At 46.5% G+C, this 57,671-nt stretch carries 30 protein-coding genes (2 of these 30 running past the window's edge); all 30 read left to right on the top strand.

Going from position 1 to position 57,671, the window contains the following annotated elements; translation table 11 throughout:
- Nucleotides 1-1,034 carry the 3' portion of an o-succinylbenzoate synthase gene (gene menC, locus ACJ28U_RS09525; RefSeq protein ID WP_407619092.1) on the top strand. 76 nt of this gene lie to the left of the window's left edge, so only the last 1,034 of its 1,110 coding nucleotides appear in the window; its start codon lies beyond the left edge, outside the window; its stop codon occupies nt 1,032-1,034.
- Nucleotides 1,035-1,364: 330 nt separating this feature from the next.
- The gene (locus ACJ28U_RS09520) at nt 1,365-2,450 is read left to right on the top strand and encodes a M24 family metallopeptidase (protein WP_407619091.1); all 1,086 of its coding nucleotides are present in this window, start codon (nt 1,365-1,367) and stop codon (nt 2,448-2,450) included.
- Between the two features lies 1 nt (nt 2,451).
- Nucleotides 2,452-2,892, top strand: a complete 441-nt coding sequence (locus tag ACJ28U_RS09515; protein WP_099088432.1) for a phosphoesterase — start codon at nt 2,452-2,454, stop codon at nt 2,890-2,892.
- 17 nt (nt 2,893-2,909) lie between these two features.
- Nucleotides 2,910-3,530: a metallophosphoesterase family protein gene (locus ACJ28U_RS09510; protein ID WP_010375074.1), complete on the top strand. Its 621-nt coding sequence runs from the start codon at nt 2,910-2,912 to the stop codon at nt 3,528-3,530.
- 4 nt (nt 3,531-3,534) lie between these two features.
- Nucleotides 3,535-4,911 carry a bifunctional metallophosphatase/5'-nucleotidase gene (locus tag ACJ28U_RS09505; protein ID WP_407619090.1) on the top strand — a complete coding sequence of 459 codons (1,377 nt, stop codon included), beginning with the start codon at nt 3,535-3,537 and terminating at the stop codon, nt 4,909-4,911.
- A 30-nt stretch (nt 4,912-4,941) separates the two neighbouring features.
- On the top strand, nt 4,942-5,589 hold the full coding sequence (locus tag ACJ28U_RS09500) for a YutD family protein (protein WP_407619089.1): 648 nt from the start codon (nt 4,942-4,944) through the stop codon (nt 5,587-5,589).
- 9 nt (nt 5,590-5,598) lie between these two features.
- On the top strand, nt 5,599-6,375 hold the full coding sequence (locus ACJ28U_RS09495) for a TIGR01457 family HAD-type hydrolase (RefSeq protein WP_407619088.1): 777 nt from the start codon (nt 5,599-5,601) through the stop codon (nt 6,373-6,375).
- A 245-nt stretch (nt 6,376-6,620) separates the two neighbouring features.
- Nucleotides 6,621-8,246 (top strand): peptide ABC transporter substrate-binding protein, encoded by a 1,626-nt coding sequence (locus ACJ28U_RS09490; RefSeq protein WP_407619087.1) that lies wholly within the window; start codon nt 6,621-6,623, stop codon nt 8,244-8,246.
- Nucleotides 8,247-8,377: 131 nt separating this feature from the next.
- Nucleotides 8,378-8,698 carry a nucleotidyltransferase family protein gene (locus ACJ28U_RS09485; RefSeq protein ID WP_407619086.1) on the top strand — a complete coding sequence of 107 codons (321 nt, stop codon included), beginning with the start codon at nt 8,378-8,380 and terminating at the stop codon, nt 8,696-8,698.
- Nucleotides 8,699-8,768: 70 nt separating this feature from the next.
- A complete protein-coding gene (locus tag ACJ28U_RS09480) occupies nt 8,769-9,086 on the top strand; it encodes a DUF86 domain-containing protein (RefSeq protein WP_407619085.1) in 318 nt (105 codons plus the stop codon).
- A gap of 166 nt (nt 9,087-9,252) precedes the next feature.
- A complete protein-coding gene (locus ACJ28U_RS09475; protein ID WP_099088428.1) occupies nt 9,253-10,305 on the top strand; it encodes an oxidoreductase in 1,053 nt (350 codons plus the stop codon).
- A gap of 15 nt (nt 10,306-10,320) precedes the next feature.
- Nucleotides 10,321-11,238, top strand: a complete 918-nt coding sequence (locus ACJ28U_RS09470; RefSeq protein WP_407619084.1) for a nucleoside hydrolase — start codon at nt 10,321-10,323, stop codon at nt 11,236-11,238.
- A gap of 163 nt (nt 11,239-11,401) precedes the next feature.
- Nucleotides 11,402-21,121: a KxYKxGKxW signal peptide domain-containing protein gene (locus ACJ28U_RS09465; RefSeq protein ID WP_407619083.1), complete on the top strand. Its 9,720-nt coding sequence runs from the start codon at nt 11,402-11,404 to the stop codon at nt 21,119-21,121.
- Nucleotides 21,122-21,136: 15 nt separating this feature from the next.
- Nucleotides 21,137-22,267 (top strand): hypothetical protein, encoded by a 1,131-nt coding sequence (locus ACJ28U_RS09460; protein WP_407619082.1) that lies wholly within the window; start codon nt 21,137-21,139, stop codon nt 22,265-22,267.
- A 131-nt stretch (nt 22,268-22,398) separates the two neighbouring features.
- Nucleotides 22,399-23,595 carry a hypothetical protein gene (locus tag ACJ28U_RS09455; protein ID WP_407619081.1) on the top strand — a complete coding sequence of 399 codons (1,197 nt, stop codon included), beginning with the start codon at nt 22,399-22,401 and terminating at the stop codon, nt 23,593-23,595.
- Nucleotides 23,596-24,050: 455 nt separating this feature from the next.
- Nucleotides 24,051-24,923: a phosphate ABC transporter substrate-binding protein PstS family protein gene (locus tag ACJ28U_RS09450; RefSeq protein WP_099088423.1), complete on the top strand. Its 873-nt coding sequence runs from the start codon at nt 24,051-24,053 to the stop codon at nt 24,921-24,923.
- A gap of 13 nt (nt 24,924-24,936) precedes the next feature.
- The gene (gene pstC, locus ACJ28U_RS09445) at nt 24,937-25,854 is read left to right on the top strand and encodes a phosphate ABC transporter permease subunit PstC (RefSeq protein WP_010373421.1); all 918 of its coding nucleotides are present in this window, start codon (nt 24,937-24,939) and stop codon (nt 25,852-25,854) included.
- Between the two features lie 4 nt (nt 25,855-25,858).
- Nucleotides 25,859-26,749 (top strand): phosphate ABC transporter permease PstA, encoded by an 891-nt coding sequence (gene pstA / locus ACJ28U_RS09440; RefSeq protein WP_029237483.1) that lies wholly within the window; start codon nt 25,859-25,861, stop codon nt 26,747-26,749.
- Between the two features lie 17 nt (nt 26,750-26,766).
- On the top strand, nt 26,767-27,591 hold the full coding sequence (gene pstB / locus ACJ28U_RS09435) for a phosphate ABC transporter ATP-binding protein PstB (protein ID WP_010373424.1): 825 nt from the start codon (nt 26,767-26,769) through the stop codon (nt 27,589-27,591).
- Between the two features lie 15 nt (nt 27,592-27,606).
- Entirely contained in the window at nt 27,607-28,365 is a 759-nt protein-coding gene (pstB, locus tag ACJ28U_RS09430; protein WP_010373426.1) for a phosphate ABC transporter ATP-binding protein PstB, read from the top strand.
- A gap of 47 nt (nt 28,366-28,412) precedes the next feature.
- The gene (gene phoU, locus ACJ28U_RS09425; RefSeq protein WP_099088422.1) at nt 28,413-29,087 is read left to right on the top strand and encodes a phosphate signaling complex protein PhoU; all 675 of its coding nucleotides are present in this window, start codon (nt 28,413-28,415) and stop codon (nt 29,085-29,087) included.
- A gap of 96 nt (nt 29,088-29,183) precedes the next feature.
- Entirely contained in the window at nt 29,184-29,990 is an 807-nt protein-coding gene (locus ACJ28U_RS09420) for a RecX family transcriptional regulator (protein ID WP_407619080.1), read from the top strand.
- A 233-nt stretch (nt 29,991-30,223) separates the two neighbouring features.
- Nucleotides 30,224-47,125, top strand: coding sequence for a mucin-binding protein (locus ACJ28U_RS09415; RefSeq protein ID WP_407619079.1), 16,902 nt, complete (start codon nt 30,224-30,226; stop codon nt 47,123-47,125).
- A gap of 33 nt (nt 47,126-47,158) precedes the next feature.
- A complete protein-coding gene (locus tag ACJ28U_RS09410; RefSeq protein WP_407619078.1) occupies nt 47,159-52,339 on the top strand; it encodes a mucin-binding protein in 5,181 nt (1,726 codons plus the stop codon).
- Between the two features lie 101 nt (nt 52,340-52,440).
- Nucleotides 52,441-53,481, top strand: coding sequence for a WxL protein peptidoglycan domain-containing protein (locus ACJ28U_RS09405; RefSeq protein WP_407619077.1), 1,041 nt, complete (start codon nt 52,441-52,443; stop codon nt 53,479-53,481).
- 93 nt (nt 53,482-53,574) lie between these two features.
- Nucleotides 53,575-54,126 carry a DUF402 domain-containing protein gene (locus tag ACJ28U_RS09400; protein WP_010373437.1) on the top strand — a complete coding sequence of 184 codons (552 nt, stop codon included), beginning with the start codon at nt 53,575-53,577 and terminating at the stop codon, nt 54,124-54,126.
- Nucleotides 54,127-54,224: 98 nt separating this feature from the next.
- Complete coding sequence (locus tag ACJ28U_RS09395; protein ID WP_407619076.1) at nt 54,225-55,067, top strand: hypothetical protein; 843 nt, start codon at nt 54,225-54,227, stop codon at nt 55,065-55,067.
- Nucleotides 55,068-55,197: 130 nt separating this feature from the next.
- Entirely contained in the window at nt 55,198-56,775 is a 1,578-nt protein-coding gene (locus tag ACJ28U_RS09390; protein WP_407619097.1) for a peptide chain release factor 3, read from the top strand.
- Nucleotides 56,772-56,981: a hypothetical protein gene (locus tag ACJ28U_RS09385; protein ID WP_010373442.1), complete on the top strand. Its 210-nt coding sequence runs from the start codon at nt 56,772-56,774 to the stop codon at nt 56,979-56,981. Before ACJ28U_RS09390 ends, ACJ28U_RS09385 begins: the two co-directional genes overlap by 4 nt.
- Nucleotides 56,982-57,322: 341 nt before the next feature.
- On the top strand, nt 57,323-57,671 hold the 5' portion of the coding sequence (locus ACJ28U_RS09380) for a YueI family protein (RefSeq protein WP_407619075.1). It continues 119 nt past the right edge of the window; the window shows 349 of its 468 coding nt (coding positions 1-349); the start codon lies at nt 57,323-57,325; its stop codon lies beyond the right edge, outside the window.

The raw sequence follows: 57,671 nt of genomic DNA, 5'->3' as shown, positions 1-57,671 counted from the left end.
TGACCTATGATCGGCCATTAACTTTGGTGGTTGTCACCACAACCGATGGTATAACTGGATTTGGCGATATCCAGTCGTTTATTGATCATGCCTATGCGCCAGAATCTCAGGCTGAATCACTAGCGGAGGTGCAACGACTGAGCCACTTGATGTTGGGACAGTCATTTGATTCCGCAACGACACTCAGTAATTGGCTACAAACGCAAAGTCAGCTGTCCTTTGCTAAGGCCGCGCTTGAAATGGCGGCATGGGATATTCAGGGGAAACAACAGGGCCAATCATTACAGCAAATGATTGGCGGGGTCGGTGCGACGGTGCCGGTAGGAATTGCGATTGGTATTCAGACTGATGCCCAAGCTACGCAACGGGCCATTGCAACGGCAGTCGCCCAGGGGTATCAACGAATTAAGTTGAAACTAGCTGTCGATACGGACTTACAACAATTGCAGAGCGTTTTAGCGACGTTTCCGGACCAACTATTTTCGGTTGATGCGAATGCCGGCTGGCAACCAGCGATGATGGATCGATTATGGACGCTTGAACAAGCGGGAGTTTTCATGATTGAGCAACCCTTTGCGATTGATGATTGGCAGGCGCACCGGGCTGCACAACAACAGTTAACACAGTTGCATATTAGTTTGGATGAATCATTGAATGATTTGAAGGACGTTACGCAAGGGCTGGCGGTCGCTGATGCGTTTACGCTTAAGCAAGCGAAAATTGGTGGGATTTGGCCAACGCTACAGGCGATTCATCAGATTTCAGTGGTTGATAAAATCCCTTGGATTGGTGGGATGCTGAGTTCCGGTGTCGGACGGGCAGTCGACCTAGCATTGGCTTCATTGCCAGCGACTCGCCAAGTGCCGGCGGATAGCTCAAGTTCCTCGCGGTATTTCGAACGAGACATTGTGTTAGTGCAACCTGAAATTGTGGCCGGCCGATTACCGGTACCGAGTGCCCCAGGATTAGGGGTAACGATCGACTGGTCGGCAGTCGCTGAGTTACAGGTTAGCGACACCATCCAAATTAAATAGACACACAAAAGGCCAGAGCGGGTTATCGTGCTCTGGCCTTTTTATGTATTGTTTTCGTGGCCAACAGCTAGGGGTAGTAGGTGCTGGCCGAACCGTATCAAATGAGAAGAAAGAGTTAGAGAGTTCTCGATACGTTTGGATATGGTATCCCATATCTCAACGTTATTTAGTATAAGACGTATCGCATCTAAATTTGTAAAAGTTCCCAAATAGTCGAAAGTTTAAAATTTGCGGGACGAAATCAATATTGCGTGTCATTCTGACCATATCCGGCCGGAGCCTATGACAATTTGCTATAATGGAAACATTAAGAAAACGAGGAAAATGCAGATGAATACACGAATTGAAAATGTCCGTCGCCTATTCGAACCGCTGGGAATCGACGGGATGATTATTGCTGATGGGACAAACATGCGTTACTTGACTGGTTTTGAAGGTGGCACGGGTGACGGCTTGGTTCTAATCGGTCGTGAAAATGCCGCCTTGATTACGGATGCCCGCTACGAGGAAGAGTATCGTGAGCGCCTGGATGAAGGCACGCAACTGTTGATTACCCGTGATTACTGGGGTGTGGCAATGGCGGCTGCGAAGCGCTTTAAAATTGAAAACTTGGGCTTCGAAGACACGCTACCATTCCGCGACTTTGATTTCCTTGATGAAAACTTTGTGGGTGTTGATATCGCACCAGTACCTGCGCTACTTGAAGCCATTCGAGAAGTGAAGGATGCTGACGAGTTAGCTAAGTTGCGCCGTTCAGCTGACGTGGCCGTGGCGGCTTTTAATGAGATGGTACCGCAGTTGCACGTTGGTATGACTGAACGCGAAGTGGCTAACTTGTTGGATCGCATTATCAAGGAAAAAGGGGCCGACAAAGCCTCATTTGATACAATTGTGGCCTCAGGGTACCGTGGTGCTTTGCCACACGGCACATACTCAGATAAGCCAATTGCGGCGGGCGAGCTAGTGACGATTGACTTTGGTTACTTTGTCGATGGATACACGTCAGACATCACGCGTACGTTAGCTTTTGGTGAGCTTGATGAAGAATCAAAGCGCATTTATGACGTGACGTTGGCTGCGCAACGCGCCACGATTGACGCAGTTAAGCCAGGTGTTGCGAATGCGGCATTGGATGCGGTTGCCCGTGATATTATCACGGAAGCCGGTTATGGCAAGGAATATAACCACGCCACAGGTCACGGGATTGGTTTGGACATTCACGAAGGTCCAATCTTATCAGCTAGTTCACCAGCTGAAGATGTTGTCCGTGAAGGCATACTATTAACAATTGAGCCAGGTATTTATGTTGCTGGCAAGGGTGGCGTGCGGATTGAAGATGATGTTGTGGTGACGGCTGACGGGTTTGAAAACTTGACGGCAGGTATCCAAACTGACTTGATTGTGATTGATAAATAAGATGGCACTACAATATTTTGAATTTTATCGTGGTAATTTAGCGACGGGATTTGATTATATTTACGCAAAGCAGACTGATCAGCACGCTTTTTATTTGCGCGTACCTGCGACAATGAAAGCGCCGATTATGGATGTCACGGATCCGACCTTTGTCTTTAGGCGTGACCAACCCACTGATGCCAAATGGCGTCAGTTCGCGACAATGTGGCAGGACGTTTCCTTTCAATGGCCAAACATTGAACGAAAATTAATGGCAACTTTGCCAAATTGGCAGGCGGATTATCGGCAAGTACAGCCAGGCGCAACCGATGAGTGGGGCTTAATTGTTCAGTTCGATGATCAACCGGATGTCTTACGCTTTGGTGGCGTAAATGCTTTTCCTGAAGATTTTGCTGCGTTTGAAAAGTGGATTAATAGTTATGATGGCGGACGACTCCGCTAAAAGAGGGTTAGAGAAAAATGGAATATTTTACTTCTGATACGCATTTCTTCCATGAAGAACTTTTGCAAAGTAATAATTTTGCACCTCGCCCATTTAACTTCTTAGAAGATGAGCACCCTGCAATGATTAAGGCCTGGAACGACCGGGTTGGTGAAACGGACACGGTGTACCATTTGGGCGATATTGCCATGGTGAACCACATTCGTCCAGCCAAGTTAGGGCATGAAATGATTGCTGGTATCTTGGAACAATTAAACGGACACATTGTGATTATCAAGGGAAACCATGATTCGCGGGCATTGTTTAAGTATTTGGCCGCTCACAATCCGGTGCTATCAGACGGTAAGCCGAAGTATGAATTCGAAGATGTTGGTCGCATTATTAAGGCCAATCACCACCAATTCTTTTTGACACACTATCCAATGATGTTTGGTCAAACACCAAGTAGCATTAATTTGCACGGGCACATTCACCATTACAGCGTGCCAGTCCAAGAAAATATTAATGTCGGTGTGGATAGTGCCGATTTGGATTACTTGATGGCTGACGAACGGCCAGCCTGGAGCACACCATTGACAATGAACGAAATTGAATTAATTATTCAACGAAAGCATGATGATTTCGCCAAGCGTAGGTAACTAGATGCGAGATAAAATTTCGATTTTACATACGAATGACTTACACTCGCATTTAGAGCGTTGGCCTAAAATCCGGCGCTATTTATTAACGCGCAAACGTCAGTTACGACGCGATGGCTTTAGCGTCTTGACGTTTGATATTGGTGATTTTTTGGATCGCCAACACCCGCTAACCGAAGCAACGATGGGGCAAGCCAACGTTTCCTTGATGAATGAAGTTGGCTATGATGCTGTGACGATTGGCAATAACGAAGGCTTAGGCTTAGCGCATGATGATTTAAATCACTTGTATGACCAGGCCAATTTTCCGGTTGTTTTAGGTAACATCACGGATAAAACGACCGGTAACATTCCGGATTGGGCAGTCGCTTACCGCATTATTACGACGCCACAGGGTACCCGGATTGGCGTACTTGGGTTCACGGCGCCGTTTATTTTGACACTACCGTTATTAAATTGGATGCCAGAAGAAATTGACAGTGCACTACAACGTATTTTGCCGGAATTGGCTGGTAAAACAGATATTAATATCTTGCTTTCACACCTAGGGTTACCAACCGATCGATACTTGGCCGAGCATTATCCAGAATTGCATGTGATTATTGGTGCCCATACGCACCATCTGTTGGAACATGGTGAGAAACGGGGCAATTCGTTAATTGCGGCGGCTGGACGTTATGGGGATCATATCGGCCGCATTGAATTAGAAATTGAAGATGGCAAGTTGGTCCACATGCAGGCCCGTACAGTAGTCACGGATGATTTGCCAGCTGTGCATGAAGATGAGATTGAGATTGCTGGGTATCAAACTAGTGGTGAACAACAACTAGCGAAGCGGGTGATTGCAGACTTGCCAACGGCGTACACAACGGACATTCGTGGTGAACATCGTTTGATTGATTTGGGACTAGCCGCATTGATGCAGCGCACGCACACAGATGTGGCGATGTTATCGACGGGCTTGTTCCTGCATGATTTGCCAGCTGGCTTAGTCACTGCCAAGGATTTGCACGCCTTGTTACCACATGCGGTGCATCCAATGCGTTCAACGTTGGCAGGACGTGATTTGTGGCGACTGGCCCATGAAATTGAAAAGAACCGCAACTTCTTACGACCTAATCGGCTAAAAGGCATGGGCTTCCGTGGCGAGGCCTGGGGTGAAGTTGTGTGGGCTGGGTTAACTGTCTTAGCAAATGGGGATGTTCTCGTTAATGGACAGCCACTCGATATGGCGGCCACGTACACAATTGGTGGGTTAGATCATTACATGTTTATTCCGTATTTCCCAACTTTGGAAATCGCGGGACAGAACGTGATGTCATATGATACAGTAATTCGTGAGGACTTTGCAGCCTATTTGGCTGACACGTTTACACCTTAAATAAAATATAGCAGAAAGGAGGCCCACAACATGGATCGCGAACGGATGAAAGAACTTGCTGAGGAGCAATTCATTAAGCGCCAAGAAGCAACGACCATCACAACTGGTGAAACATCTGACGTCATTTTTATCAACGAGCGGAGTTACCGGTTAGTGCATAACTACCGCGAAGCTTATGATCAACAAAAAATGGCGGCCCGATTTAGTGACTTCCTGGAAAAATATGATTTTCTAGTTGGTGACATTGCGGCTGATCAATTACGGTTGCATGGCTTTTATAAGGACGGTGCTACTGGTGTCGCCCGCAGTCAACAAATTTCAGCCTTGCAAGACTACTTATATGAAGAAGTTAATTTCGGGGCGCCCTATTTCGTGTTAGAAAACCTTGAACCACATGATGTTGATGAAGGCGAAGATGAACAACACCCGGTTCATCGTAAGCGTCGTCGTCAACGTCGGTCAAATACCAACGCGAACCATTCAAATAACAAGGATGGCGGTAATAACCAGCATCACAAGAGTAAGCCAAAGGGACCGGCAGTGGCGGAGAAGACGAAGCCAGCTGGTAATAAGGCAAAGCATGTGAAGGAACGGGCGAATACTGTTGAAACGAAGGGGCATAAAAAGCGCCGCCGTTTCCAGATTCGCGAACGACAAACCACAGAAACGAAGGGATAATCAGTTAACATGGCACAACACTACGATGGATATTTTATTGATTTGGACGGGACGATTTATCAAGGGACGAAGCGCTTTCCAGCAGGGAAACGGTTCATTGAACGCTTGACTGAATCGTCATCGCAATATCTGTTTGTGACGAACAATTCAACGAAGACACCTGATGAAGTTGCTGCCAATTTAACGGATAATCACGATATTCCCACGACGGCAGAGCAAGTCTACACGAGTGCGATGGCTTTAACAGATTATTTGGCTGAGTTAGGAGACGTTAAGCGTGTCTTGATGATTGGTGAAATTGGTTTGCAGGTGGCTTTGGAAGCAAAGGGTTTTGAGTTGGTAAGTGAAGGGCCTGCTGATGCGGTCGCTATTGGCTTGGATCGTGATATTAACTATGAGAAGTTAGTGCAAGCCACCCTTGCCATCCAGCATGGTGCTAAGTTCGTTGCAACCAATGTTGATACGAACTTGCCTAATGAACGGGGAATGTTACCTGGTGCCGGTACGTTGGTGGCCGCTTTGCAAACAGCGGTGCAACAAAAGCCAGTTGTCATTGGTAAGCCAGAAACCATTATTATGGCGGGGGCGTTGCGCCGAACTGGTTTGACGGCTGACCAAGTGGTGATGGTTGGTGACAATTACAACACAGATATCTTGGCGGGCATTAATGCTGACATTGATACATTACTGGTCTATACAGGTGTTTCAACGAAAGAGCAAGTTGCTGCGGCTGATAAGCAGCCAACCCATGAAGTCGATTCATTGGACGATTGGGAAATCAAATAATAGATTAAAAAGTACGACTGATGCGAGGGCACGGCCGTACTTTTTTTACGTCATTTAGGTCTCTGATGTCAGGTTTTCTGACAAATTAAAAGGTCTCTCATTTTTAAGAATGCCTTCATACGGGCGTTTATGAGCGTATGTCTAGATATAAATGAGAAATTAAAGAATAACGTTGTTGACACTTACTATTTCTCATAGTATTCTAATGAACATAATATAAGTGCAAGTGAAACGGGGAACGAATTATGAATAAGGTAGTAAAGACTTCGGCTTTGTTGTCAACGGCATTGATTTTGGGATCAGCCTTGGCACCATTGTCTGCAGGAGCAGCAACGTATAAGACAATTAACTGGATGGAAACGGCTGACTTGGGAACTGCTGATCCATCAAAGGCAACAGCATCGGTTGACTTTGATGCTTTGCAAGCCACAGGTGATGGTTTGTACCGTAACGGTAAGGATAACAAGCCTGAATTGGCCTTGGCTGAGTCTGTGCAAAAGTCTGATGACGGTTTGACGTACACGTTTAAGTTGCGTTCAGGCTTGAAGTGGGCAAACGGTGATCCAATCACGGCGCAAGATTTCGTCTATGGTTGGCAACGTACGAATGATCCTAAGACGGCATCACAATATGCGTACTTGTTCTCAGGAATTAAGAATGCGGATGCAATCCAATCAGGTAAGGATAAGAACTTGGATGACTTGGGCGTAAAGGCGCTTGATGATCAAACACTTGAAGTGACCCTTGAAAAGCCAATGCCACAACTTGAGTCAGTTTTGACGATGGCGCCATTCTATCCACAAAGCAAGGCTTTCGTGGATAAGGTTGGTAGCAAGTATGGTACGGCAGCCAAGTACACGTTGGCTTCAGGTCCGTTTGTATTGAAGGGCTGGACTGGTTCAAACAACAAGTACTCATTGGTTAAGAACAAGAACTACTGGGATGCTGACGCAGTGAAGACGCCAAAGGTTGAGATTCAAACCATCAAGGACCAAAACACGGGTTACAACTTGTACAAGGGTAACAAGCTTGATTTGGCTTACTTGTCATCAGACCAAGTGCGTGCCTCACAAAAGCGTAAGGATTACAAGGTTATTCCAATGGCTTCAACGTTCTACTTGGAGTTTAATGAGAAGAAGGTACCAGCACTTAAGAACGTTAAGATTCGTCAAGCTTTGTCATACGCAATTGACCGTAAGACTTTGTCTAACAAGGTGTTGAAGGGTAACGCAACTCCGGCCACGACGTTGACGGCCAAGAACTTGGCTAAGGATCCAAACACAGGTAAGGACTTTGCGGAGTCAGCGGCTGTGAAGGGTGCCATTAGCTACAACAAGTCAAAGGCTAAGAAGTTGTTTGCTGAAGGATTGAAGGAAGTTGGCAAGAAGAAGCTTAGCTTGCAATTGTTGACTGACGATACGGATAAGGCTAAGAACACGGCGCAATTCTTGCAATCACAATTGGAAAACTTGTCAGGATTGAACATCGACATCAAGCAAGTACCATTTAAGCAACGTTTGGCCTTCTCACAAGATAAGAAGTTTGATCTTGTTATCTCAGCCTGGGGAGCTGACTACGGTGATCCATCAACATTCTTGGATTTGTACACGTCTGATTCATCATTCAACAACGGTAGCTGGTCAAACGCTGACTACGATGCAGCTGAAAAGGCCGCTAAGACGACTGATGTAAACGATGAGAACAAGCGTTACGACGACTACAAGACAGCTGAGCAAACGATTGAGAAGGAAGTCGGTGTCGCACCACTTTACTACCAATCATACGCAACGTTGTACCGTCAATCAGTTAAGGGTGTTGTCTCAAACCCAACTGGTGCACCATTCGACTGGAAGTGGGCTTACAAGAAGTAGGCTAATCAGTTAAAAAGATTTTGAAACGGCTAGTCCACAGTGATGTGGGTTGGTCGTTTTTTTTATAGCTAATGGTGGGTTTTTGATTTCACTCATGAGATAGTAGGGTTAAAGATTGGGAGGTGGTTCGAATGATTTATTCTTCAACAGAGATTGGTTCACGAATTGCACCAGTTGCAAAAGAATTTGATGTTAAAAAAATGATTCTTTTTGGATCATATGCTAGGGGAGAGGCATCTGAGGAAAGTGACATTGATTTTTTGTATCAACATGAAGGCTCAAAAGTTAAAGGCCTGATATCTGTGGAGCGCTTTCGACAGGCTCTTGAACAGGCACTGGGCAAGCGTGTGGATTTGATTTCGATGGAAAGTTTAGATGTGGCTTATAACCAAGAACATCGAAAGTTTATCGTCGACGGTATTCGATCAAATAAGGAGATTGTCTTTGGGTGAAAAACTAACGAATCGCCAGGCACTTTCGTTGATGCTTAAGTATATGGGGGAAGCGGACGAAGCGGCTTAGATGGCTGATTACGACTTTAAAAAATTTGTAAATAACTCAGTGTTTTATAATGCTATTTCAATGGCGTTGTTAAGCATTGGCGAGCTGGCAGCGCAATTATCAGAAGAGTTAAAGGCAGATACGGAGCGGCAAATTCCGTGGCCCTTTATAGCGGGAATGCGAAATCACTTTGCGCATGGTTATTGGGTCATGGATCCGATTGAAATATGGGACACATATCGTGAAGATATTCCAGATTTGCGTCAAACCGTTCAAAAGTTAGTGACAAGTGATTCTATGTATCTAGATGCACCTGCTAACGGCAGAACAAAAAAGTAAGAATAGTGTGCTCAAAGAAGTGGGTGGATAACTAATGCGGAATGTTCGTATTAGTTATCCACCTTTTTTGAACATTCTGTGAATTTGATTGCTTATCGCAATGCAACCGCTTACAATTAACCTTGTTAATAAATGAACAAATTCATTGATTCGGGGAGTAATAAACATGTCAGATAAATTAGTAATGGCCTTGGTAGGCTTCGGAAACAGTGCAAATCGTTATCACTTGCCATATTTGCTAGAGAACGAAAACGTGACAATTAAGACGATTTACACGCCATCATTGAACAAGCGACCTGCAGAACAGGATGCGTTGGTTGCGCGTGGTATTCAATTTACGGATGACTTGGATGCCGTGGTGAATGACCCAGAGATTCAATTTGTGTCAGTTATCACGCCGGCACCATCTCACTTTGAGTTGGCCAAGCGTTTGTTGGAAGCCGGTAAGAACGTGATGGTTGAAAAGCCATTCGTGACGTCAGTGGCCGAGGGGAAGGCATTGATTGAATTGGCGAACGAGAAGGGCTTGTTGATTACACCATTCCAAAATCGTCGCTTCGATGGTGAATTCATGGAGCTGCAATATGTGTTGGATCACGGCTTTATTGGGGAACCAATCGAATTCGAGTCACACTTCGATTACTTCCGTCCAGGGGCAGCTTCAAACCCAGGCACGCAAATTGATGGTGCCTTCTACGGTTATGGTGTGCACCCGTTGGACCAAATCATTAAGCTCTGGGGTAAGCCAGAAGCCGTGGCTTACGACATCAAGTCAGTCACAAATCCAGAAGGGGTTGACGATAACTTTGATGTGACATTGCACTATGGCAAGTTGCGCGCCAAGATTAAGACGAGTTTCTTGGTGGCAGACCAATATCCAAAGTACATTTTGCATGGCACGAATGGCTCATTCATTAAGTATGGTATGGATGCACAAGAAAATGATATCTTGGCTGGTATTTCACCATCAGAGCCTAATTTTGGGGCCGATAATCCAGATAACTACGGGAAGTTAACGTATATCAATGCGTATGGTGATCCAGTTGAACACAAGATGGAGACGCCACGTGGTAACTACGGCTTGATGTACCAAAACTGTGTCGACGTTATTTTGCATGGGGCTGAGAAGGAAGTAACGGACGAGCAAATTTTGACACAGTTGGAAATTTTGGACGCTGGCTTCAAGGCTGAAGGGCCACACATGCAATACTTTAACTAATTTGGGGATGACGATATGACAGATATTATTTTGGACTGTGATCCAGGCCATGAAGATTTCTTCGGTTTGATGTTGGCGTTGGCGAACACTGAGCAGGTAAACATTAAGGCAATTTCAACGACGGTTGCTTATCAGACCGTTGAAAATGTGCAACGCAATGCGATGAAGGCACTGACGTTATTGGGACGAACGGATATTCCGGTTGCACATGGCGCAACTAAGCCATTGGTTGAACCATTTGGGTTGGCCGATAACTGGCGTGAGTTCACTGGTCTGGACGGGGCGGACTTCCCAGAACCTGGGTTTGCGCCTTCAGAATTGTCAGGGATTGAGCTGATGGCCAAGACGTTGCGCGAAGCTGATGCACCAATGGTGATTGCGATTAGCGGTCCGGTGACGAATGTGGCGTTATTGCTGGCAGCGCACCCAGAATTACACAACAAGATTGAAAAGATTGTGTTGATGGGTGGTGCGATTAACACAGGTAATCGTTACCCAGGTGTGGAGTACAACTTTTCAATTGATCCGGAAGCCGCAAAAATCGTTGTGAATAGTGGTGTGCCGGTTGTGATGATTACCCGTGATTTGACGGAACAAGGTGTCATCACGGCTGAAACGGTTGCTAAGATGCGCGCGGTTGATAACCCAGTCGCGCAAGTCGCGGCAGATTTGATTGACCATTATGGCGATTACAGTGGAACGGCACCGGTGGTGTTAAACGACCCGGAAGTGATTGCGTACTTGATCGATCCTTCAATGTTTAGTGGGACTGATTACTATGTGGACGTTGAAACGCAGGGGCAGTTGACGCGTGGCCACTTGGTTGTTGACCAACACCATATGACGGGCAAGCAACCGAATGCGACGTTGATGACAACGTTAGATAACGACAAGTTTGTCGACCTAATCTTACGTTCGTTAACAGCCTATTAAGATGAAAACGCTATCCAAACTAGGATAGCGTTTTTTGTTTCGCTGGTGGTACACAATCCCGTATTTTTTGTAAGCAAAATTCCCTAAATTCATACTCTGTTCACAATTCGGACTTAAAATGTTTTTTACAAAGAGTAAGAGATATATATAGGGTTCGAGAATAATGCGACAATTTAGTATGAATAAGGATAACTTCGAAGTGAAGTCTCACTACAAGATGTACAAGGCCGGAAAGCGCTGGGTAGTCGCTGGTATGGCCACGATTTCACTGTTGGGTGGCTTGATGATGGCTTCTGGGGATGCATCAGCGGATGAGGTAGATTCGTCTGTTGCACCAGTAGCTGACAGCCAAGCGCCAGCTGCGACAACTAATAACGCCACAACGAATTCAGTTGTGTTAGGTGCAAGTGCAACGCCAGCACCTGCTTCTTCAGTGAGCGCTGAAGTTTCTGCTACGTCAGAATCATCAGTCGTAAGTAGCGTCGTTGTTTCATCTTCAGTAGCAAGCTCAGTTGTGACTGAGTCAGTTTCATCAACAGCATCATCAGTGTCTGTTGCAGTGTCATCAGACGCTTCTTCAGTTGCGTCACAATCATTGGCAAGTAGCGTGGTTGTGCCAGCTGATGCGGTGACGGTTAAAGACACGGAGAGTGAAAAGGCGTATGCATTGGGAACAACGCCAGATGCAGAGACAACGACACCGGACTCAGCGGTGACTGCTGTACAAATGAATGCAGCTTACACGTCTTCAACAAAGGCAAAGTCAGCATCTGTACCAGCCGTTTCAACGTCGGGTACGATTGCAGCTTCTTCATACATTAAGACGGATTCTGCACAAAACCACACGTCATTTTCATATAATGGATCATCGCAAGTTAATAATTACTTTAACCAAACGGGTGATATCACGAATTTGTCTGACGTTGATGTGACGAATTCAAGTTTTAGGTCAGGTGCGTACAGCATGGTCGGGGTGACCTCACAATCTGCCTATGATTCATCATTAGCATCGTCTAGAAACTACTACACCAGTTATTACACTAGTTATTACAAGGCTACGAATAAAAGTATAACTAGCTCTAGCTTGACTACGTCGGTTAGTGCGGCGGTGTCTGCAGCGATGTCAGGTAAGCCAGACTACAATGATATTCCAAGTAGTGTTTCGAATGCCATTAAGACGGCCAACTCAGTTGCAAATAAGGTATTACCATCTCAATCAAAGACAGATGACATTGATTGGAAGGCGTTAGTTCCGGAAGTTAAAAATGAAGGTGGGACGCTTTCGTATCAGTCACAATTGGACGTTCTAAAGGGGTTCGAAATTAAAGGTGGCTACCGTCTTGTAAGCATTGACCAAACCACAGGTGCCGTAAGAGCATCTACGTCAGTAACTGGGGCACAAGCTGTTGGTGTTGTAATGGCTCCCGTACAGCCAACTGTTATGGGAACGCCTTCAATCGCTGGTTCGAATTCATTGAATAATAATGATGCCATTGCAACGATTAAGAATGCTGTTATTGCCGGCCGAGATATGTATGTCAATAACGCGGGAGATGTTAATTCACTGTTGGTACATATTCGTCAGACGAATGATGGCGGATATTTGGCTGGTGGTAAGAACGGTGCTGGTACTGCTGGTACGACCGATGCAGGGTATGCATGGGCAACTGAAGCAAATGGATCTAGTGTTGCGAAAACCACTAATACATCAAATACCGCTGATATGACTGATGGAACAAAGAGCGCGGCACAAGGCGATATGTACAAGGGTGTGTACTTCGACTACAAGTGGGAAAATCCTACTTTGAATGCAGATGGGACTGTAACGGCAAAGCTGACATACACTGAATACTCAGATTCAGCTATGACGAAGGTAATTGGAACTGTCACCAACACATTGACTGTCGATCGCTACATGGCAGTTGGGCTGTATGCTGCGAATGGTGGTAACGGAAATTCATTCTTCGGTGGTATCTCATACTTCCAAGGAACAAACGCCACGGCTGACGTCAATGTTAGCTACAAATTCGGCAAGAATGATGACACATTGTTGCCGGATACTAAGGTTAACGCCGTTGTTGGTGAAAAGATTAAGATTACTGACGCAAAGACAACGTTGAGCGCAGACTCAGGAATGAGTGTTACGTACGTTGCACCTGACGTACCTGGTTTCAAGATCGATCCATCAAGTGTGATGAGTGCCATCGCTGGTTCAGGCGACTTGGCAATTAAGTATGTTGTTAACCAAGATGACTTTACTGACCAAGTGACGAATGCCAAGACGGCGTTGCAGGCTATCGACGATTCTATCGCTGATTTGCAAGCGATGATTGATAAGGATCCTTCATCAATCGACGTGCAGTCTGTTTTGACAAAGATGCAAGATATTCGCAAGCAAGCAGTTGATAAGATTGCTGCATTGCAAACAATCGCCGATGGTTCAGTAGATTTGACGACGGTTGCTGATGTGCAAGATGCATTGCAAAAGATTATGCAAGGTGCTAATGATGTGTCAGCATTGGCTACTGACGCATCAAACCAAATCGATTTGGCGAAGGAAATTACAAAGAACTCTGTTTCAATCAACAAAAACATTTCTGATGACACTGACGTAATGACTGCTAAGAGCAAGATCAATGAAGATATTGCAAGTGGTCAAACGGCTGAAGATATCGCCAATGATAAGGTTGATTTGGAGAACAAGGTTGGGATCGCAACACAAAATCGTAAGGATGCCATTACAACAGCTGATACAGCGGTTGCTGCAAACACGGTTAAGAACGCTTTGGTTGATGGCGCCAAGTCAGCTTTGTCAGTTTTGACAGGTGAGTCAGATCCGAAGGACGATTCACACACGAAGACGGACATTAATGCAGGTGTAAAAAACTTGGCTAAGGTATCAGCAGTTGATGTGCCTAAGAGTGTGATGAACGTGCAAGACGTGATTGATGCAATTGCCAAGGTAACTGACCTGTTAACAAAGGATCCTACTAACACGGCTGCAATTGACCAAGCATTGCAAGGATTGAAGGATAAGATTACTCAAGCCAAGCAAGCGGTTGCCAGCGCTGGTTCAGCTGCATCAGCTGTTGCGAATGCAAAGACACCGGTTAATGTTAGTGATCAGGACCAAACGGCTTTGGACAAAGCTAAGCAACACTTGCAGGCAGTTGTTGATAATACTGACTCAACGACTGACGATATTGCGAAGGCACAACAAGCAGTTACTGATGAGTTGAAGAAGTTAACGGATGCGCGTGATGCTGAAATCGTTAAGGGAAAGACGGTTGCTGCAACAAAGGTACCTGATAACGCGACTGATCAAACTGCAGCCATTACGCAATTGCAAAAAGATCAAAACGATTTGACGACCATTATTAATAATGGCGATAGTACGTTGACACAAATTCAAGAAGCTGAGCAAAAAGTAGCGACTGATTTGAGTTCAATGGCGGATGTTGTGACGAAGGCCAAGACTGACGCGAACAAGATTGTGACTGACTGGAGTAACAATTCTAAGCTTTATACTGACCAGACTGATGCTTTGGCGACGATTCAAGGTGATATCGATCACTTGAATTCGGTTATGAAGAATGGTGCTTCAACGGCTAGCGACATTACCGACGCACAAACGCAACTGCAAAACGACATCAAGAAGGTGACTGACGCCCGTAATGGTTCAGTTGCTAATGGTAATGACGTGGTTACAGGATTGACTGACCAACAAAAGAAGGATGCGTTGGTTTCAAATTCACTTGATGAGTTGAATACAGCAATTGCTGGCGGTACAAAGTCAGCGATTGATACGGCAATTGATAAGGTGAAGACGGCTGTCGACACAATGATTGATGCAGACATCAACGACGTACCAGCTGTTATGACGGCTAAGCAGAAGATTGCTGATTTGCTACAGGGTAACACGGTTGATATGGACGAGGTTGCTAAGGCAACGAGTGCATTGAAGCAAGTAGCCCAACAAGCTACCGATGATTTGGCGGCAAAGAAGCAAGATGCGGCTAAGGCTAAGATTCCTGCAAACTTGCAGGATCAATTTGGCAAGTTGGACGCGGATACACAAAAGCAACTGACTGACGAAGTTGCCGATTTGACGACGGCCGCGGCTAAGGACGGCGTGAAGGTATCTGAGTTGCAACCTAAGTTGGACCAATTGCAACATGATTTGGCAGATATGCAAAAGAACTTGCAAACGGCTAAGAATGCTGCACAAGCTGTGGCAGATACCGCAACACCAACGAACGTGGCTGATCAAGCAATTGCAGGTTCAGCGTATGACACTGCCAAGACAGCGTTGGAGAATACGTTAAAGAATGACAATGCAACGGCGTCAGACTTAGATGCTGCACAAGCTGCTGTAACCAAGGCTTTGCAAGATATGCAAGACAATGTGACAACGGCTAAGCAACAAGTGACGGATGTCGCCAACGATTGGGCTAAGGAAGCTGATAAGTTCACAGACCAAGATACGTCAGCTGTTAAGCAGGCGTTGACTGATTTGGCGGAACTGCCAGCTGATGCCACGCAAGCTGACTACACTCGCGTAAAGACGGCTCTTGATACGGCCAAGAAGGCGGTTGAAAAGGTTCGCGACGATGCTGTTAAGAATGGTAATACGGTTGCCGGTAGTGTTACTAAAGATCAAGCAAATGATAAATTAGTATCAGATTCACTTGGTGAGTTAACGACTGCGATTAACGGTGGCACGGCGGCACAAATTAATACGGCGGCAGAGAAGGTTAAGACGGCAGTTAACACAATTGTTGATTCAGATATTAACGATGTGCCAGCCGTTGTGACTGCTAAGCAGAAAATTGTTGATTTGTTGAACAAGAGTCAATTGGATGACAAGGCAATTGCTGATGCGATGACTGATTTGCAAGGTGCTGTTGCGCAAGCTGATAAGGATTTGCAAACGGCTAAGGACAACGCGACTGTCGAAGAACCAGCAAACTTGGATGATCAAATCAAGAAGTTGGCCCCAGCTGACCAAGACAAGTTGGCAACGGCTGTTGCTAACTTGAAGGATTTGACTGATCCTAAGAACGACGGCACAACGAAGGCCTCTGATATTAAGGCACAACAAGATATCGTTGACGGTATTTTGGCACCATTGCAAGAGGCGCGTAAGACAGCTGTGCAAGATGCAACGACCGTGGCAACGGCTGATGTACCTGCTAACATTACTGATCAAGCTAAGAATTCAACGCTGCAAGCTGACAAGGATGACTTGCAGAAGATTGTAGCCGATGATAAGTCAACATTGGCTGATATTCAAAAGGCGCAACAAAAGGTTGCCGATGATATCAAGGCGATGACGGACAAGGTTAATGATGCAAAGTCAGCTGGAAATAGCGCTATCAACAAGTGGAACACGGCAGATAATGTTGCTAAGTACACGGACCAAGATGAAACAATCAAGGATGATATTGCAACGTTGACTGGTTTGACGTCAGCTGACAACAAGACGGCTACCCAATCAGATATTGATGGTGCCCGTCAGAAGTTGCAACACGACATTGAAGTTGCCGAGGGAAAGCGTCAAGCTTCTGTAAGTACGGCTGACGCGGCTGTAACAGCAGTAACCCATGCGACGGATGATGACGTTAAGGCGCGCATCGACGCCGTGAAGTCAGCCGAAGAAACTGGCACGAAGGCGGCAATTGACGAAGCGGTTGCTAAGCTACAAGTAGCTGACGAAACTGTGGTGGCAAAGAATATTGCTGATGACAAGGGGGTTGCTGGTGCCAAGCAGGCAGTTGATGCTGCATTGGACGCAAATCCATATGATCAAGCCAAGGTTGATACGGCAAAGAATAATTACGATGACGCGGTCAAGCAAGCCGAAAGCAAGCTAGACGCTGCTAAGAAGCAAGCCACTGTTGAAGAGCCAGCTAACTTACTTGACCAAATCGGTAAGTTGCCAAAGGATGACCAAGACAAGTTGGCTACGGCAGTTGCTAACTTGAAGAACTTGACTGATCCTGCTAACAACGACACGACGAAGGTTTCAGACATCAAGGCACAACAAGATATCGTTGATGGTATTTTGAAGGCTTTGCAAGAAAACCGTCAAAATGCTATCGACACGGCTAACACGACGGTGAAGGCTACGGTACCAACCAACATTGCTGACCAAGCTGATAAGTCAACATTGCAAGCTGACAAGGATAACTTGCAGCAGGTTGTAGCTGATGACAAGTCAACGTTAGATGATATCCAAAAGGCGCAACAAAAGGTTGATGGCGACGTTGCAGACATGATCAAGAAGGTCGCAGAAGCAAAGACGGCTGGTAAGCAAGATGTTGCTGCCTGGACGGACCCTAAGAATGTGGCCAAGTATACTGATCAAGATACAAAGGCCATTAACGACGACGTTAAGGCATTGAACGATTTGACAGCAGCTGATAACACAACTGCAACGCAAAAGGCCATTAATGATGCTCGTCAAAAGTTGGCGGATGATATTGCGATTGTTGAGCAAAAGCGTCAAGACGCGGTTGACGAAGGAAATAAGGAAATCGACAAGGCCCAACCAAACGTTAATCTTGATAAAGAGGTTGAATTGACGGTTGACGGTTTGAAGCAAGCGATTGCTGAAGGCACGCAGACGAAGATTGAAGAAGCAATTAAGAAGGTTCAAACGGCCGTTGATACGATGGTTGCCACCAATGTTTCTGACTCGGATGCTGTTAATACTGCCAAGAAGGCTGTGAACGATGCTTTGAATGAAACGGACTTGAACACAGATACGTTGAACAAAGCACTTGGTGATTTGGACAAGGCTGTGTCTGATGCTAAGTCTGCGTTGGCAACTGCCAAGGGTAAGGCAACTGTTGCTGAGCCAGTTAACTTGGACGACCAAATCAAGCAATTGTCAAAGAATGACCAAGATACGTTGGCAACGGCGGTTGCGAAGTTGAAGGATTTGACTGATCCGGAGAACAACGCAACGACTAAGGCTTCAGACATCAAGGCACAACAAGATATCGTTGATGGTATCTTGAAGCCATTGCAGAAGAATCGTGAAGAAGCGGTTACTGAGGCAAATGGGATTGCAACGGCTGACGTACCAACGAACATCACTGACCAAGCAGATGCAGCTGGTGCAACGTTGAAGGACGATAAGGCTGCATTGCAGACGGCAGCCGCTGACGATTCTAAGACGTTGGCTGATATCAAGAAGGCCCAACAGAAGGTTACTGATGACATTACGGCGATGACAAAGAATGTCACGGTCGCTAAGGACGCTGGTAACAAGGTTGTAACGAACTGGTCTGACGACGCGAATGTTGCCAAGTATGTTAATCAAGATACGACAAAGGTCGATGCTGATATCAAGCACTTGCAAGAATTGACGTCATCTGATGAAGCAACACAGACGGCCATTGATGATGCTCGCAAGCAATTGGAAGCAGATATCAAGACGGTTGCGCAAGCACGTCAAACGGTTGTCGATGCGGCTGATAAGGTGATCGCGACTGTGAATAAGGGTGATAACGCCGCCAACCAGGACGTTAAGGACCGTATTCAAGCGGTGAAGGATGCCGAGTCAGCCAAGGGTACAGCTGCGATCGATGAAGCTGTTTCAAAGTTGCAAAACGCAAATGACACCGTTGTACCAGCTAACGTTGCTGATGTTGACGGGGTGACGACTGCTAAGCAAGCAGTTGATGATGCTTTGAATGCAACGTCATATGACCCAACGACGGCAGCGCAAAAGGTCGCAGATTACAAGAAGGCTGTTGCAACGGCGAAGGATGCCTTAAAGCAGGTGACCGACGCTGTGGCGGGTATCAAGGTACCAGCCAACTTGCAAGATCAAGTTGCCATGGACAAGAAGAACAAGTTGGGCGATTTGACACAACAAGTGACTGACTTGCAAAACTTGGCAAAGCAATCTGATACGACCGCATCTGCACTTCAGCCCAACTTGACAGACGTGAACAATCGTTTGGCGGACATGACAAAGAAGTTGGCTGGCGTGCAAGCTGATGGGGCTAAGTTGGTTGACCAATTTGCGAATGCAACTGACGATAACGTTGTTAAGGCCCGTAAGCAGTTGTCAACATTGTTGGCAAGCGACGATGCCACAATGACGGATATTCAAAATGCGATGAACGTTTTGAAGGCCACGTCAGCCCCAGCTAACAACAAGCCGGTTGAGAAGCAAGAAGTGCCAGTAACGAATGGTCAAGTGTCCGTTCCGGTTGCAAATGGTGATGGTGCCTTTGTGATTGTGACGGATGCTAATGGTAAGCAAAAGGTTGTGCAATTGGACACGGTCGATGGTAAGGCCTCAGCCGATGTTTCAGGTGCTAAGAACGCCCAAGTTGTGACGGTGCCTAAGCACGGTGACAAGCCATTTATCTTTGTGACAGATGGTTCTGGAACCGCCCAATACACTGAATTGACGCCAGATGGTGCCAAGACGACGATTACGCCAGATGGTACGAAGACGGAAACGTCAACGGGTGCAACAATTGATGTGCCAGCAGGTAGTGATGTCTCAGTCATCTACTTACCAACGGCTGATATTTCAGTCCAAGCAGGTGCTAAGAACATTGATGTGCCAGTTAAGACGGGTTATACAGCGACGGTAACGGATGCGAATGGTAACGTTGTGAAGATGGCGGACGGTTCAACGATTAACGTTGAAGGTGTGCCAGCCGGTACGAACTATTTGGTAACGTACACGCCAGATCCTGCCAAGGTTGTGGTGAAGTTGGGAACGGAATCAGGCTTTAAGCAAGGTGAAGCCCCAGCAACTGGTAACAAGAATGCCCAAAAGTTAACAACTGTTTCGGATGCGTTGGCTAAGTTACAACAAGATGAAAAGGTATCAGCGGCAATCGTATCAACAGGTTACACGGATACGAAGGTTAACGTTTCGAATGCATTGGCTGAAATGAACAAGGTTGATGAAAACTTGGACATTGATGGTTATGCGCACCGTGTTGTGGCTCCAGATGGTAAGGAATATGCCTCACTTGAAGATGCCGTGAAGGCGAACCCGACCTTTGCAGCCGGCACGACGCAAATGAAGGTTATTTATGCCCCATTGGATGGTCAAAAGATTCAAGTTAAGGACGTATCTGGTAAGGTACTTGGTACGGTAACTGGTAAGTCTGACGCTGAAATCAACGTCAATGACTTTGCGCCAATCGATGCTGTGCTAAAGCAAACCGCTAAGAAGGATAACTTGAAGATTACGGTGACGGCCCCAGATGGTACGACGTATGATTCTTTGTCAGCTGCGTTGGCAGCAACTGGTTACTTTGACCACATTGGTTTGCAAAACGGGGTCTCAAGCTTCGATGCTGACACGGCTGAGCCTGAAATGGTGCCGGTATATGATGAAAACGGTAATGTCATTGGATACTCACAGGTTCTTGCTGAAGCAGCATCACCAAATGACATGAACATTCAAGACTTTGTGGTGTCATATACGCCAGCAATCGACGATACGGCGGTTTCAGTTGACGGTAACCATTACTACAACAACACGTCGAACAAGGAAATGTCAGATAATGACGTCGACAACACGGTTAATAATTTGCACAATATGTTAGAAAACGGTGCGAAGTCTGGTATCGCCAATGCAATTAACAAGGTTAAGACGGCCATTGATCAATCGGTTGCCGTTAACGTTGCCGATTCAGGTGATGTGCAGAAGGCTAAGCAAGTAATTAATGATATTTTGAATAGTGATAATGTTGATACAGGTAAGCTAAAGCAAGCTATTAGCGGTTTGGCAACGGCGGTTGCACAAGCAAAGCAAGCTTTGGCTGATACGAAGGCGAGTGCCGATGCTGATGGTAAGAATTGGCAAACGGTTTCACCTAAGTATGCTGATCAAAATACGTAAGCTATTCAAAATGATTTGAAAAAGTTGCATGACCTGACGTCAGTTGACAACACGACAGCAACCAAGACTGACATTGAGCAAGCGCGTAAGCAATTGCAAGATGATATCAAGAAGGTTGATGATGTGCGCCAAGCTTCAGTTAAGTCAGCAGATGCTGCCGTTGCGACGGTAAAGAACGGTGCAAATGATGACGTTAAGAACCGCATCGCAGCCGTTAAGGCAGCTGAGGAAACTGGTACGAAGTCAGCGATTGATGAAGCAGTTGCTAAGTTGCAAACAGCAGATGCAACTGTTGTACCAGCGAATGTGGCTGATGATGCGGCGGTGGTTGCAGCTAAGCGTGCGGTTGATGACGCATTGAATGCTAAGACGTATGTGCCTGGTGATGTTGCCAAGGCTAAGCAAGCTTACGAGCAAGCGGTTGCAAATGCACAAGCAACGTTGCGTGCGGTTGTTGACCAAGCCAATGCCATTAAGGTACCAGCAAACTTGCAAAACAATGCTGGTGACTTAATTCAAATGGTGACGGACTTGCAAGACCTAGCTAATCAAACTGATACAACTGTTTCAGAATTGCGTACGGCTTTGACGGCGGTGCAAAACCGTTTGGCGGAGTTGAATGCAATGAACCATGGTGGCGTTGTTGATGGTCGTCAAGGTGAGACAATTGTGAACACGAACGTACCGGCTACTAAGGTAACTGTGGCTGAACATCACGATAGTGTTAATACGTCTCGTGCGACTGCTGTGGCAGCAAGTAAGATGTCAGTTGCTAAGGGTGCTGTTGTGACAAAGATGGTGCAAAACGGTGTGACAACGACGACTGCTAAGCAAGCGGAAACGCGTGGTAACAAGGCGACTGTTGCGTTGCGTAACGGTGCAAGTGTTGCCAAAGCTGACAATCAAGTTGTTGCAACAACTGCCAATGCACCAAAGACTGATGCTGATCGTATTCATGATATGTTGGATGACGCTAAGGTTAACAAGGCATCAATTAACATGACTGAAAATGCATCGGAAAACTACATTGGCATTATCATTGCTAGCTTGATGGTTGCTGGTATGTTTGGACTTTTGGCAGCGTTCTGGCGTCGTCAAAAGGAAAACGAAAAAGAATTCCAAGCGCGCATTAATGGTGATAAGTAGTTAACTATTGCAGGTGTTAATAGTTAACACCTTGCCTAGACAAAATCCCCCACTTCCGTATAATTTGCGGTTGTGGGGGATTTTTTGTATGGGAATTTTAATTGGGAAGCGTAAATTTGGGTGATTGAGTAATGAAAAGTATGACAGTACGGTTCACGGCCGATGAAGTGCTGATTGGGCGCCACGAAAAATTGGCCTGGGACAATCAAAGCGTGTTGGGGATGTACCATACGGTGACGGCGACGCTACAAGAAATCACAGGTGTCGATCGGATTAATTTGGTAAACGATGGCCTGCAACAAGCGTGTCCAATGCGTTGGAAAATCGTTACGGAGATTTGGGTACACGCTTGGATTGTCCGTTGTAATTTAAATATCGCGGTGCGCGGTCTAGATAATGGACAACTCCATGAGACGGTGCTGTGGACCCGACGGACAAGTAATGCAATTGCACCAGCTGTTGCGCCAAACGTGCTACCAGATTGGTCACTGATGATTGATGGGGAACGGTTGCCGATTGTGCCGCAGGATAATAATCCGTGGTTGACGGTTGAGGATATGCGGTGGGGATGTCAGCTGACGAATTTTGCCTACGAAATGCGACATCACGATTATTTGGATGTGCAAATTAGCACGGTACGCGAGTTTGAAGATAATAGTGATGTCGCGAAGCGTTTAACGATTGCTGGTAACCATCATGTTGTTGTCACACTCCCACTGGCGTTAATTGATGACATTGTGACGACCGGACGTTTGTCACGGGCGCATGGTCGACTAGTTGTCTCGCAACAGGTAACGCCAGAACGTCCGCTGAAAATCAGCTACTATCTAGATGGACGAACCGGACTGTCGTTTGAACAAGTCGCGCTCCAAAAGCGGGCGCGCTGGCAAACCTTTTGGGCACGTACAGATGTGCAAATTAGTGCGGATCATAATTGGCAACGAAACATCCGCTGGGCACTGTATCGTACTCGGTTGCAATTAGGGGAACAAAAACTTTATGAGTTGTTGTTACAACCAGCAACCGACTTAACGGGGCGTTTGCATAATTTAACTAACGAAACGGATTTAGAAGAACGGCTAACCGGCTTCTTAAGTTGGCTAACCGGTGGCTGCGTCATTAATAACGAACTTTGTTTAACATGCCAGCCAAAACTACCAGCAGTCGGCACAATTGCCTGGACGCTGCAAAATGAACACTTAAACATCCGGTGTTTGGCTGATAGCACGCGACTCCGCATCCGCCCAGATGCACCACTCTGCGTCCAAACCGGCAGTGAATGTATCAAGTGTCCAAGACAACGCCTAACAACAATCGTCACGCGATAAATAAAAGCCAGGTTCAAAAAAACGCGCCTGGCTTTTGGTGTATCTATGCTTATCAAACCAACAGAGAATAGCTCGGCTGCTGGCGTGGTGGGTGGGGTGTGACGGAGCGATCGGCCGGGGTGAACTCACAAGTTCGGCCGACCGCCGGTTAGCTAAGGCGAACGGACCCTGACCCTTCGTCCAATTATTTGGGCACTAGCCGGTGCTCGTGCCGGCGGAGTTCACCCCGGCTAATCTTTGTCGGAGGCACACCCCACCCACCACGCCTCGTGCGCAAGCACGACAAAAAATCCATCAAAAATAGTAGTCGAAACCGCGAAATCCAGTTAACAGTAGAGTAGAATAATAACTATATACGATATGTAACAAAAACCTTTACAAAACTGCAGTGTGACATTTACAAAAGTTAGAGATAATAGTCTACAGTAGCAGAAGAATATTAGGAGGCGTTCATTATGAAGCGCAGTTGGTTGATAAGTGCCGCAATCGTCGTGGTTGTAGGCGGCCTATTAGCTTTGGGATACACAACGCGAGAGAAAAACGGCAGTGTGAATATCACCGCCGTCGGGTCAACCGCGTTGCAACCGCTAGTTGAAGCAGCTGGAGAAGATTATGCTGCGAAGAACATGGGCGTGTTTGTTAACGTGCAAGGTGGTGGAACAGGTACCGGTTTGGCACAGGTTCAGCAAGGTGCCGTCGACTTGGGTAACTCAGATATGTTTGCCGAAGAAAAAGACGGTATCAAAGCCGATCAGTTGATTGACCACAAGGTAGCGGTTGTTGGCATCGCACCAATGGTTAACAAGCAAGCCAATATTAAAAATCTAACGCAAGACCAATTAATTGCGATTTTCACGAAGAAGGTCACAAATTGGAAAGAAGTCGGTGGTGCTGATTTGCCAATCGTTTTGGTAAATCGTGTGTCAGGTTCAGGAACCCGTGCAACTTTTGAAAAGTGGGGCTTGAAGGGGGCCGAGTCAGCTGACGCGCAAGAACAAGATTCATCAGGAATGGTACGTTCGATTGTCTCAACGACGCCGGGTGCCGTTTCATACGCGGCATTTGCCTACTTGGACAAGACGGTCTCAGTACCAACCTTGAATGGTGTGAAGGCCGATGATGACAACGTGAAGGACGGCAAGTGGCCAATCTGGTCATATGAGCACGTCTACACAAAGGGCAAGCCAACTAAGGATGTCCAAGCGTTCTTGGATTTCATCGATTCAAAGCACATTCAAACGACACTAGTTCCACAATTGGGCTACATTGCCATTCACGATATGGAAATTTCACGTGACGTGAACGGAAAGATTACATCTGAAAATTAAGGAGTGTGGGCACATGGATAACATCCGTGAATCACTATTGAAACAATCAGCCGCAACCCGCAAGGATCGCTTTGGACGTTATATTTCACTAGCAGCTTTGCTATTGATTGTTGTGGTTGTGTTATCAATTTTCTGGTTCGTTGCTTCAAAAGGTTTGGCAACGTTCTTTGCAAATAAAGTTAACCTATGGGATTTTCTAACAGGCACTAAGTGGGCACCTGGTCAAAAGGATGCCAACGGTCACCCATTTGTCGGTGCTGCACCGATGATTGTCGGTTCATTTTTGGTTACGTTGATTTCGGCTTTGATTGCCACACCATTTGCCATTGGAACCGCCGTCTTTATGACTGAAATCTCACCCAAGCGTGGTGCGAAAATTTTGGGACCTGTGACGGAATTGTTGGTTGGTATTCCATCCGTTGTTTATGGATTTATTGGTTTGTCAGTCATCGTACCAGTGATGCGTCATTTGTTTGGCGGTTCTGGGTTCGGAATTTTGGCCGGTGCCATGGTGTTGTTCGTCATGATTTTGCCTACGGTCACATCAATGACGGTTGATACGTTGAAGTCAGTACCACGTCACTACCGCGAGTCATCATTGGCCTTAGGCGCAACCCGCTGGCAAATGATTTACAAGGTAATCTTGCGTGCAGCAACGCCTGGTATTTTGACAGCCGTAGTCTTCGGTATGGCCCGTGCCTTTGGTGAAGCCTTGGCTGTTCAAATGGTTGTCGGTAATGCGGCATTGATGCCACAGAATTTGACATCACCAGCCGCCACATTGACGTCAGTCTTGACGCAAGGAATTGGAAACACGGTTATGGGATCACTCGAAAATAACGCGTTGTGGAGTTTGGCATTGATCTTGTTGTTGATGTCATTGGTCTTCAATTCAGTTATCCGTGCAATTGCTAAGAAGGGAGCCATGTAAGATGTTGAATCCAAAGCAAGCAGATAAGATTGCAAGCGCCATTCTTTATGCGATTGCAGGCTTTGTAATTTTGATTTTGGCAGCACTGCTTGGTTATATTTTGTACCAAGGTGTACCACATTTGTCATGGCACTTTTTGACGGCGCCTGCGACAGCCTTTACTGCCGGTGGTGGTATCGGTATCCAACTATTTAATTCGCTATACTTGTTGGTTATTACGATGTTAATTTCTTTCCCAATTGCATTGGGCGCTGGCATTTACTTGAATGAGTATGCTAACAAGAAGAGTCGTGCAACCGCTTTGATTCGCACGGCCATTGAAATTTTGTCATCACTTCCTTCGGTGGTCGTGGGGTTGTTTGGTTTCTTGTTGTTCGTTGTGCAATTCAAACTTGGCTTCTCAATTTTGTCAGGTGCGATTTCACTAACGTTCTTCAACCTACCATTGCTAACACGTTCCGTTGAAGAGTCATTGCGAACGATTCCTGATTTGCAACGTGAAGCTGGTGCGGCCCTCGGCTTGTCACGTTGGGAGACGGTTGGTCACATTATTTTGCCAGCTGCCTTGCCATCGATCGTGACCGGTGTGGTTTTGTCAGCAGGTCGTGTGTTCGGTGAAGCCGCCGCATTGATTTACACAGCTGGACAATCAGCACCAGCTTTGGACTTTACGGATTGGAACCCATTCAACGTTTCATCTCCATTGAACATTATGCGTCCCGCCGAAACGTTGGCGGTGCACATTTGGAAGGTTAATTCAGAAGGTATCATGCCTGATGCGGCTGCCGTATCCGCTGGATCATCTGCTGTTTTGATCATCGCTGTCTTGTTGTTCAACTTCTTTGCTCGTTACTTGAGTGGAGTTTTGTTCAAGCGTTTGACGGCAACGAAGTAAGAAAGAGGACATTTGTCATGGCTGAAGAGCAACATTTAATTTTTGACGAGGAACAACCAGAGCGCTACGTCTACGATATGGACGAAACGAAGCACGAAGTTGCCTTGTCAACAAAGGACTTGCAAGTGTTCTACGGCGACAAGTTGGCCTTGCAAGATGCCGATTTGAAGTTTGAACGCTACAAGATTACCTCATTGATTGGGGCATCTGGTTCAGGTAAGTCAACGTTCCTGCGTTCGTTGAACCGCATGAACGACTCAGTGGCGACGGTTAAGGGAAACATTATGTACCGTGGCTTGGATATCAACTCACAAGATATCGATGTCTATGAGATGCGTAAGCACATCGGCATGGTTTTCCAACGACCAAATCCATTCGCAAAGTCAATCTCAGATAACATCACATTCGCGTTGAAGCAACACGGCATGCGTGACAAGCAACAATTGGACGAAATTGTTGAAACGTCATTGCGTCAAGCTGCTTTGTGGGATGAAGTGAAGGACGACTTGGGTAAGTCAGCCTTGTCATTATCAGGTGGACAACAACAGCGTTTGGTTATTGCCCGCGCGATTGCCATGAATCCTGATATTTTGTTGATGGATGAACCATCATCAGCGTTGGATCCGATTTCTTCAGCGAAGATTGAAGATACATTGATGCAATTGAAGGAAAAGTACACGATTATTATCGTGACGCACAACATGCAACAAGCAGCACGTATTTCTGACTATACAGCGTTCTTTAATAGCGGTAAGTTGGTCGAATACGATTTGACACGTAAGATTTTCACACGTCCAAAGGTACAATTGACGATTGATTACGTGAACGGAAACTTTGGTTAAGAGAGGCATTATCAAATGGCAGAAAAAATTTTGACAACTGAAAACGTGCGTCTCTACTACGGTGAAAAAGAAGCGTTGCACGGCATCAATTTGGACTATGATAAGTTCGGTATTACGGCGTTGATTGGACCATCTGGTTCAGGTAAGTCAACGTACCTACGTGCTTTGAACCGTATGCACGATTTGACAGATAACGTGACGGTTAACGGCACGTTCCTGTTCAAGGGGCAAGATATCTACGCGCCATCTACCGACACGGTTGAATTGCGCAAGGACATCGGTATGGTGTTCCAACAACCGAACCCATTTCCATTCTCAATCTACGATAACGTGGCCTTTGGAATGCGCATCTCTGGTGAGAAGAATAAGGCGGTTTTGGATGAAATGGTTGAGACATCATTGAAGCAAGCAGCTATCTGGAATGAAGTGAAGGATGATTTGCACAAGTCAGCCTTGTCATTGTCAGGTGGACAACAACAACGTGTGTCAATCGCACGCGCTTTGGCCACATCACCAGAAATCTTGTTGTTGGATGAGCCAACGGCTGCATTGGACCCAGTGTCAGCCCACGCGGTTGAAAACACATTGATGCAGTTGCGTGATAAGTTAACGATGATTATCGTAACGCACTCAATGGCGCAAGCATCACGTATTTCTGATCGAACGGCCTTCTTTATGAACGGTGACTTGATTGAAGCGAATGACACAAAGAAGATGTTCTTGGATCCAGACAAGAAGGAGACCCAAGATTATATCTCAGGTCGCTTCGGATAGTCTGTGCTATACTAAACAAACAATTAACAGAAACGGGGAATTATCAGATGCGTCAATATTTTGATGAAGAACTAGCTGATTTGGACACGTCTTTTAAGGAAATGGGTTTGCTGGTTTCTGAGACGTTGGGTCGCGCGGTACAAGCTTTCTTGGACCACGACCGTGCCACGGCACAAGAAATTATCGATGGTGACAAGGCTATCAACCAACGCGAAATTGCTTTGGAAAAGAAGACTTTCGAAATGATTGCCTTGTACCAACCAGTGACGACTGATTTGCGTGAAATCGTAACGGTCTTAAAGGCCGTTTCAGTTTTGGAGCGAATTGGTGACAATGCACGAAACATTGCCCTTTCAACAATTCACGTGAAGGGTAACAAGCGTGTGGCAGCAATTGAAGAAAAGGTCGGTATGACCGGTTCAACAGTAGCCAAGATGGTGTCGGATGTGTTGGATTACTATGTGAATGACGATGCGGTTTCTGCTGAAGCGATTGCTGAAGTGGCGACGTCGGTATCAGATGTTACTGGTGAGATTCGTGAAATGGCGATCGAAGCCATGAAGTCAGACCCAGACTTGGTGACGGCCTCAACTGATTACTTGGTGGTTGCTGGTTACTTGAAGCGTACGTCAGACTACGTGACAGACATTGCGGAGTGGATTATCTACAAGCGCACGGGTAAAATTGTTGAATTGAACCCAGGAATGTCATCATTTATTTAAGCGATAAATTAAAAGAGCCGATGCTTGTGCATTGGCTCTTTTTGTGATTTTAGGTTAAACTTAATGTTGGCGAAATTAGTTTAACAGGAGGTCGGCATGAAAAAAGTCACGAAGGTCACCCGGCAACGGAAACCAGGACGTTATAACGTCTATTTGGATGATGAGTTTGCGTTGGCGGTTGATGAAAAAATCCTGATCAAATATAACTTATTCAAAGATACTGAGCTGTCTGATGAAGATCTCAAGAAAATTGAAGATGCGGAATTTGAACAGAAAGCCTATACGAAGGCGCTGGTCTATGCGACTGGCCGCATGCGTTCAAAAATGCAAGTTATTATCAAGCTAAAGGAAAATGAGTTTCCAGGCATCGTGATTGCGCATGTGATTGACCGGTTAGAGGCAGCAAATGTGATTGATGATGCTCGCTTTGCTGAAGAGTATGTCCGGAGTGCGATTCACTCGGGTAAATTGGGACCACGCGGTGTCAGGACTAAGCTGCAACAACTTGGGGTCGATAAGTATCTAATTGAAGATGCTTTGGTGGAATATGACGAAGAAGACCAAGTCGCGCAACTTGATGAAAAGGTTGAAAAGCTCATGCAGAAGTACGCTCGGCAGGCGCATTTTATGGCAGAGCAGAAAACCAAACAAAAACTGGCTCAACTGGGTTATGATAGTAAACTTGTTGTGGCAGCGCTGAAGCGTTATGAAGCAGAGAATGAAACCGACACAGACCAGGAGTGGGAGAACTTAGAGCGGGATGCGTCGTCAGCTGCCAATCGCTACCGCCAGTATGAGGGCTGGGAATTTAAGAAACGGGTAAAAGCCGCGATGTTTCGAAAAGGCTACGACTTGTCCCTTGTGGATAAGTGGATAAAGCAAAACGAGTCGGAAATGCAATAATATACAAATTAATGAATATGAAACTAACGCTCTGATTTGTTGTCAGGGCGTTTTTTGTTGGACTTTGTGAAAAGTGTGAAATATTGTACAAGATGTCCCGGGTTTGCAACAGAAAAGCTAACCAAAAGTAACCGTTCGTCTGATTTGTCATTTATAATTATTTCTAATTAGGTGGAATATAGGCCACTATCGATTATGAAAAAGAGAGTCATAAGAGAATTGGGGAACTTAATATGAAAATGAACCTGCAAAAGGACATGTTTGATCGCAAGTTGCGATACAAGATGTACAAAGACGGTAAAAAATGGGTGTTTGCCAGCATGGCAACTTTGTCTTTGATTGGGGCTTTTTTGGGTGGTGGTAGCGCCCATGCCGACGACAAAGACGTCGATCAGTCACAAACAACTGATACGGCAGAGCAAGCGAACGCACCTAACTCGGACAGTACAGTGGTCTTGTCGACGGCTACTGAAGTGTCAGCGGTTAGTGCTGAAGCGTCAAATTCAGCGCAAGTTGATGCTAGTGATATGGCAGCAACTGTTTTAAGTGCGTCTGTTAGTGCTGTTGCCTCATCAGCTTCAAGTGCTTCTTCAGCCAGTGTGAGTTTGCAATCAAGTGCAGTCGTTAAGTCAACGTCTGCGTCAATAGCTTCATCAGCATCAAGTGTTGCAACCTCAGCTAGTGTGACGGTTTCAAGCAACGCTTCTTCAAGTGCATCAACAAGCGTAAAGCAGAGTGCCGCCTCTTCTAGCGCCAAGCAGTCTGCCAAAGTCACATCGAGCAGTGCCTCTGCTACTAGCAAGAAAGCAACGTCATCAGCTGTTTCTTCATCAGCAAGTTATACAACGTCAGGCGTCTCTTATTCAGTTGACTCAGCCAAGTCAGCTGCAACAGCCGTGACGTCAATTGTGGCTGCAATGCATAGCGTCGCTGCCGCAGACTCAGCAGCGATTGCGGCTTCAAAAACTGATAAAGTTGTTCGTAACACAGCGATGGAAGCATTGGTCGATCACATTGTCGAAGAAGCGAATGGGGTCGCACAATCTTTGACATCAGCGCAATACCAAGCCACGCACATGCAAGTTAAAAATGCCGATGTCTTGATGATGACGGTGTATAACGTCGTGAACAACATGACTTTCGAACTGCAACAAGCTATCCAAATGGCTGCAGCCGACAAGCGTGGCGTTCAGGATGATGTTTTAGCGCGGGCACAATCCGCATACGTCAATCTTGATGTTTCACGGTTTAATGCCACTGCTAAGTTGTCGGCTTACGGTGATTTGATTGTGAGTGCACCAACAAATCAATTTGCTAAGGTGGTCGCTGCCCTTCAACAAACAGGGTTATACGACGACTTCCGTTTTGTTGTGGACCCAATTATGACAAGCGCCGTCAACGACGTTACTGACGCGGAAGTTAACGCAGGTAAGGTGCGTGACGCGCTAATTTTGGCACACAACGATGACCAAATTTACAACGCTTTCGTGACGGGTGGAACCGTTTCGAAGACGACGACATCGACGATTAAAGAAGGAACTGGGTTGACCAGCTGGACGGCGAGTGCTGATTCAGACCCGACTGATACACCAAAAAACACGACGGCAGTGCCGAATGGTGATGCAAACTCATTGACATCAACAACGACGGTTGATGGCGATACGCAATACTACAACTTGACCGGTGTGACGAGTGCCGATGGTACGAAGCAAGCAGCCGTTAAGCCGGTTGCCGGAAACGTGACGTATAAGTACCAATTGGATTTGTCAGGAAACTTTACCATTACGGGTAAGTTCTTTATGTCAAATCACTCCGACTCACGTGTGGCTAAATTGCCAACTGTGGATGGTAAGCAAAATGCTTTCCAAGGTGGGTCAACTTATCCGTCTGGTGACTTTTTGGGACTCTTCCTCTCACCAACTGACCCAGGGACGATTGGTGGAACAAACGGTGACTTGGGAATCGGTGGGTTACCTGATGCCATCGCCTTTGGTATCGACTTCTTCTACAACTCGAATAAGGGTGACCAAACGTTTGGGACGAACACAAATGAAACGTACCAAAAGAACGGGTACCCAGTTGCTGGTTTCCGTACAACTGACGCCGATGGTAATTTGACAAACGGAACGGGTGGGGTCCAGTACACGCAAAATACGAGTAAGGGAACTAGTTACTCATCAACGACGCAAAATTCTGTGCCTGCCGGTATTCTAACGACTGGAATGCCTTATTTCTTGAGCTATGATGCGACTACGCACGTTTTGACGGCATCGATGCCTAAGCCAGGATCAACAAACCCGAATGATAAGAGCCAATATTTGACTTGGACGTACAAGTTGCCACAGGAATTGATCAACAAGGGTGTTTTGTCACTTGGTTTGCTTGGTGTTACGGGTGGTAACGGAGCCGTGATGGAAGCGTCGATTGATGTTACCCAACACAATCCAGTAACGAATACGGATATGCACTTCTCAGGTACCTTGGTTCCAAATTCAGTGACGGTTAAGTACCAAGACGCGTCAGGGAAGACACTGTTGCCTGATACGAGTATTAAGGCAAACGTTGGTGACAAGATTGGTATTGCTTACGTTTCACCAAACTACCAAATTGATGATTACGCCTACCAGGCACCATCAAGCAGTGCGATAGATAGCACGAAGTACAAGCTGATTTCAGCGAACGATGTGACGGTTTCAGGTTCAAAGGCTAATACCATGACATTGGTCTATGCGACACGTCAGACAGCAACGGTACACTACATGGTGAACGACGTTGCTGACGCCTTGCCAACTCAAACGCTAACGGGTTGGGCAACGGAGGCTTTTTCAACTGCCGATGGTTACAGTGATTTAGTGTGGACAAAAGCGGGTTACTCAATTAACGCCGGTTATTTGAATGGCGCTTTTGATTCAGATGACACAACCGACCAAACGATTTGGATTTATTTCACGGCAAATGCGCAAACTGTTAAGACAACAGTAACTGGATTGCCAGCGACATATGCAACGCAAATTGCATCAGAAACAAAGACAATTGAGACTGCGACTGACAGCAAGTATAGCTTGCCAGCAGCGATCGATGTGCCTGGTTATAAGCTAGTGGTCACGGATGCAGCTGGTAATGTGGTCAAAAATTACACCGACATCGTGACGCCAGCCGGTAACGCAGGTGACGTCATTAATTACACGTATGCCTATACAGCATTGCCTGATAGCATCAAGGTTTATTACACGTACACCGATCCAAATACTGGTTTGGTGAAGCCTGTTGATACCAAACTAATCGGGCTGCTCAACATTAATGGTCATGAAATTAAATATGATGCGAAAGGTGCACCATACATCGAATTGACGGGTGTTACGGATGATAAGGTTGATTTGACCAAGTTAGAAAACCTAACGGGTGGTTACTCATGGGATGGTAAGGCACCAATCGTTAATGGCAAGGCAGCTACATCGACGATTGCTGTGATGAATGCTGATGTCGATGATGTGGTGACGATTAACTTTACGCAACAACCGGTTATTGCCACAATTTACTACTTCGCATTGCGCGATGGTAAGTACACGCAATTCGCACCACTTGGTAGTGGAACGGCTAACACCTTTATCTATAAGGGATATGCCAACACGAAGATGCCAACTGACCCAGCAACATCAGCGCAATTGTATCCAGAAGTATCTGGTTATGATTTTGTGCGGGTTGAAACTGGGAACGTGACGTCAAATAGTCCAATGGACGTGCAAACGGATACGCCTTTGGACGATGCTAAGACGGACTATACGTTGGAAGAAAACACAGCTTCAACGAAGATTTTGTCATCTGATTCACGTCAGAACAATGTCTTTGTGATTTATGTTGCACAGACCCAAAAAGCAGTCATTAAGTACGTTGACCAAACAGGTGCGCCGGTGGCTGTGCCAGCTGGAACGCCAACGTCACTAACTGGTGTAACCGGCGAAGCATATGATACGACTAAGTTAACACCGGCTGTGCCTGGCTACAGTAATCCAGTCATTACCGACACGGCTCAGGTTGCCGGTAAGGTTGATAGTGGTAAGACTGACGGAGCTGGTCAAACAATCTGGACGCCACAGGCAGTGACGGTTGCCAACAGTGGTGTATTCGGGTCAAACAACAGTACGGTGATTACGGTGACTTACCAAGCCGCACCACAGGTAGCGAATGTGCGTTACGTTGACCAGAATGGTAACCCAGTTGTGGGGATGCCGGCAGATTTGCCAACCACGTTGACGGGTACATCAAATTCCCCATTAGCGAACTTGGTGACCACGGCGATGAAGACGGCGCCGGCAGGTTATACGTATGACAGCACGGATGCGGCCACAACGTTTGATGCAGACACAACGCTGGATCAGATGGTTACGGTGCACTTTATTGCGGCGAACCAATCAGCGACAGTTCGTTATGTTTTGGCAACGGTTGATGCAAACGGTAAGGTGACTTACACGAATACCGCTGTTCCAGGGACGACACCAGTTAGCTTGTCGGGAACGACAGGGGCAGACTATGCCTCAAATGGTTTGTACACGAGCGCAGTCACGAACAAGGCGATTCCAGGTTATACCCGGTTGGGAATTGACTTGGGCACTGGTAAGTTTGTTGATGGTGCGAACACAATCACGGTTGGTTACGTTGCTGATGAAGCCACATTGCAAGTGATTTACTATCTTTTGGATACAGATAACAAAGACAATTCATATCAAATGTCAACGCGTAACGGTGCGTTGATGACGCCAGATGTGCCAGCATTAGCTGCTGATCAGTTGGCTAATTTGCACACGGACGACGTGATTACGTTGACGGATCCAGTGTTTAAGGGATATGTGTTGCAAAAGGCTGATACAGATTTGTCAGGTCTAGCAGGTGGTGCGAACGGACAGTATACGGTGAAGGCCGGTACGAATTCAATCTCATACTACTTCTTAGCGACCACCCAAAAAGCCACGGTTAATTTTGTGGATGAAGATGGCAAGCAAATTCCAGGACAAACTTCACGACAAGTGACGGGACCGTCTAACTCACCAATTCAGGTTGAAAATGAGATTCCTGGTTGGACGAAGATTGATACAGATGCGAACTACTTTGATGATGACGATACGGTTGATCAGGTGATTAACATTCGTTATGCCCAAGACGCGCAAGAGCAAGCAATTTTGGTGACGTATCCAAAGGCAGTGGGCAAGACTGATATTACAAAGCCGGTTGTTACGCAAACTGGTAAGACGGGTGAAACTTTCCCAGCCTTCAAGTTGACGGACTATGTGATTCCGGGATACACCATGCTAGTTGATGGTAAGGCAGCCACTGAAATTGCAGCGGAAACAGCTGACGCCACAAACAACCCGGTTGGTGGGACGCCGATCGCGCCGTTGAGTAGTCCAGATGGTAAGACGTATTCATCTGACGTCGACGGTGATCAACAAGTTCACATCATCACGTATAAGGCAAACCCAGCGACGTTGACGACGCATTACTACCTTGAAGGTGAAGCTGGTCAAAAGACTGGTATTGTGGCGGTACCAGGTCTTAAGTCGGTTGTGAATACGAATTTGACGACTGATGCTGCGGTTTCGATTGCTAATCCAACGGCACCAGCTGGTTATACATTAGTAACGGCTGATTCGGATTTGGCAGGTGTTAACAAGTTAGCGGATGGGTCATACACTGCGCTAATGGGTGATAACACGATTACGTACTGGTTCACTGCGGATGCACAGTCAGCTAAGGTAACGTATAAGACTGATAACGGGACAACCGTTAAAGCGGCTTCTCGTGCGGACGGTACGGCTATTACTGAAGTTGATGGTGTAACTGATGAAAGTTACAAGGCGATCGATGATTACAAGACAGTTGTGAGCTATGTGCCTAAGGGGTATACGCTACAAAGTGTTGTTGTTAATGGTCAGACTTATACTTCTTCAGCAGCAGCCTTGGCAGCGTTGGATAAGTTGAGTGCTGTTAGTGCAGATAATGCGATTGTGATGAATTATAAGGCTAATTTGCAGAAGGTTGTGGTTAACTTCATGGTTAACCAGTATGACATTACTAATCCTGCCAAGTTAGTTAGCCAGTACGCCATGCCAGAGTCTGATCAAATGTCGATTACTTTGACGGGGACGACAGGTCAGACGATTGACTATACACAGATTGCAAAGTACCTCAAAACAGACACGCTACCAGCCGCAATGTCTAAGTATGCCTATGATGCCCAAAATGGTGTGGCACCAGATAAACAGCAATTGACGTACGACGACGATACTGAAACAAATCAGACCGTTACTTTAGCGTATACTGGTAAGTCGATTAATTATAGTTTCGTTCTTCTGTCAACTGATGATACGAATGCATTTGATGCGAATGGAAAGTTTGTGGGTATTCAGAATGGATACACTTATAATGGCGAAACGTTTGCGAAGGGGATGGGATACGCGTCTTCGACGGTGAAGACGGCATCTGATTTTACGCAAGGGACTAATAACGTTGTCTTTGTTCAAACATTAGCGGGTGGTATCAACCCATGGAACACGAAGATGATGGTTAGTGGAACTGTCGCAACGATTTTTACGCAAACAACGGCAGATGGTCGTTCGGTAAAGGTTGCTCAAATCTCAAATCCGGTCGTTACGATTCCGTTGGGCGATGGAAAGTCAGTTACTCAAAATTATGGAACAGGTGTTATTAAAAATGCTGATGGTTCAATCAAACAAATTTTGACGACTCCCGATTCGTCATCTATGACGTATTTCTACGTCACGCTGACAAACGACTCTAAAGATTTAGATACTGGTAAGACAATCGCAAAGGGCATGACTTGGAGTTTGCCTGAACCAATGACAGGCTGGGAGTTATACTCTAACGGTTATATGTCTGGTGCGCGTGATCAAACCGACGTTTCATATCCAGCAACAGGAGCATACGCTAGTGATGGTAGTCCTTGGGTTTATGCCTATTCGACAATGCCAACGATGGTTTCTGCGACAGATGATAATACTGTGGCGAAAAATACGGCAACTGCAAAAACAAGTACACAACCGGTTTATGCAGTCTACTACTATCTAAAAGATGGCGTTCAGACAGTTAATGTTAATTTCCTTAATCAGAATGGGGAGGCTATCCGAACAGCTACGGCAGTTAAAGGATATTCAAACACAACGATTGATTACCAACCAATTGCATCGCTGGCAAATATCAAGGGATATCAATTGATTTCTGATGGACGTGAAACAACAACGACATATGACACGGTTGGTGTAACAGCTCAAACGGATAATTACAACCGAGTAAAAATTGATGCTACGACAGGAAAAGCATTAGTTAATGATGATACAAAGCCCCAAACAGTTAACTTGGTCTACAAGGCAAATATGCAGTCAGCATCAGTTGCGTTTGTTGGGCCAGATGGTAAGACATTGAAGAACAATGTTAATTTGCCGGATGGTGTGACAGCTGGAACTGTAGACTTCTCAGCGATTACGGCAGCGTTGAAGGCAATACCTGGCTATCACATTGTGACTGATTTACCAGCAACTGCCACATTTGATGATTCTGATAATGTGAATGGTGCTGATGCAGAGCCACAAGTGTTTACAATTGTCTACGCCAAGGATGCCCAAACGGTTCACGTGAACTACATGGTGCAAAACACGGATGGATCATTGACGAAGATGCCTGGCAAGGATGTCATTGCAATCAATGGTTTGACGGGCGATACAGTTGATTACAAATCTGTCGACAAGGTGGTTAAGGGTTATACACTCGTGACCGACGAAACGACGAATACAACGACGTTCGATAAGACAAATAACGGCACCGCAACGGTCGACGGTACACCACAAGAGGTTAACTTGGTGTACACGGCTAATGCGGCCAAAGTTAAAATTGTTTATCGTGTACAGCAAATGACGTCAACCGACGGTAAGACGGTTAATCCAGTTTTGGACAAAGATGGTAACCCAATTTACATGACGGTAAATCCTCAAGGTGATAGCACGGTTGCTACCGGGGTGTATGGCAATGACTATGTGGTAAATGTTTCTAACAAGGGCATGCTGGAGCAAGGTTACTATTTCTACTCTGCTGATTTCGGTGAAGGAAATACGCCTGATACTGAAACAGATGAGCTCGGCTCTGTAACAACTTACCCAGATGGTACAGGACCAAAGGGTAAGACTGACGACCAAGGTGTCGTGGCCAAGCATTACACTTTCTCAGATGACGATGACCCTGACAATGGTCGCACTTTGTACGTGACGTACCGTCCAGAAATGTACCAGTTTGACATCGTTTACCTGGTTCAGGACCCTGATAAGCCAAATGAGCCACCTACCGGAATTTTGACACACGAAGTCGGGTTTGCCGGAGGATTCTATTCATTTAAGGTGCCTACGCTACCAATTCCAGCCTATACAACTGCCGGAGCTGACCAAGGAAACTTGAACGGCCCATATGGACCAAAGGTAAATGGCTTCGGATTGATTGAGAACGAGGCTAATAATAGTTATGACCCTGATTCACAATTCAACGAACTGCTTGGTGGAGATAATGGTACCCAACAGTCACCTCACTTGGTCGTGCGTTATACGCCAAATCGTATGACGGTGACTGCAAACTATGTTTTGGTAAATGACAAGGGACAAGTTGTTCAGTCAAAGACGTCAAACGGAATGGTTGATACGTACCTATCGACGAATATGGTGACAACGGGTGATATGGGCGCGGAAGTTGTTGGTGATTGGCGTTCGGTTGGTCTTGATGGATCTATCAGCGCCACGTCACAGGCTTCAGCTGTTAAAAACCTTGATGGATACAAACTGATTGATAAAGAAGGTGTTTGGTCTTCAACGCCATTGACATTTGATTTTGATGCGGATGGTGATGGTAAAGACGACCCTGTGCCACAAACTTCAGATGAATATATTGATTATGTGACGAATGTTTATAACAAATTTATGACGGCTCAAAATAAAGAGGCGGAAGCGTACAATACGGAACACGCTTCTGAAATTGCTGCTGGAACGTTAACGAAGCAGACAATTTTGAACCCGATTGAATTGACCGATATTCAGAAGACGTGGGTTAACTTGAGTGTTGATACCAATAACGTCGATCATAAATATCAAGCGGCGAATAACTTTGTCACGTATCAATACAAGGTTGACCCAACCATCACATACACTTACAAGGATTCAGCCGGTAAGGTGATTAATAAGGGTGAACCAGTGGTTGATGCCGATGGCAACTCATACTATAGCGACGGTACGCCGGCTGTTATTCACGTAACGGCTGATATGCCAGCTGATGGTGGTGGTGCCTATACGGTGACGGATACAGCAGCTGATATTGCCGGCTTCTCACGTTCAGACGCGGGTGCATTGACGTTTAACGGAAATGCCTACGTGGCTAGTGGCGTGCTACCAAGCACGAACTACGACGTCGTCTTTACGGCAGTGCCACAAAAGATTACGACGAGTTACGTATCTGATACGAAGAATGCCGCTGCAGCAACTGATAAGATGCCAGCCACGACGACGACGGTTCGTGATACAAATGCGATGTATACGGTTGATGCAACTGGTGGGGCTACCATCCCCGCTGGTTACTACGTCAGCCAAATCACGTATAACAAGACTGTTGTTGCGACGGCTGACTCAGCCACGAGCGGGTTGCACCAGGGGGATGCGGCCTTTACATCAGTTGATGAAGTGGTGAAGGCTGTCTCAGAACTTGGCACAACTGCGAACGAAATTGAATACACGTTGACGGCAGCACCGGAGCCTTTGCAAGTGACGTACAGTTACACCACAGCGAAGGTGACAAACTGGACGGCGCCAAAGACGGCAATTGCGACTAATGTTGATGAAACGGTTGCGACCGACGACGCCTACGATGTAGCGGTGCCGACAGTTGCGGGTTACACCGCCCAAATTGTGGCGAAGACTGCTGATGGAACTGTTTTGAACACGTACACAGCAACCCAATTTAAGGCGATTGCCGCGGCTGGTTTGGCGATGACGGCTGATGGGGCATACTATGACGTGATTTACACGCCAGCAGTGCAAAACATTAAGACGTCATACACCTTGCCAAAGAACGCCAAGGTGCAAATGACCCAAATGACAGCCGATACTGTGCAAGCTGCCACGGATTCAACGTATGATGTGACGGCTGATGGCCCATTGAAGGCGTTGATTCCACGTGGATACCAAGTGGCCACAATTACAATCAATGGTCAGGAACTATCAGTTGACGATGCTGATGCCCAAAACTTGCAAGTCATCGCTGGTGATAACACAGTGGTCTACAACTTGAAGGCATCCATCCAACCATTGACGGTTAACTACGGTTTCGCTAATAAGACGCCAAATGCGGTGGCAGTTGCGTTATTGCCAGGTAAGTCAACGGGCACGAATGCGACGCAAGATATCGATAAGGTATCTTATGCAACGGGTGACAACTACACAGTGGTTGTCCCTAAGATTGCGGGTTATGTGGCCACGGTGACAACTGGTGATAAGGACAATCAATCAACGATTGACCCCACAGCACCTATTCAAATGGTGGCTGGCGGGGCAACGTACAACGTGGTTTACACGCCTGAAGCACAGACGCAAACGACGTTGTACCAAGGTCCAGAAGTCGCGCTTGATCGCATGAGCAAGACAACATTCGTCAACCAAACGGCGACGGATGCTAACTTTACGGTCAGTGCGAATGGTCCGGCAACGGATATTCCAGCGGGGTACAAGGTTGAAAAGGTTACCTTGAACGACAAGGATATCCAGGCGGGTGATTTTGTGACATCAGTCGGTGGCGACACAATTATTTATACGTTGGTTGCAACTGATAATCCTTTGAACGTGAACTACCAATATGACACGATTAAAGGCTGGACGGCACCAACGACGGGATTGCCAACTAACATTGCAGACGAGGCTGTTTTGACAGATGCCAAGTATGCCGTTGCAGTGCCGGATGTTGCGGGTTATACCGCATCAGTGGTTGATGCAAATGGTAATACCTACACGCTGGCACAATTGGCTAATTTGCCAGGCATGCCAGCCGGTGGTGCAACCTACACGGTCACGTACACACCTAATGCACAACGTGTCAACGTGGTATTTAAGTTGAATACGACGGACGGGGTGGATATGAATGGCCGTGTGGCAGAGCGTATCGATGGTATTTCTAACGGTACAGTTAGCTACGATAAGATTACTGACTTGGACGTGCCAGGTTATGCCTACCAATGGCAAAACACCGTCGCAACCTTTGATAGTGATGATAATCAAGATCAAACGGTCTACATTATCTACACAGCTAAGTCTGATCAAAAGGCTAAGTTGGTCTTTGTAAATGATCCAAAGCAACAAGCTGATATCGATACAACGACTGGTACAACGAACACACAAATTACGTTTGTAAACCCAACAACCAAGCAAACGTTGACTGATCAAGATTTGGTGCGCACTGGTTATACGTATGTTTTGGCCGGTACCAGCAACGCCTATGCGTCACTGGTTAACTTGCCAAAGTACACGGATGCTGATGATGACACGCAAACTTATGACGTGACATACACCGCTAAGAAGCAACAAATCGGGATTGTGCAAAGCGGGTTGCCAACGAGCTTAATGACGGCGAATAACTTGGCTAAGATTGCAGGTTATACGAGTGGTCACTATGGTCAAGAGTTGGATGGTACGTCAAATAACACACTGCCAACGGCTGAGCAATTGCACGTACCTGGATATGCGTTCCAAGCTTATCTGGTACATGCTGATGGCACGAAGACAGCGGTTGATTTGACGGCGCTTGGTGGTCAAGTTTTCAACTTGCTGCCAGGTACGACTGACGATAACGGTTTGGCGGTGACACAGGTTGAAGTGGATTACACACCAACGTTGCAACAAGCCATTGTGCAGGATGCTACACACAATTTTGAGACGGTGGCTGGTCAAACGGGAGCTAAGATTGTGTTACAGACGACGGATGCTGATTTGGCAAAGGCCGGTTACACCTACACGGTTAATGGCTTTAGTTCATTGACGGATGCGGTTGCGGCGATGGCAACGTATGACAACACGGATAACGATGCGGATGCGACTGTCGATGGTACGCCACAGCTATTCAATGTTGTTTACACGGCTAATAACCAATCAATTCCGGTAACGGTAGTTGGTTTGCCAGCAGCCAAGGTGCCTAATTTGGCCAACTTGACAGGTGTGACGGACAGCACGTATAACAACGTGCCGACGGATGCGCAACTCAAGGTGCTGGGTTATGCCTATGTCATTACAGATTCGAACGACAAGGTCGTAACGCTTGATCAATTGAAGACGGCTACGTTCCAGATGAACGGTGATAAGTTGGCGGTGACAGACTATACGGTGACGTATACTGCTGAACCAACGTCTGCTAAGATCATTTACAAATACGATTCAAGTGCAACTTTGGCAAATGCACCAAAGTTGCCAGAAACAACAGTTATTTCAGGTGTGACTGACGGGGCATACCCAGCGACGACAATTCAAACGTTGCCAGGTTACACGACGGTGGTAGTTGCCCAAAGTGCCCAGGTAACTGGTCAATACGATGCAGCGACGAACCAAATTAACGGTACATTCACGGCAGATGATATGTCAGGTGACAATTCAGTTTACGTCGTGACGTATGTGCCGACGGATCACGACATCAAGGTGCATTATGAAGTTGATGAACCAGCCGATGCGACTGAACCATCAGGAACGTTTACGTTGCCAGCTGATACGAAGATTTCAATCAAGACCGATAAGGGTTACCAGATTACATCTGTCGCAACCCCTGGTTATGCGATTGAAAAGATCGATGACAAGGTGATGGACTGGAATAGCTTAGATACGGTTACTGAAACGGCTGAAGATGGCACGATTATTACGTATTACAAGCTGGATGATCACACGTTGATTAGTTCAGATAAGTTGAATGTGACATTTACAAACACAGCTGCAGTTGACGCAACTGGTGAATTGAAAACATCACATTACGACATTACGTTGATGCCAACGAAGCAAAACTTTGATGTGACATACGAATGGGCTGATGCAGCCACTCAGGATGCAGCGAATGCGACGGCCAAGGCTAAGATTGACGCCCAAGTTGCAGCACCAGTTGCTAAGACTGGTATTTACACGGACCACAAGTACGGCTTTAGCTATGTTGTGGTACCAGGCTACACAGCTACGGTCTCGGGTGTTGCTCACGTGGATGATAAGACTGATGATGATTTGACCGGTGCATTCGACGACGATGGTAAGGGGAATGTCACAGCCAACATGCACGCGGTTAACACGAGCTATAAGGTTGTTTACAGTGCTAACAAGCAACACATCGATGTGGTTTACCATGTTGCTGACACTGGTCTTGCCGATGTATTAGCAGTCACTGGTTTGCCAACGGATGATTCAGGCATTTTAACTGGTTCACTTGAAGGTCAAACTGACATGGCGTACACGGATGAAACGTCAGGTGACTTTAACTACAAGCTAGTGAAGGCTGTGCCAGGTTATACGTATACCATCACAGATGCAGCTGGACATGTGGTTAAGGATGCAACGGGTAAGTTGTTGTTCATGCGTGAAGCAGACTTTGATTTGAGCACATTGCCAGGTACGTTTGCAGTTGATGCAACGACCGGTGCGTTGATTCAAAATCAATACACAATTACGTATCAAGCAGATAAGCAACAACAACAAATTACCTTTGAAAATCCAACTGATCCAGCAACTGGTAAAGCACCAGTGACGGATCCAATTACGCAAACAGCTGATTCAAACCAAAAGTTTGCCGAAGTTGATTTGGGTAAGGGTTACAACATTCCGGGTTATACGATGCACATCGACGGTGAGGCTGGCACAGTGTTGGCGTCACAAAAGGCGGACAACACGGATGTCGCTTACACGTTTGATAACGATGCAACAGATGAGGCACTTGCCCAATCTGTGGCTGCAACTGATGGCACTGTGCAAAAGCACGTCGTGACTTATGTTGCGAACACAGATCAAAAGGCAAGTTTGACAATTGTGAATAAGCCGGTTTCTGCTGGTGATTTGCCAGTCGTTGCGCCGATTACAGATGGTAGAACTGATGCCAAGGTTGATTTTGGTATTACGCAAAGTCAACTTTATGTACCGGGTTATACATTTGTCGTGACTTTGGTTGGGGATGACACGAAGACGCCGGTTAATATCGATGATTTGCGCTTTACGCGTGATGAAGCAGATGACCAAGCGTACGAAGTGACGTACACGCCAATTTCTCAAACGGTGAATGTTAATTACAAGACAGATGGTTTGACGACGGCACAACAAGCTAATGTGCCTGGTTCGGCTGCTGACTTTACGTTGACTGGTAACACGGATACGAACTATGCATCAGCTGCAGTAAGTGGTGCGGCAAATGCTGTGATTTCAGGTCGACCTGGTTACACATTTACGGTAAGTGAAGTGCATGGCGCTGGCTCAGATGCAACATCATCAGCCGTTTCGGCAGCGACTAACTTGGGCAGTCAGGCAACGTTCGACTTGGCTGACGCAGCAAACGGCTATACTTTCGCAGTGAGCGGAACTGGTAATGAATCAGGACTTGCTGTTGCTGGATCAGAACAATTAAAGACACCTGAGATCGATGTTGCTTTCACGGCGTTGCCACAACACATGCAGGTGACATACGCAGTTGCCGGTACGCCAACGACGGCCCAACAAGCTCGCGTGGATGCGGGTGCGAAGGATAATCCAACGACGGTAACGGCAACAACTGATGCATTATTGTCAGTTGCGACAGCTGCCACGACGATGATTATTCATTCAGTTGATGGCTATACGTTCATGATTTACAAGAAGAAGGCTGACGGTTCTCGTGGTGATTTGGTTACAACCGACCCACAGACAACGGACTTCGATTTGACGAAGAATGCGTTGACGAAGGATCAATTATTTGCAGTTGATGCTGACGGTAACTTGGTCATGCCGGGTTATGATGTCGTTTATACGGCGGATAAGCAGACGGTTCATGTCAACTTTGAAGATGCAACGACGAAGACGGCAGTTGCTGACCAAGATGCGGTGACAATTTCTGGATTGTCAGACGGTACGATTGACTTTACTTCTGCCCAAACGGTAGTTGATGCCCTTATTGCTAAGGGATACCAAGTTGTTACTGGATTGCCAACGGATGCAACTTTGTACGACAACAACGATGCAAATGACCAAACGTTTACGGTGACAGTTCGTCATGGTGTGTCAGATGAACATGAAACGCTTGAAGCGACGTCGACGGTGGCGTACGAGGGTGCAAACCCAGCGCCAGAAACAAACGTTGTTTCGGTGGCTGTGACTCACACATACCAAACAGATGATGTGACTGGTAATCGTATCCAAGCGGGCGATAAGGCTAATTATGGTACGTACTATAAGGCAGATACGTATGTAATTGCTGAAGCTGATGCTTCTAAGGCAACGGTTGATGGCACGACGGGAGATATCACGTTCACAACGGTGAAGACACCTGTTGTGGATGGATATACGCCAGATGCGGAAACGAAGCAAAATACTACCGCTGCGATTGTCGATGCAGAGACTGGTGCGGTAAGTTATGCACCAGTTGCGTCAACGGTGACGTATACCGCAGATGCGCAAAAGGTTGTTGTGACATTTAAGGATTTGACGACTGGTAAAGCAGTTTCAGGTCAAGAACCGGTGACGATTACCGGTGTGACTGATGGCACGATTGACTTTACGACAGCGCAAGATGTTGTAAAGGCTCTGGAAGAAGCTGGTTATTATGTTGTGACTGGATTGCCAAAGACAGATGTGTCATATGACAACGATGATGCAAAGAATCAAACTTATGAAGTAACGCTGCGTCACAGCGTTACGCCACAAAGTGAAGATTTGTCGGCAACGTCAACGGTGACATACGAGGGCGCTAACCCAGCGCCCGCAACGAACGTGGTCACGGTAACAGTGAACCACACGTATCAGACGGATAAGGTAACTGGCGCACGTATTCAAGCAACAGCGAAGGATGCGTACGTTACGGATTACCAGCCAGATACGTACACGGTTGCGGCAGCTGATGCGGCAAAGGTAACTGTTGATAAGACGACGGGTGCATTGACGTACACGACGATTGAAACACCAGATGTAGCTGGATACACACCAGATAAGACGTCAGTATCGAATACGGCCGAAGCAGTATTGAATACCGAGACTGGTGAGTACAGTTATGGACCAGTTGCAACGAAGGTCGTTTACACAATTGATGCTGTGCAAAAAGCGTCATTGCATTTTGTAAATGATCCAAGTAACCGCGATGATAAGTTGATTTCAGACGGTGAGGCATATGAGCCGATTAACTTTGGGACGACGACAGCTGATTTGCATGTGCCAGGTTATAGCTATGTGATTAAGGACGTGGCCGGAAAGACCTACGAGTCAATTGATGACTTTGTTTACACGGCCACGGAAACTGATTCACAGGACTACACGGTAACGTATACGGCATTGCCAGTCGAAGTTGCGGTGCACTATGACACAACTGAGTTAACAGCTGAGCAGAAGACAACAGTTAACGTAAAGGATGGCAAGATTACTGGTGTAACTGACGCCAAGTATGCAACGGCTAATGGGGCGACAACGGTACCCACTGTGCCGGGTTATACGTTTACGGTGACTGACGCGACCGGAAATAAGGTTGTTTCAGATAGCAAGGACGCGTACGATTTGAAGAACGCAACGGGTACATTTGCGGTTGATGGCGATGGCCAGCCAATAAACAACGAATTTACGGTTGTTTACACGCCAGTTGATCAAACGGTTACGGTGAACTACAACACGACCGAGTTGAATGACACACAGAAGTCACAAGTGAAGGCGCCAGCCACGGCAACGATCACAGGTAAGACTGATGCGTTGAACGAGACGGCCGATGGTGACACGACAATTAAGGCTGTGCCAGGTTACACGTTCACAGTAACAAATAAGGCTGGCGATGTCCTTGTTAAGGATGCTGAAAAGGACTTTGACTTGAAGAAGGTTCCGGGCCAATTTGCGGTTGATGAATCAGGCGAACTATAGAACCCAAGTTACACGGTTGTTTACACGCCTGAATTGCAACAGCAAACAGTCAACGTGACGTTCCCTGCATCAGCGGGAAAGCCAAACGTAACTGGCGATGTCGTGAAGGAATCAGTAACTGGTATCGACTTTACGGATACTGACCTAGCAGCGAAGTACAGTGTCGACGGTTATACGATGTATGTTGACGGCGTGAAAACGACCACGATTGCGTCGGAGCCAACTGACACAACGGCTAACGGCTTGAGTGAAACTGATGGGACACCACAGAATCACAAGGTGACGTATGTGGCTAACACGGATCAAAAGGCGACGTTGACGTTTAAGAACGATCCAAAGCACCGGACGACAATCGTTGAATCAGAAGGAACGTCAGACGAGACGATTAACTTCGGTACGACGACGGCTGATTTGACGGTGCCGGGTTACGATTATGTCATTGAGGATGTTGTCGGTAACAAGTACACGTCAATTGACGACTTTGTTTACACGGCGAAGGAAGCTGATTCACAAGACTACACTGTCACCTATACAGCTAAGCCAGTGGAAGTTGCCGTACATTATGACACTGAGAATTTGACTGCTGGTCAAAAGACGACAGTCAATGCAACTGATGGTGTCATCACGGGTAAGACGGATGCTGGTTATGCGACAGCCGATGGTGCGACTACTGTAAAGGCAGTACCAGGCTACACGTTTACAGTGACGAATAATTTTGGTGACGTTGTAAAGGATTCTGAAAAGGACTTTGACTTAAAGAAGGTTCCTGGTCAATTTGCGGTTAACTCAGATGGTACGTTAAAGAACCCAAGTTACACGGTTGTTTACACGCCTGAATTGCAACAGCAGACAGTTAACGTGACATTCCCTGCATCAGCGGGTAAGCCAAACGTAACTGGCGAGGTCGTGAATAAGTCTGTGACTGGCGATAACTTTACGGTCACTGACCTATCAAGTTATAACGTTGATGGTTACACGATGTTAGTTGATGGTAAGCCAGCAACCAGCATTGCGGCAGAAGCGACTGACACAACGGCTAACGGTTTGAACAAGACAGATAGCGAGCCGCAGCTTCACGAAGTCACATTCGAGGCGAAGGCGGATCAAAAGGCGACGTTGACGTTTAAGAACGATCCAAAGCACCGCGATATGATTTCTAAGGATAATGGTGTGTCAGACACAACGATTGACTTTGGGACGACGACGGCTAAGTTGCATGTGCCAGGTTACAGTTATGTGATTACCGATGTGGCCGGCAAGACATATGAGTCAATTGACGACTTTGTCTACACGGCCAAGGAGGCTGATTCACAGGACTACACAGTTACGTACACGACATTGCCAGTGGAAGTTGCTGTGCACTATGACAAAAACAACTTAACTGACGGTCAAAAGGCGACCGTTAAGACAACTGATGGCAAGATTACTGGTGTAACGGACGCAAAGTATGCAACGGCGAATGGTGCGACAACGGTACCAGCTGTGCCAGGTTACACGTTTACGGTGACCAATGCGTCAGATAAGCCGGTTGTTCAAGACGCGACGAAGCCATTTGATTTGACAACGTTGACGGGTACGTTTGAAGTTAATGAAGCTGGTCAGCCAATTAATGATCACTTTACAGTCGTATACACACCAGTTGCCCAAAAGGTAGCGGTGGATTACGACACGTCTAACCTAACCCCTGCACAACGGGCAACGGTTGATGTGCAGGATGGCCAACTTGATGGCGTAACGGATGCGACCTATAACACAGCAACTGGCGATAAGGTCGTCAAGGCTGTGCCGGGATACACGTTTACTATTACAGATGCATCAGGTGAGACGGTTGTCAGTGATGCGACGAAGTCATTTGATTTGACGACAGCAGACGGGGCCTTTGCATTGAAGCCTGCCGGCAATCTGGTTAACGATCACTTTACGGTGGTTTACACGCCAGTTAAGCAAACGGTAGCGGTGAACTACGAAACGTCTAACTTGAACGAGACGCAAACGTCACAAGTAAAGGCACCAACTACGGCGACAATCACCGGTAAGACGGATGCGTTGAATGCAACGGCTGACGGTGACACAACCGTTAAGGCCGTGCCGGGTTACACATTTACGGTAACGGATGCGTCAGGTAAGCCGGTTGTTGAAAATTCAGAGAAGAACTTTGATTTGACTAAGGTGCCAGGTCAATTTGCAGTTAATGCAAATGGATCGTTAAAGAACCCAAGTTACAGCGTGGTATACACACCTGAATTGCAACAACAAACGGTCAACGTGACGTTCCCTGCGTCGGCAAACCGTGCTAACGAGACAGGCACAGTTGTTAATAAGTCTGTGACGGGACAGGACTTCACGGTCACTGACCTATCAAGTTACAACGTCGATGGATACACAATGTTAGTTGACGGTACGCCAGCAACTAGCATTGCAGTAGAAGCGACTGACGCAACTGCTAATGGTTTGAGTAAGACTGATCGCAAGCCACAATTGCACACGGTGACGTTTGTCGCGAAAACCGATCAAAAGGCACGTCTGACGTTTGTTGATGATCCTAAGCGTCGCGATCAAATTACCAAGAATGATGGTGAGTCAGATACGACGATTAACTTTGGGACGACGACGGCTGATTTGGCAGTGCCGGGTTACAGCTACGTTATTACGGATGTGGCTGGTAACACGTACAAGTCAATTGATGATTTCGTTTACACAGCGAAGGAAGTTGACTTGCAAGATTACACTGTCACGTATACTGCTGAGCCAGTGAAGGTTGCGGTTCACTTTGATACGACAACGTTGACGAAGGAACAACAAGCAACGGTTAACGCCGTGGATGGTGAAATTAGTGGTAAGACAGATGCAGATTATACGACGGCGCAAGGACAGACGACGGTGCCAGCTGTACCAGGCTACACGTTCACGGTGACGAATGCAGCTGGGAAGGTTGTGGCGCAAGATGCAACGTCAGACTTTGATTTGACGATTGTGTCAGGCGCATTTACGGTCAACCCGGATGGCACACCAAAGAATGACCACTTCACGGTTGTTTACACACCAGTTGAACAGGTTGTGACGGTTAACACCGACACGACAGGGTTGAATGCGACGCAAAAGGCGCAAGTGAATGTACCCGCAACGGCGACAATCACGGGTAAGACGGATGCGTTAAATACAACTGCTACAGGTGCGACGGCAGTGACGGCGGTACCAGGTTACACGTTCACGGTGACGGATGCGGCGGGTCATAAGATGGTTGAAAATTCAGAGGCCAACTTTGATTTGACAACTGTCCCTGGCCAATTCGCGGTTAACCCTGACGGTACGCTGCAGAACCCAAGTTACACAGTGGTGTACACGCCTGAAGTACAACAACAAACAGTTAACGTGACATTCCCTATGTCAGCAAACCGAGCTAACGAGACTGGCACAGTGGTGAACACGACTGTTACTGGTCAAGATTTCACGGCGACTGACCTATCGAACTACAACGTTGACGGTTACACAATGTTGGTTGATGGTGTGAAGACAACGACGATTATGCCTGAGGCAACGGATACCACGGCCAATGGCACGTCAACAACTGATGGTGTACCACAAGTTCACAACGTGACATTTGTGGCTAACACGGATCAGAAGGCGACGCTAACATTTGTTAATGATCCTAAGCATCGTCAGACGATTGTTGAGACGACGGGGACATCAGATACAGCAATCAGTTTTGGTACGAAGACTGCGGATTTGGCTGTGCCGGGTTATAGTTATGTGATTACTGACGCTGCTGGTAAGACATACACGTCAATTGACGAGTTTGTTTACACTGCGAAGGAAACTGATTCGCAAGACTATACGGTGACTTACACGCCAGCCGTGCAACAACAAACGGTGACGGTTACGTTCCCTAAGTTGGCTGGCCGACCAAATATTGTGGGTCAGGTGACCCAAACGTCAACAACGGGTGTTGATTTTGCAACGGTTGATTTGACGAAGTATGCGGTGCCTGGTTACACGATGTTAGTCGATGGGCGACCAGCGACAAGCATTGCACCGGAAGCAACGGATACCACGCCAAATGGTTTGGCGACTGTTGATAATGCACCGCAAGGACACCACGTAACTTTTGTGGCGAATGCTGCGAAAGCACAAATTGTCGTGATTGATGATACGACTGGTGCAGCCTTACGCGTCGATGATGTGCGAGGCGTGACGGATGGTGAGATTGTTTACAACAGTCCAGCAACCATTAAGCGTTATGAAGCAATGGGTTATGTATTGGTATCAGACGGCTTTGTTGTTGGTACCCATTATGATGCGATTGCTGATGCAACACGTGATTCGCAAGTATTTGAGATTCACTTGAAGCACGATACTGTTGATGGTACGGGTAAGACGCGCACAATTGTTCGCCACACGACGATTAAAACGCCGGATGGCAAGGTAGTAACGGTCGAACAAATCGTTACGGTGACACCTCACTTTAGTGTTGATCGGGTGACGGGTGAACGCGTGCCAGATGCTGCAGTAACAGACAAGACCAAGTACGCCCATGCTGAAACGCCTTGGCTGGAAACGCACGACCGAACTGCGCGAACTGTTGTGAGTGAAATTACGATCAATGGTCAAACGGGCGAAACAGACTTTGGTGATGTGCAGGTTGCCAATGTGCCAGGTTACAAGTTAGTTCGGACTGACGAACCAAACGGTGATCAGGTGGTAACCTTTGTTGCGATGGCGAAGGCCCCAGCCGCACCACACGAGTCTGTAAAAGCACCAATGACGACTGAACCAACACCAACTGTTGTGACTGTTTTGCAGCCAACACCAAGTGTGCCAGTGGTAACATCAGTTGCACCGGTGCTGGCTAGTCAGGCACCTGCGAGTCAGGCGATTATCACGTCGGCGAGCGCGGTGAATGTGACGCCAATAACGCCAGTAGCACCACTGGCACCGATTACAGAACCAGATGTTGCGGTTATTCACGATACAGTTGTTGATGGTGATGAAGGCTTGTGGATTCACGAAATCCCAGACGATAAGGATGGCGATGTCGGTGATTTGCAAAACTTACATGACACCAATGTTATGACGAACGACCCATACTTTGTGGCGCTATTGTTTGCAACATTAGTTGCCGCCGGTATGTTCGGCGTTCTCATGGCTTTCTATCGTCGACGCGAAGCGACTGAGCGTAAGCTAGCTGCACGCCGAGATGCTGGTGACCAGAATTAAAAAATAACGAAGAAACCTCTTCGCTCCTGCTAGCCACTGACGCTTTGCGTTAGTGGCTTAAGGGGGTGAAGGGGTTTTTCGTTTTAAGAAGAGGAATGGTTATGAAAAAAATTGGGTTAGCATTGGCATTCGTTGCGGCACTGCTTGGCGTACAAAGTCAGGTGCACGCGGATGTCGCGGACTATGAAGTCCATGCATTAATTCCGGCAACGCAGATTAAAGGAAATCACACGGAAGCGTTTGATATGGTGCTGGCGCCAAATCAAACCCAGAACATGTCATTTGTAATTACAAATCACACGGACAAAGATATCGTGTTTGATATTGCCAAAGGAACGGCTAAAACCAAGGTAAACGGGAACATCAACTACACGGCGAACGATACGACATTTGATGCATCGTTGCCCGAACCAATCGGTGAGGACATGCAGATTCCGGCAACTGTGACTGCCAAGGCGGCTACAAATACAGGGTTTAATGTCACGCTTAAAACGCCTAAAACGGCTTGGCAAGGGTTACTAGCTGGTGGCATTAAAATTACCCCGCGTGGTGAAGCGGCAACTAAAAAATCGCAAAGTAGTGACGATCAAGGCATCACGACGATTCCAAAAACGATTGGCGTCTTTGTCCGTAATAAAGACGACCTGCCCGTGGCAAAACCGGTATTCGATTCAGCAGCGGTTAAGCGCATTAAAGGAAAACCAGCACTGGGGATTTTAGTTCGAAACCCGCACGGTAATTTCGTCAATAAATTCCGAGTTACAGCGCAGGTGGTGGATAAGCACGGCAAGATTGTCTTGCAACGCGAACAGGCAGGCATGACAATGGCCCCATATTCAAAAATGACATGGCCGATTAATTTAAAAAAGACGGGCTTGCCGTCGGGTGACTATACCGTTCGTTTGGCTGCTCGTTGGGTGCGCGACAGTGTTACCGGTGATTATGTGGACAACATTAGTGATAAAAAAGAGTTCGTGAAGCATTGGGAAACCACGGTTAACGTCACGGCCGATGAATTCACAACGCGTCACGTCAATACTTGGTCGTGGTTAGATACCGTGATGGTGATGATATTGCTTGTGTTGGTTGTGGCCATCGTCACTGTGATGATTAAAATTCGGGGGCTCCACAAGCGTTATTAAGAGATGAATCCCAAGACAACAGTGCGTCGGGGCGTGTCACGTGATACAATAAAAAAGAATAAATTTGGTGAAAGGCCGTAAAAGGGCTCAGAGATGAAAGATAGTCGACTACCTCGGGAAGGCGACTTTATTACGATTAAGAGCTACAAGCACGACGGCAGTTTACACCGAACTTGGCGTGATACGATGGTCCTTAAAACCAGTGAAAATGCAATTATTGGGTTGAACGATCACACATTGGTGACCGAAGATGACGGGCGTCGATGGGTGACACGTGAGCCTGCTATTGTGTATTTTCACCGTAAGTATTGGTTTAACATCGTCGCGATGATACGAGATAATGGGGTGTCATATTACTGCAACCTCGCTTCACCATTTGTTTTGGATAAAGAAGCCCTAAAATACGTAGACTACGACTTAGACGTGAAGGTTTTCCCAGACGGCGAGAAGCGTCTGCTGGATACGGATGAGTACGAGCTACACAAAGCGCAGTGGCAATACCCGGCGGATATTGATTTTATCGTAAAGGAGCACGTGAAAATTCTCGTGGATTGGATCAATAAGCACCAGGGCCCATTCTCTGATGAGTACATCGACTTGTGGTACCGACGCTACTTGGAAATCAAGCGTCGTAATAATCGTTAGTCGCAATATGATTTTGTAAAGGCAACCAGAATGTTAGCGCATTTTGGCTGCTTTTACTTTATAATCAAAAACGGAAATGTTTTAAGGGGATAAACAATATGAAAAAGTTTGGGTTAGTCTTATTGCTAATTATCGCGTTTGTTGGTGGTATTATCGGGTACCGCCACGTCACCAGCAATCAAGGGTATGAGGCGACGATGACAAATGCGCACAATGCATTAAACAAGCAGAATTGGTCAGATGCCAAGTTCTACTACCAAGAAGCACAAAAGGAAAAGAAGTCAGTTGAAGCGCGAACAGCGTTGGATCAACTGGTGTATGCTATCCGGGCAGATAAAAGTGCCAATAAGGGTGATTGGCAAGATGCCCTGGATTGGTACCACACTGCGAAAGTTGTTGACGGTGCGGTGGACTTAGTGAACGAGAACATTGATGTGGCTGTTCGTAAGGTCAAGACGAGCCGGGCGTCTTCTGAAGCCAAGGTGTCATCAAGCAAGGCGGCGTCTCTTGCGTCCTCTAAGGCAGCTTCTGCAAGTATTGCCGCCTCGCAGAGCAAGGCAGCAAGTGAAGCAGCATCCTCATCACGAAAAGCAGCGGAGTTATCATCATCCGTTGCAGCGTCTGTTAGTCGTTCATCGGCTGCACAATCAATTAGTGAGGCGTTCAAGTCAAGTAAGGCAGCTAGTGACAGTACAACTGAGAGCTCTGTTAGTGGTTCATCAGACACGACGTCTTCAGATGCAAGTTCAGTTCCGGCCGATTCATCATCAGAACGACAAATGGATTCAGCCGATGTCGCAGCAGCACGAGCAGAGTTGATCGCTAAGGGATACAATGTGCAAGACTTGCCAGCCTCGGAATTGCAAGCCGCGATGAACCAAGTGATTGACTCACATGGCGGGATGACGCTCGAAGATATTGCCAAGCAACACAAGTGGTAAGCGCTTTTCGGACAACTAAATACGTCAAAAACGGAACGGTCGTGGTGTTGAATCACGGCCGTTTTTTCGGTATACTGAATTGTTAAGATTTTTCAAAAAATCGGTAAATAAAGTAAAGAAATTAAGGGCGATAAAAATGGCATCATTACAAGAGGAATTGCAAACGCGCCGCACGTTTGCCATCATTTCCCACCCTGACGCCGGTAAAACGACCATCACGGAGCAACTATTGAAGCTCGGTGGTGTTGTGCGTGAAGCTGGAACTGTTAAGGGCCGTAAGGGAAATTTCGCAAAATCTGACTGGATGGAAATTGAGCAAAAGCGTGGTATCTCAGTTACCTCATCAGTTTTGCAGTTTGATTTTGACGGTAAGCGTATCAACATTTTGGATACGCCAGGACACGAAGACTTTTCTGAAGACACGTACCGTACGTTGATGGCGGTTGACTCAGTTATCATGGTGGTCGACTCAGCCAAGGGTATCGAGCCACAAACGAAGAAGTTGTTCGAAATCGTTAGTGAACGACACATTCCAATTTTCACATTCTTCAACAAGTTGGACCGTGATGGTCGTGATGCGTTGGACTTGGTGGATGAGTTGGAATCAACGTTGGGAATTAATGCTTACCCAATGAACTGGCCAATTGGATCAGGTCAAATTTTGGCGGGCTTGTTTGACTTGTATCACAACAATGTCGAGGTCTTCCGTCCAGAGTCTGAAGCAGAGCGTTTCTTGCCCTTGAACGCTGCAGGCACGGACTTAGCTGAACCTAACAAGTTGCAAGAGAATTCATTGTGGGCGGAAACGCGCGATGAAATCGAAATGTTGAAGGATGCCGGTAACCAGTTCAATGAGCAAGCCGTGATGAACGGAGAATTGACACCAGTCTTCTTCGGTTCTGCCTTGCAAGGGTTTGGTATTGAGACATTCTTGCAAACATACATGCAATTTGCGCCAGCACCTTCTGCTAAGAAGACGGTGAGTGGGGATGAAGTTGAACCAGCGACAGCCCAATTCTCTGGCTTTGTGTTTAAGATTCAAGCCAACATGAACCCAAATCACCGTGACCGTATTGCCTTTGTGCGTATTGTATCTGGTGAATTTGAACGTGGTATGGATGTCACTTTGGCCCGAACCAACAAGAAGTTGCGTTTGTCGAACGTGACCCAATTCATGGCAGACACTCGTGAAAACGTTGAAAATGCTTATCCAGGTGATATTATCGGTGTTTATGATACGGGTAATTTCCAAATTGGTGACACGATTTACGCCGGTAAGAAGGCTGTTGAATTTGAAGAGCTACCAACGTTTACGCCAGAATTGTTCATGCGGGTGCACGCAAAGAATGTCTTGAAGCAAAAGTCATTCCACAAGGGTGTGACCCAATTGGTGCAAGAAGGAACAATCCAAATGTACACGGCATGGGATTCAGGTGATTACATTTTGGGTGCCGTGGGTGCGTTGCAATTTGAAGTGTTCCAATTCCGTATGGAAAATGAATACAATACCGAAGTCTCATTGGAGCCAATGGGATCAAAGATTGCCCGTTGGATTAACCCTGAACAATTGGATCCACGTATGGCTTCGTCACGTAACTTGTTGGTACGTGATCGGGCTGAGCAACCGGTCTTCTTGTTTGAAAACCAATTCGCAGAACGCTGGTTTAAAGACAAGTATCCAGATGTTGATTTGGAGGAAAAGCTATGATTCTTTTGATGCCAATGGCACCAAATACATGGCTAATGGGGTTGGAAATTTTCGCCTTAATTATGGTGGCACCAACGGTTTTGTACTTCGTTGGGCACCGCATTTTGCGTGCATTTCCAGTACTGTTTAATGCGCTTCACTGGGTATTCGGTGCATATATGACATACGTCTTCGTTGCGGGGATTTCAACGTTGATGTTCAGTTAAAGAAAAAACGGTCAGTGATGACCGTTTTTTTGCGTTTTAGTGTACCGAAAACGGGATATAGAACATGTGTAAAATGCATGTGTTTTGTAAGGTTCGGGGGTATAATAATTTTTGTTCTTAAAGCCCGTGGCTTTTACCCAATTTCCCACGAGCTACTAGTGTCAAAACTAGTTGAACCCCTATATGAAGTCGTTTGGTGTTTTTCCCAAATTTCACACCAAGCCTGAGTCGTATCAGGTAGGCTTCGAAATGATTCTTCTTTAGATAGAAGATTGAGTGAGACGGAATTTCCGTCTCTTTTTTTGTGCCGTCATTATGGTAAACTTAGGGGTGAAACTACTATGAAAATGAAAGTTGAGGACCCGCCTATGTCAGATATGGATCCACATATGCAAGCAGCCGTTTACGGCACACCACAAATTAACCCGGATGAACGTAACCACTATTTGGGCACGTTTAGAGAGCGAGTTTATGCGGCGCAAACACGTGACACATTTGGTCAGGCGGCCTACATGCCAACCTGGGAGGCCCAATTTAAGGCGCATCCAGATGGCACGTTGTTCTTAAATGGCCATTTAGAATTAGATGATTTATCCCCATATATGCAATTAGCCTCGAAGTATAGCATTGGGTTTACGCTGAAGTCAGACGATGTGTTTGATCGTTCAGATATCGTTGCGGTGTTCGCAG

Source organism: Weissella sp. MSCH1 (genome assembly GCF_045799135.1).
Taxonomy (GTDB): domain Bacteria; phylum Bacillota; class Bacilli; order Lactobacillales; family Lactobacillaceae; genus Weissella.
Note: the sequence above shows the minus strand (reverse complement) of the source record. Positions and strands in the feature narration are given on the sequence as shown.

What these genes read in the sequence shown, in the direction of transcription:
- ACJ28U_RS09505 (WP_407619090.1), top strand. Translation starts at nt 3,535, where the DNA reads ATGCGAGATAAAATTTCGATTTTACATACGAATGACTTACACTCGCAT.
- ACJ28U_RS09420 (WP_407619080.1), top strand. Translation starts at nt 29,184, where the DNA reads ATGAAAAAAGTCACGAAGGTCACCCGGCAACGGAAACCAGGACGTTAT.
- ACJ28U_RS09405 (WP_407619077.1), top strand. Translation starts at nt 52,441, where the DNA reads ATGAAAAAAATTGGGTTAGCATTGGCATTCGTTGCGGCACTGCTTGGC.
- ACJ28U_RS09480 (WP_407619085.1), top strand. Translation starts at nt 8,769, where the DNA reads ATGGCTGATTACGACTTTAAAAAATTTGTAAATAACTCAGTGTTTTAT.
- ACJ28U_RS09520 (WP_407619091.1), top strand. Translation starts at nt 1,365, where the DNA reads ATGAATACACGAATTGAAAATGTCCGTCGCCTATTCGAACCGCTGGGA.
- ACJ28U_RS09450 (WP_099088423.1), top strand. Translation starts at nt 24,051, where the DNA reads ATGAAGCGCAGTTGGTTGATAAGTGCCGCAATCGTCGTGGTTGTAGGC.
- ACJ28U_RS09475 (WP_099088428.1), top strand. Translation starts at nt 9,253, where the DNA reads ATGTCAGATAAATTAGTAATGGCCTTGGTAGGCTTCGGAAACAGTGCA.
- ACJ28U_RS09415 (WP_407619079.1), top strand. Translation starts at nt 30,224, where the DNA reads ATGAAAATGAACCTGCAAAAGGACATGTTTGATCGCAAGTTGCGATAC.
- ACJ28U_RS09470 (WP_407619084.1), top strand. Translation starts at nt 10,321, where the DNA reads ATGACAGATATTATTTTGGACTGTGATCCAGGCCATGAAGATTTCTTC.
- pstC (WP_010373421.1), top strand. Translation starts at nt 24,937, where the DNA reads ATGGATAACATCCGTGAATCACTATTGAAACAATCAGCCGCAACCCGC.
- pstB (WP_010373424.1), top strand. Translation starts at nt 26,767, where the DNA reads ATGGCTGAAGAGCAACATTTAATTTTTGACGAGGAACAACCAGAGCGC.
- ACJ28U_RS09500 (WP_407619089.1), top strand. Translation starts at nt 4,942, where the DNA reads ATGGATCGCGAACGGATGAAAGAACTTGCTGAGGAGCAATTCATTAAG.
- phoU (WP_099088422.1), top strand. Translation starts at nt 28,413, where the DNA reads ATGCGTCAATATTTTGATGAAGAACTAGCTGATTTGGACACGTCTTTT.
- pstB (WP_010373426.1), top strand. Translation starts at nt 27,607, where the DNA reads ATGGCAGAAAAAATTTTGACAACTGAAAACGTGCGTCTCTACTACGGT.
- ACJ28U_RS09385 (WP_010373442.1), top strand. Translation starts at nt 56,772, where the DNA reads ATGATTCTTTTGATGCCAATGGCACCAAATACATGGCTAATGGGGTTG.
- ACJ28U_RS09485 (WP_407619086.1), top strand. Translation starts at nt 8,378, where the DNA reads ATGATTTATTCTTCAACAGAGATTGGTTCACGAATTGCACCAGTTGCA.
- ACJ28U_RS09465 (WP_407619083.1), top strand. Translation starts at nt 11,402, where the DNA reads ATGCGACAATTTAGTATGAATAAGGATAACTTCGAAGTGAAGTCTCAC.
- ACJ28U_RS09490 (WP_407619087.1), top strand. Translation starts at nt 6,621, where the DNA reads ATGAATAAGGTAGTAAAGACTTCGGCTTTGTTGTCAACGGCATTGATT.
- ACJ28U_RS09400 (WP_010373437.1), top strand. Translation starts at nt 53,575, where the DNA reads ATGAAAGATAGTCGACTACCTCGGGAAGGCGACTTTATTACGATTAAG.
- ACJ28U_RS09495 (WP_407619088.1), top strand. Translation starts at nt 5,599, where the DNA reads ATGGCACAACACTACGATGGATATTTTATTGATTTGGACGGGACGATT.
- ACJ28U_RS09510 (WP_010375074.1), top strand. Translation starts at nt 2,910, where the DNA reads ATGGAATATTTTACTTCTGATACGCATTTCTTCCATGAAGAACTTTTG.
- ACJ28U_RS09455 (WP_407619081.1), top strand. Translation starts at nt 22,399, where the DNA reads ATGAAAAGTATGACAGTACGGTTCACGGCCGATGAAGTGCTGATTGGG.
- ACJ28U_RS09515 (WP_099088432.1), top strand. Translation starts at nt 2,452, where the DNA reads ATGGCACTACAATATTTTGAATTTTATCGTGGTAATTTAGCGACGGGA.
- ACJ28U_RS09395 (WP_407619076.1), top strand. Translation starts at nt 54,225, where the DNA reads ATGAAAAAGTTTGGGTTAGTCTTATTGCTAATTATCGCGTTTGTTGGT.